The organism is Endobacter medicaginis, assembly GCF_014192375.1.
Classification (GTDB): domain Bacteria; phylum Pseudomonadota; class Alphaproteobacteria; order Acetobacterales; family Acetobacteraceae; genus Endobacter; species Endobacter medicaginis.
On sequence record NZ_JACHXV010000007.1, the window covers coordinates 111,867 to 169,241 of the forward strand.

General features: G+C 70.1%; 50 protein-coding genes (2 of these 50 running past the window's edge). 26 read left to right on the forward strand and 24 right to left on the reverse strand.

Annotation, left to right across the window (positions count from 1 at the left end):
- Positions 1-665, reverse strand: the 5' portion of a protein-coding gene (locus FHR90_RS10990; protein WP_176625593.1) for a deoxyguanosinetriphosphate triphosphohydrolase. 649 nt of this gene lie to the left of the window's left edge; the window shows 665 of its 1,314 coding nt (coding positions 1-665); its start codon is at positions 663-665; its stop codon lies beyond the left edge, outside the window.
- 121 nt (positions 666-786) lie between these two features.
- Between FHR90_RS10990 and FHR90_RS10995 the strand changes: the two genes are divergently transcribed.
- Positions 787-1,833 carry an AI-2E family transporter gene (locus FHR90_RS10995; RefSeq protein WP_183275248.1) on the forward strand — a complete coding sequence of 349 codons (1,047 nt, stop codon included), beginning with the start codon at positions 787-789 and terminating at the stop codon, positions 1,831-1,833.
- A 34-nt stretch (positions 1,834-1,867) separates the two neighbouring features.
- Here the strand turns inward: FHR90_RS10995 and FHR90_RS11000 are convergent, their stop codons facing one another.
- Genes FHR90_RS11000 through FHR90_RS11015 form a run of 4 tightly spaced genes read right to left on the reverse strand, consistent with a single transcriptional unit; the run spans position 1,868 to position 6,992 of the window.
- A complete protein-coding gene (locus tag FHR90_RS11000; protein WP_176625132.1) occupies positions 1,868-3,118 on the reverse strand; it encodes a Zn-dependent hydrolase in 1,251 nt (416 codons plus the stop codon).
- Positions 3,115-4,368, reverse strand: a complete 1,254-nt coding sequence (preA, locus tag FHR90_RS11005; RefSeq protein ID WP_176625130.1) for an NAD-dependent dihydropyrimidine dehydrogenase subunit PreA — start codon at positions 4,366-4,368, stop codon at positions 3,115-3,117. The genes FHR90_RS11000 and preA overlap by 4 nt, the downstream gene beginning before the upstream one ends.
- A gap of 5 nt (positions 4,369-4,373) precedes the next feature.
- Positions 4,374-5,699, reverse strand: a complete 1,326-nt coding sequence (locus FHR90_RS11010) for an NAD(P)-dependent oxidoreductase (protein WP_183275249.1) — start codon at positions 5,697-5,699, stop codon at positions 4,374-4,376.
- 45 nt (positions 5,700-5,744) lie between these two features.
- On the reverse strand, positions 5,745-6,992 hold the full coding sequence (locus FHR90_RS11015) for a NupC/NupG family nucleoside CNT transporter (RefSeq protein ID WP_176623504.1): 1,248 nt from the start codon (positions 6,990-6,992) through the stop codon (positions 5,745-5,747).
- Between the two features lie 157 nt (positions 6,993-7,149).
- On the opposite strand from FHR90_RS11015, the gene FHR90_RS11020 reads away from it, so the two are divergent.
- Positions 7,150-8,085 carry a hypothetical protein gene (locus tag FHR90_RS11020; protein WP_176623502.1) on the forward strand — a complete coding sequence of 312 codons (936 nt, stop codon included), beginning with the start codon at positions 7,150-7,152 and terminating at the stop codon, positions 8,083-8,085.
- A 17-nt stretch (positions 8,086-8,102) separates the two neighbouring features.
- On the opposite strand, the gene FHR90_RS11025 is transcribed toward FHR90_RS11020, so the two are convergent.
- Complete coding sequence (locus tag FHR90_RS11025; RefSeq protein ID WP_176623500.1) at positions 8,103-9,209, reverse strand: hypothetical protein; 1,107 nt, start codon at positions 9,207-9,209, stop codon at positions 8,103-8,105.
- Positions 9,210-9,420: 211 nt separating this feature from the next.
- On the opposite strand from FHR90_RS11025, the gene FHR90_RS11030 reads away from it, so the two are divergent.
- Positions 9,421-9,747, forward strand: a complete 327-nt coding sequence (locus tag FHR90_RS11030; protein WP_218062007.1) for a DMT family transporter — start codon at positions 9,421-9,423, stop codon at positions 9,745-9,747.
- Between the two features lie 4 nt (positions 9,748-9,751).
- Here the strand turns inward: FHR90_RS11030 and FHR90_RS11035 are convergent, their stop codons facing one another.
- Entirely contained in the window at positions 9,752-10,411 is a 660-nt protein-coding gene (locus FHR90_RS11035) for a TetR/AcrR family transcriptional regulator (protein WP_266152791.1), read from the reverse strand.
- Between the two features lie 150 nt (positions 10,412-10,561).
- Between FHR90_RS11035 and hydA the strand changes: the two genes are divergently transcribed.
- The 7 genes from hydA (at position 10,562) to FHR90_RS11070 (ending at position 22,268) form a co-directional block, all read left to right on the forward strand.
- Positions 10,562-11,977 carry a dihydropyrimidinase gene (gene hydA / locus FHR90_RS11040; RefSeq protein WP_176623496.1) on the forward strand — a complete coding sequence of 472 codons (1,416 nt, stop codon included), beginning with the start codon at positions 10,562-10,564 and terminating at the stop codon, positions 11,975-11,977.
- Positions 11,974-13,332 (forward strand): aspartate aminotransferase family protein, encoded by a 1,359-nt coding sequence (locus tag FHR90_RS11045; protein WP_246330203.1) that lies wholly within the window; start codon positions 11,974-11,976, stop codon positions 13,330-13,332. Before hydA ends, FHR90_RS11045 begins: the two co-directional genes overlap by 4 nt.
- Before the next feature lies 1 nt (position 13,333).
- The gene (locus FHR90_RS11050; RefSeq protein WP_176625814.1) at positions 13,334-13,819 is read left to right on the forward strand and encodes a glutathione peroxidase; all 486 of its coding nucleotides are present in this window, start codon (positions 13,334-13,336) and stop codon (positions 13,817-13,819) included.
- 12 nt (positions 13,820-13,831) lie between these two features.
- A complete protein-coding gene (gene murJ / locus FHR90_RS11055) occupies positions 13,832-15,394 on the forward strand; it encodes a murein biosynthesis integral membrane protein MurJ (protein ID WP_183275250.1) in 1,563 nt (520 codons plus the stop codon).
- Entirely contained in the window at positions 15,391-18,021 is a 2,631-nt protein-coding gene (gene mutS, locus FHR90_RS11060) for a DNA mismatch repair protein MutS (RefSeq protein ID WP_183275251.1), read from the forward strand. The genes murJ and mutS overlap by 4 nt, the downstream gene beginning before the upstream one ends.
- Before the next feature lie 72 nt (positions 18,022-18,093).
- Entirely contained in the window at positions 18,094-21,003 is a 2,910-nt protein-coding gene (locus FHR90_RS11065; protein WP_176624469.1) for a [protein-PII] uridylyltransferase, read from the forward strand.
- Between the two features lie 20 nt (positions 21,004-21,023).
- A complete protein-coding gene (locus FHR90_RS11070; protein WP_176624471.1) occupies positions 21,024-22,268 on the forward strand; it encodes a hypothetical protein in 1,245 nt (414 codons plus the stop codon).
- A gap of 6 nt (positions 22,269-22,274) precedes the next feature.
- Here FHR90_RS11070 and FHR90_RS11075 read toward each other — a convergent pair whose 3' ends face one another.
- From FHR90_RS11075 to FHR90_RS11085, 3 genes are read right to left on the reverse strand one after another with little or no spacing between them, the layout of a single operon-like run.
- Complete coding sequence (locus FHR90_RS11075) at positions 22,275-23,273, reverse strand: zinc-binding alcohol dehydrogenase family protein (protein ID WP_183275252.1); 999 nt, start codon at positions 23,271-23,273, stop codon at positions 22,275-22,277.
- 16 nt (positions 23,274-23,289) lie between these two features.
- Positions 23,290-24,558 (reverse strand): hypothetical protein, encoded by a 1,269-nt coding sequence (locus FHR90_RS11080; protein ID WP_183275253.1) that lies wholly within the window; start codon positions 24,556-24,558, stop codon positions 23,290-23,292.
- Positions 24,555-25,838, reverse strand: a complete 1,284-nt coding sequence (locus FHR90_RS11085) for a hypothetical protein (protein WP_176626109.1) — start codon at positions 25,836-25,838, stop codon at positions 24,555-24,557. The genes FHR90_RS11080 and FHR90_RS11085 overlap by 4 nt, the downstream gene beginning before the upstream one ends.
- 121 nt (positions 25,839-25,959) lie before the next feature.
- Between FHR90_RS11085 and FHR90_RS11090 the strand changes: the two genes are divergently transcribed.
- Together FHR90_RS11090 and FHR90_RS11095 are read left to right on the forward strand one after the other, a co-directional pair.
- Positions 25,960-26,637, forward strand: a complete 678-nt coding sequence (locus tag FHR90_RS11090; protein ID WP_183275254.1) for a hypothetical protein — start codon at positions 25,960-25,962, stop codon at positions 26,635-26,637.
- Position 26,638: 1 nt separating this feature from the next.
- Positions 26,639-27,754, forward strand: a complete 1,116-nt coding sequence (locus tag FHR90_RS11095) for an acyltransferase family protein (RefSeq protein ID WP_183275255.1) — start codon at positions 26,639-26,641, stop codon at positions 27,752-27,754.
- Here the strand turns inward: FHR90_RS11095 and FHR90_RS11100 are convergent.
- Positions 27,736-29,448, reverse strand: a complete 1,713-nt coding sequence (locus FHR90_RS11100; RefSeq protein ID WP_183275256.1) for a tetratricopeptide repeat protein — start codon at positions 29,446-29,448, stop codon at positions 27,736-27,738. The two genes, FHR90_RS11095 and FHR90_RS11100, sit on opposite strands and share 19 nt — an antisense overlap.
- Between FHR90_RS11100 and FHR90_RS11105 the strand changes: the two genes are divergently transcribed.
- The 7 genes from FHR90_RS11105 to FHR90_RS11135 all read left to right on the forward strand — a co-directional run bounded on the left by FHR90_RS11105 (position 29,441) and on the right by FHR90_RS11135 (position 36,769).
- Complete coding sequence (locus tag FHR90_RS11105) at positions 29,441-30,946, forward strand: carboxypeptidase M32 (protein ID WP_176624226.1); 1,506 nt, start codon at positions 29,441-29,443, stop codon at positions 30,944-30,946. The genes FHR90_RS11100 and FHR90_RS11105 overlap by 8 nt on opposite strands.
- A gap of 64 nt (positions 30,947-31,010) precedes the next feature.
- Entirely contained in the window at positions 31,011-31,250 is a 240-nt protein-coding gene (locus FHR90_RS11110; protein ID WP_176624224.1) for a type II toxin-antitoxin system Phd/YefM family antitoxin, read from the forward strand.
- A gap of 6 nt (positions 31,251-31,256) precedes the next feature.
- The gene (locus FHR90_RS11115) at positions 31,257-31,643 is read left to right on the forward strand and encodes a type II toxin-antitoxin system VapC family toxin (protein WP_176624222.1); all 387 of its coding nucleotides are present in this window, start codon (positions 31,257-31,259) and stop codon (positions 31,641-31,643) included.
- A 39-nt stretch (positions 31,644-31,682) separates the two neighbouring features.
- Positions 31,683-33,098, forward strand: a complete 1,416-nt coding sequence (gene thrC / locus FHR90_RS11120) for a threonine synthase (protein WP_176624220.1) — start codon at positions 31,683-31,685, stop codon at positions 33,096-33,098.
- 39 nt (positions 33,099-33,137) lie between these two features.
- Positions 33,138-34,421 (forward strand): M16 family metallopeptidase, encoded by a 1,284-nt coding sequence (locus FHR90_RS11125; protein WP_176624218.1) that lies wholly within the window; start codon positions 33,138-33,140, stop codon positions 34,419-34,421.
- A gap of 4 nt (positions 34,422-34,425) precedes the next feature.
- Positions 34,426-35,790 carry a TldD/PmbA family protein gene (locus tag FHR90_RS11130; protein ID WP_183275257.1) on the forward strand — a complete coding sequence of 455 codons (1,365 nt, stop codon included), beginning with the start codon at positions 34,426-34,428 and terminating at the stop codon, positions 35,788-35,790.
- 76 nt (positions 35,791-35,866) lie between these two features.
- Positions 35,867-36,769 carry a Tim44 domain-containing protein gene (locus FHR90_RS11135; RefSeq protein ID WP_246330204.1) on the forward strand — a complete coding sequence of 301 codons (903 nt, stop codon included), beginning with the start codon at positions 35,867-35,869 and terminating at the stop codon, positions 36,767-36,769.
- Here FHR90_RS11135 and FHR90_RS11140 read toward each other — a convergent pair whose 3' ends face one another.
- Both FHR90_RS11140 and FHR90_RS11145 read right to left on the reverse strand, forming a co-directional pair.
- Positions 36,770-37,693 (reverse strand): heme o synthase, encoded by a 924-nt coding sequence (locus FHR90_RS11140; RefSeq protein ID WP_246330205.1) that lies wholly within the window; start codon positions 37,691-37,693, stop codon positions 36,770-36,772.
- Positions 37,694-37,697: 4 nt separating this feature from the next.
- The gene (locus tag FHR90_RS11145) at positions 37,698-38,351 is read right to left on the reverse strand and encodes a class I SAM-dependent methyltransferase (RefSeq protein ID WP_176623116.1); all 654 of its coding nucleotides are present in this window, start codon (positions 38,349-38,351) and stop codon (positions 37,698-37,700) included.
- A 168-nt stretch (positions 38,352-38,519) separates the two neighbouring features.
- Between FHR90_RS11145 and FHR90_RS11150 the strand changes: the two genes are divergently transcribed.
- Positions 38,520-38,705: a hypothetical protein gene (locus FHR90_RS11150; RefSeq protein ID WP_176623118.1), complete on the forward strand. Its 186-nt coding sequence runs from the start codon at positions 38,520-38,522 to the stop codon at positions 38,703-38,705.
- Here FHR90_RS11150 and gshB read toward each other — a convergent pair.
- The 8 genes from gshB to FHR90_RS11190 form a co-directional block, all read right to left on the reverse strand.
- Complete coding sequence (gshB, locus tag FHR90_RS11155; RefSeq protein WP_176623120.1) at positions 38,702-39,682, reverse strand: glutathione synthase; 981 nt, start codon at positions 39,680-39,682, stop codon at positions 38,702-38,704. The genes FHR90_RS11150 and gshB overlap by 4 nt on opposite strands.
- A 23-nt stretch (positions 39,683-39,705) precedes the next feature.
- Positions 39,706-40,248: a transcription elongation factor GreB gene (gene greB / locus FHR90_RS11160; RefSeq protein WP_176623122.1), complete on the reverse strand. Its 543-nt coding sequence runs from the start codon at positions 40,246-40,248 to the stop codon at positions 39,706-39,708.
- Positions 40,248-41,147: an aldose 1-epimerase gene (locus FHR90_RS11165; RefSeq protein ID WP_176623124.1), complete on the reverse strand. Its 900-nt coding sequence runs from the start codon at positions 41,145-41,147 to the stop codon at positions 40,248-40,250. The genes greB and FHR90_RS11165 overlap by 1 nt, the downstream gene beginning before the upstream one ends.
- Positions 41,148-41,219: 72 nt before the next feature.
- A complete protein-coding gene (gene uvrB, locus FHR90_RS11170) occupies positions 41,220-43,445 on the reverse strand; it encodes an excinuclease ABC subunit UvrB (RefSeq protein WP_176623126.1) in 2,226 nt (741 codons plus the stop codon).
- Between the two features lie 95 nt (positions 43,446-43,540).
- Positions 43,541-43,981 (reverse strand): SufE family protein, encoded by a 441-nt coding sequence (locus FHR90_RS11175; RefSeq protein ID WP_176623128.1) that lies wholly within the window; start codon positions 43,979-43,981, stop codon positions 43,541-43,543.
- A gap of 32 nt (positions 43,982-44,013) precedes the next feature.
- The gene (locus tag FHR90_RS17740; RefSeq protein WP_221188257.1) at positions 44,014-44,661 is read right to left on the reverse strand and encodes an LUD domain-containing protein; all 648 of its coding nucleotides are present in this window, start codon (positions 44,659-44,661) and stop codon (positions 44,014-44,016) included.
- Positions 44,658-46,121: a lactate utilization protein B gene (locus tag FHR90_RS11185; RefSeq protein ID WP_183275259.1), complete on the reverse strand. Its 1,464-nt coding sequence runs from the start codon at positions 46,119-46,121 to the stop codon at positions 44,658-44,660. The genes FHR90_RS17740 and FHR90_RS11185 overlap by 4 nt, the downstream gene beginning before the upstream one ends.
- Positions 46,121-46,876, reverse strand: a complete 756-nt coding sequence (locus FHR90_RS11190) for a (Fe-S)-binding protein (protein ID WP_176625948.1) — start codon at positions 46,874-46,876, stop codon at positions 46,121-46,123. Before FHR90_RS11190 ends, FHR90_RS11185 begins: the two co-directional genes overlap by 1 nt.
- Positions 46,877-47,121: 245 nt before the next feature.
- On the opposite strand from FHR90_RS11190, the gene FHR90_RS11195 reads away from it, so the two are divergent.
- The gene (locus tag FHR90_RS11195; protein WP_183275260.1) at positions 47,122-49,584 is read left to right on the forward strand and encodes a TonB-dependent receptor; all 2,463 of its coding nucleotides are present in this window, start codon (positions 47,122-47,124) and stop codon (positions 49,582-49,584) included.
- 6 nt (positions 49,585-49,590) lie between these two features.
- Here the strand turns inward: FHR90_RS11195 and FHR90_RS11200 are convergent, their stop codons facing one another.
- The 3 genes from FHR90_RS11200 to hslV all read right to left on the reverse strand — a co-directional run bounded on the left by FHR90_RS11200 (position 49,591) and on the right by hslV (position 53,453).
- Positions 49,591-51,390 (reverse strand): adenine deaminase C-terminal domain-containing protein, encoded by a 1,800-nt coding sequence (locus FHR90_RS11200; RefSeq protein ID WP_176623850.1) that lies wholly within the window; start codon positions 51,388-51,390, stop codon positions 49,591-49,593.
- Positions 51,391-51,561: 171 nt separating this feature from the next.
- Positions 51,562-52,872 carry an ATP-dependent protease ATPase subunit HslU gene (gene hslU, locus FHR90_RS11205; RefSeq protein ID WP_176623856.1) on the reverse strand — a complete coding sequence of 437 codons (1,311 nt, stop codon included), beginning with the start codon at positions 52,870-52,872 and terminating at the stop codon, positions 51,562-51,564.
- Positions 52,872-53,453 (reverse strand): ATP-dependent protease subunit HslV, encoded by a 582-nt coding sequence (hslV, locus tag FHR90_RS11210; protein WP_218062031.1) that lies wholly within the window; start codon positions 53,451-53,453, stop codon positions 52,872-52,874. Before hslV ends, hslU begins: the two co-directional genes overlap by 1 nt.
- Here hslV and FHR90_RS11215 point away from each other — a divergent pair.
- The 5 genes in view from FHR90_RS11215 to FHR90_RS11235 are tightly spaced (at most 30 nt apart) and all read left to right on the forward strand, a layout consistent with a single transcriptional unit that may run on beyond the window.
- The gene (locus tag FHR90_RS11215; RefSeq protein WP_183275261.1) at positions 53,452-54,852 is read left to right on the forward strand and encodes an MFS transporter; all 1,401 of its coding nucleotides are present in this window, start codon (positions 53,452-53,454) and stop codon (positions 54,850-54,852) included. The genes hslV and FHR90_RS11215 overlap by 2 nt on opposite strands.
- A 30-nt stretch (positions 54,853-54,882) precedes the next feature.
- The gene (locus FHR90_RS11220) at positions 54,883-55,362 is read left to right on the forward strand and encodes a DoxX family membrane protein (RefSeq protein WP_176625264.1); all 480 of its coding nucleotides are present in this window, start codon (positions 54,883-54,885) and stop codon (positions 55,360-55,362) included.
- 10 nt (positions 55,363-55,372) lie between these two features.
- Entirely contained in the window at positions 55,373-55,819 is a 447-nt protein-coding gene (locus FHR90_RS11225) for a cupin domain-containing protein (RefSeq protein WP_176625266.1), read from the forward strand.
- Position 55,820: 1 nt separating this feature from the next.
- Complete coding sequence (locus FHR90_RS11230; RefSeq protein ID WP_176625268.1) at positions 55,821-56,735, forward strand: SMP-30/gluconolactonase/LRE family protein; 915 nt, start codon at positions 55,821-55,823, stop codon at positions 56,733-56,735.
- Positions 56,732-57,375: the 5' portion of a VOC family protein gene (locus FHR90_RS11235; RefSeq protein WP_176625270.1), read on the forward strand. Its footprint extends 172 nt past the window's final position; 644 of the gene's 816 nt are visible here — the first part of the coding sequence; it begins with the start codon at positions 56,732-56,734; the stop codon falls past the right edge of the window. Before FHR90_RS11230 ends, FHR90_RS11235 begins: the two co-directional genes overlap by 4 nt.

Genomic DNA, 57,375 nt, shown 5'->3' on the forward strand with positions numbered 1-57,375 from the left:
ACGCCCGGCGCATGGCGGGTGACGCCCAGCGTGTCGAACACGCGCGTGAACGCCTCGCGTTCGGATTCGTAGTAGCTGTACTTGCCGCGATGCTGGGCGGCTTCCGCCGAAGACCACGGATATTTCACGAAGGTTGCCAAGGTGGCGTGGGTGAGCCGGATGCCGACCGTCTCGACCAGCGTGGTCAGCATGCGCAGGCCCTGCGCGTTGCCCTCGAACAGGCTGAGGTCGCGGTAGGCGGCGTCCGAGATGCCGGAGAGGCGCGCGCGCTCCGTGCGCCGATACCAGTCGCGCACCGCGTATTCGCCGGCATGGCCGAAGGGCGGGTTGCCGATGTCGTGAGCGAGGCAGGCGGCCTGCACGATCGCGCCGATGTCGCTGGGCGCGATATGGGCCGGCAGCTCGCCCATCGCGGCGAGGCGACGTCCGCACATCTCGCCGAGCGAGCGGCCGACGCAGGAGACTTCCAGACTGTGTGTGAGACGGTTGTGGACACGGTCGTTCTTCGGCAGCGGATGCACTTGGGTCTTGCGTCCGAGCTTGCGGAAGGCCTCGGAGAAGATGATGCGGTCGTGGTCCTTCTGGAACTCCGAGCGTCCCCGGGTGCCGTCCAGGCTGGCGACGCCGCCGAAGCGGGTGTCGTCCAGAAGCCGTCTCCACTCCACCGCGCACCTCCCTGCCCGCCCAGCGATGGCGATCATGCCCGCGTGCGGCGGATTGCGAAACCGTGGTTCAGCATCCGCACGAGGCGGGCTACGCTGGGGCGGCGCGGGGCGGGAGAAGTCGATGCAGGCGGACGGGCAGATCGGCTGGCTGCGGCTGGCCTGCATCGGCGGGCTGCTGGTCGGCTGCTTCACCATCCTGCGGCCATTCGTCGCGCCGCTGATCTGGGCGACGGTGCTGGCGGTGTCGTGCTGGCCGGCGTTCCGGCGGCTGCGCGGGCTGTTGCGCGGGCGGGCGGGACTGGCAGCGTGGGTGTTCGCGCTGGCGGGGATGGCGGTGCTGCTGCTGCCGCTGGTCGCGGCGGGGCTGTCGGCGGCGCGCCATGCGCCGGATCTGCTGGCCGGGATCGAGCGGGTCCGCCATGACGGACTGCCGAGGCTGCCCGAGGCGCTGACCGGGCTGCCGGTGGTGGGCAGCCGGCTGGCGCAGTTCTGGGCCGAGCTGTCGGGCGAGGGCGCGGCGGTGCTGTCGCGCTATGGCAGCGAGATCCGGGTCGGTGTGGGCTGGCTGGCGGCGCGGGCGGGGTCGTTCACGCTGACGCTGGTGCAGTTCGCACTGGCAATCATCCTGGCAGCACTCTGCCTGGCCCGGGCCGAGCGCGCGCAGGCGATCCTGGGCGCGATCGAGCGGCGGATCGGCGGCAGCGAGAGCGGCGAGATGATGGCGCTGGCCGCGCGCACCATCCGGGCGGTGTCGATCGGGGTGGTGGGTGCTGCATTCGTCGAGGGGGTACTGTCTGCGGTCGGGCTGGCGATCGCCGGCGTGCCGGGCAGCGCGCTGCTGGGCGTGGCGACGTTCGCCTCCGGCATCCTGCAGCTCGGGCCGGGGGTGGTGTTCCTGCCTGTGGCCGCCTGGGTGTGGTGGCACGATGGCTGGCCTTGGGCGCTGTTCGTGCTGGCCTGGCACCTCGCGCTGGTGGTGCCGGTGGCGATGTTCGGCGGGCCAGGGCTGATGAGCAACGATACCGGGCTGCCAATGGTGCTGGTGCTGTTCGGGGTGCTGGGCGGGATGCTGGCCTTCGGCTTCATCGGCATTTTCCTCGGCCCGACGGTGCTGGCGGTCAGCTATACGCTCGGCCTGCGCTGGCTGGGGCTGGGGGCGCGGGCGTAAGGGCTCGCGCAGCAGGGCGTCGCCCCCTGCCGCGTCACAGGAGCCGGTCGGCCTCCAGAACGGCGCGCAGGAGCACGGCGGTCCCGGCGGCGACGTCGTGCTGGGTGGCACTCTCCGCCTCGTTGTGGCTGAGGCCGCCGGCGCAGGGGACGAAGATCATCGCCGAGGGGCAGACGCGGGCGGTGTAGGCGCTGTCATGGCCCGCGCCCGAGACGATGTCGCGCGGGGTGAAGCCCTCGGCACGTGCGCCGGCGCGGATGGCGTCGAGCAGGCGGGCGTCGAAGGGCACGGCGGGGTTGTCCCAGACCTTGTCGACGGTGACGCCGATCCCGGCCGGCAGGCTCGCGAGGATGTGGCGCAGGGACTGCTCCATCACCTCCAGCACAGCGTCGCTCGGATGGCGCAGGTCGACGGTGAGGAACACCTCGCCAGGGACGACATTGCGCGAGTTGGGCCGGCATTCGAGCAGGCCGACCGTGGCCACCGCATCGGGGGCGTGTTCGGCGGCGAGCCGCTCGATGGCGAGGATGGCATGCGCACCCGCGACCAGCGCGTCCTGGCGCAGGCGCATCGGAGTCGCGCCGGCATGGCCCTCGTTGCCGGTCAGCGTCACCTCGAACCAGCGCATCGCCTGCACGCCGGTCACGGCACCGATGGTTTTCTCCTCGGCTTCCAGGATCGGGCCCTGCTCGATGTGCAGCTCGAAATGGGCGGCGAGCGTCTTCGCGCCAGCCCTGAGCGGGCCGCGATAGCCGATCGCGTCGAGCGCGTCGGCAAAGGTGATGCCGTCGCGGTCGGTGCGGGAAAGCGCGAAATCGGCGGGGAAGGCGCCGGCGAACACGCCCGAGCAGAGCATCGCGGGCGCGAAGCGCGAGCCCTCCTCGTTGGTCCAGTTGATCAGCGTGACCGGATGGCGCGTCCGGGTGCCGGTCTCGGCGAGGGTGCGCAGCACTTCCAGCCCGCCGAGCACGCCAATGACGCCGTCGAACTTGCCGCCAGTCGGCTGGGTGTCGAGATGGCTGCCGATGGCGATCGGCGGCAGGGCGGGATCGGTGCCGGGCAGTGTCGCATACATGGTGCCGAGCTCGTCGATCTCGACGCCGGCGCCGATCGCCTCGCAGGCGTCGCGGAACCAGTCGCGGACCGCTCGGTCCTCCTCGCTCAGCGTGAGTCGACGGATGCCGCCCTTCGGCGTGGCGCCGAAACGGGCGGTGTCCATGATCGAGGCCCAAAGGCGTTGCGAGTCGATCGCGACATTGCCGGTGTGGCCGATGATCTCGCTCATTCGGCGGGTTCCCGCATGCGCTCGGCCCAGCTCTGGCGCGTCGCCGTCGCTTCCTGGGGGACCATGGTGATGCAGTCATCGACCGGGCAGACATGCGAGCACAGATTGCAGCCCACGCATTCCTCCTCGATCACCGTGTAGCGACGGCCAGGTTCGATCGCGATCGCCTGGTGGGCGGTGTCCTCGCAGGCGACATGGCATTTGCCGCAGCCGATGCAGGCATCGTGGTCGATATGGGCCTTGGTCTCGAAGGCGAGGTTGAGATCGCCCCAATGGACGAAATTGCGCAAGGCGCGGCCACGGACATCGTCGAGGGTGGCGTAGCCCTTGCTGTCCATCCAGTTGGAAAGTCCGCCGATCATGTCCTCGACGATGCGGAAACCATGATGCATCGCGGCGGTGCAGACCTGCACGCCGGATGCGCCCAGCGCGATGAACTCGGCAGCCTCCCGCCAGGTCTCGATGCCGCCCATGCCGCTCATCGGCAGCCCGCCCATCTCGGCATCGCGGCCGAGCTCGGCCAGCATGCGCAGCGCGATGGGTTTGACGGCGGGGCCGCAATAGCCGCCATGCGTCCCCTGCCCGTCCACCATCGGCAGCGGCGACATCGCGTCGAGATCGACGCCGACGATGGACTGCACGGTGTTGATCAGGCTGACCGCATCCGCGCCCCCGCGCTTCGCCGCGCGGCCGGAGGCGCGGATGTCGGTGACGTTGGGGGTCAGCTTGACGATCACCGGCAGGTTGGTCGACGCCTTCACCCAGCGCGTGACCATCTCGACATATTCGGGAACCTGGCCGACGGCAGCACCCATGTTGCGCTCCGACATGCCGTGCGGACAGCCGAAATTGAGCTCGAACCCGTCGACGCCGGTCTCCTCGACGAGCGGGACGATGGCGCGCCAGCTGTCTTCGGTGCAGGGCACCATCAGGGAGGCGACGATGGCGCGGTCGGGGTAGTCGCGTTTGACCGATTTCAGCTCGGCGAGATTGACGGCGAGCGGACGGTCCGAGATCAGCTCGATGTTGTTGAGGCCCGCGACGCGCTTGCCGTGATAGCTCACCGCGCCGTAGCGCGACGACACGTTGACGACGGGCGGGTCCTCGCCGAGCGTCTTCCACACCACCCCGCCCCAGCCGGCGGCGAGGGCGCGACGGACGTTGTATTCCTTGTCGGTCGGCGGGGCGGAGGCGAGCCAGAACGGGTTCGGCGAACGGATGCCGGCGACGTTGCAGCGCAGATCGGCCATGTTCGTCAGCTCCCAGGTTGCATGAGGTCGGTGTGGATGGCGATGGCGGCGCGCTTGCCGTCGGCGACCGCGACCACGGTGAGATCGGCTCCCTTGGTGCAGTCGCCGCCGGCATACACGCCTTGCAGCGAGGTGCGGCCCTCGGGGTCGACGGCGATGCGGCCGGATTCGAGGGCGAGCGTGTCGCCGAGCGGGGCATCGTAGAACTGGCCGATGGCCTTGAGCACCATGTCGGCGGCGATCACCCGCGGCTCGCCGCGCACGAAGACGTTGACCGCGGCGACATGGCCGGGCTCGTCGTCATCGGCATCGAAGGAGTGCGGCACGGCATCGAACAGGATCTGGATGCCGCTGGTCTGCGCCCATTCGCGCTCGAAGGCCGTCGCCGACATGTCGCCGGGGCCGCGCCGGTAGAGCATCGTCACCTCGCGCGCGCCGAGGCGGGAGGCCTGCATGGCGGCGTCGATGGCGGTGTTGCCGCCGCCGATCACCACCACGCGGTCGCCGACCGGCACGCTCGCCTTGTCGGCGGCACTGCGCAGGCGGGCGATGAAGGCGACGGCATCCTCGACGCCGCCGAGGCTTTCGCCGGGGAATTCGTTCGCGCCTGCCGAGAGCGCCCGCACGCCGCCATGGCCGAGGGCGAGGAACACCGCATCATGGGTGGCGCGCAGGGTGGACAGGGCGGCGGGCGAAGCGATCGGATGGTCGTAGGCGAGCTCGATGCCGCCGATGCCGAGCAGCCAGGCGATCTCTTCCTGCGCGAAGTCGCCGGCGAGCTTGTAGGCGGCGACACCGTATTCGTTGAGGCCGCCCGGGCGGGGCCGGGCCTCGAAGATGGTGACACCATGGCCGCGCATGGCCAGCGCATGCGCGCAGGCGAGGCCGGCGGGGCCGGCGCCCACGATGGCGATGCGCCGGCCGGTGAACGGGGCGCGGCTGAAAGGCTGCAGGCCGCGCTCCATGACATGGTCGGTGGCGTGGCGTTGCAGCGCGCCGATCTCCACCGCGCCGTCGCCGGCCAGCGTGCGCACGCATGCACCCTCGCACAGGATCTCGGTGGGGCAGACGCGGGCGCAGCTGCCGCCGAGGATGTTGGCCGACAGGATGGTCTCGCCGGCCCCCTTGAGGTCGTGCGCGGCGATGCGGCGGATGAAGCCGGGGATGTCGATGCCGGTCGGGCAGGCCTCGATGCAGGGCGCGTCGTAGCAGTAGTAGCACCGATCCGCCTCGACCGCGGCACGGGCCGGGGTGAGCGGAGCATGTGCGTCGGCGAAATTGCGCGCCAATGTGGCCGCGTCCAGCCGTCCTGCCTCGATCCGTGCGTGCATGGGCCCCTCCGTTGCGACGAGGCTAGTCGAATCCTGACTGTCTGGTCAAGAAATGAACATTCCGGCGATTGTTGCACTCATCAGGTTCGACAAGGTGCCCGCGAGAATGGCACGCAGGCCGTATCTTGCCACTTCTGCCCGTCTTTCGGGCACCAGCGAGGTGTAGGTGGCGAGCTGGATGCCGATCGAGGAGAAATTGGCGAAACCGCACAGGGCGAAGGTGGCGACGGCGAGGGTGTGGGCGTCGAGCACGCCGTTGTGGAAATAGGGCGACAGGCCGACATAGGCGACGAACTCGTTGAACACGATCTTCTGGCCGATGATGTCGCCGATCAGCGTCGCATGGGTCCAGGGCACGCCGATCAGCCAGGCGAGGGGTGCGAACACCACGCCGAAGATCGCCGCCAGCGACCAGCCGGGATGGCCGAACCAGTGGCCGATACCGGCGAGGCAGCCATCGAGCAGCGCGATCAGGCCGATGAACGAGATCAGCATCGCACCGACCGCGACCGCGACATGCACGCCGTTCATCGTGCCGACGGCGATCGCCTCGATGATGTTGGTGGGCCGCCTGCCGTCGAACTCGACGCGGGTGGTGGTGATGTCGGTATGGCCGTCCGACGGCATCAGCAGCTTGGAGAACAGCAACCCCCCGGGGATCGCCATCAGCGAGGCGGCGAGCAGGTAGTCCATGCGTACGCCCAGGCCCGCATAGCCGGCGAGGATCGAGCCGGCGACGGAGGCCGCCCCCGAGCACATCACGGTGAAGAGTTCAGGGCCGGTCATCAGCGGCAGGAACGGCTTGATCGCGACGGGGGCCTCGGACTGGCCGAGGAAGATGGTGGTGACCGCGGCGAAACTCTCGATCGGGGTGGTGCCGATGACCTTGCGGAACACCCAGCCCAGCCCGAAGGCGATCGCCTGCATCACCTGAAGGTAATACAGCACCGCGATCAGCGCGGAGATGTAGATGATCTGCGGCAGCACGTGCAGCGCGATCACGTAGCCCGAGCCGTTGTGGAAGATGTCGTTCATCTGCGGGCCGACCAGGCCGCCGAACAGGAAAGCGATGCCCTGCTCGCCGTAGCCGAGCACCGCGGCCACCGCATTCGACGCGATCGCCATCCCCGCGCGCCCGATCGGCACGAACAGCACCAGCGCGCCGAGCGCGATCTGGGCGAGCAGGGCTGCGGCGACCACGCGCAGGCGGATCTCGCGCCGGCGCGGCGAGCAGATCACCGCGATCGCCAGCAGGCAGGCCATGCCGAGGATGCCGTGGGCGAGATTGCTCATCGCGCGCGCCCCGGCGGGGTGGTGGGCTGGGGCATCGTTGGGAGAGGTCCTGGTGCGGAGAACGGTGCCGGAATGGTCGAACACAAGCCTTGCGCCGTCAATCAGCCGTAAACCTTTCGCCTTTAGACTGAGGGACAGGTCGTGAAGGGAGGGGCGGTTGTCTGGTCTGCTGGCCAGGTTGTGCGCTTTGGCGATGCTGTGCGGGCCGGTCGATGCACCCGCCCTGCAGCCGACGGGCGGGCATGTGGCGGGCGTGCGGTTCGATCAGGTGCTGTTGCGCGTGCGCCAGGAGGTGGCGCTGTTCGCGCAGCAATCGACGGCCGCGCGGAGCCGCGATCTCGACCTGCTGCGCGGCGAGGGCATCGAGCCGCGCTGTGCCGAAGGGGCGAGCGATTTCGCGATCCGGCGGGTCAGCCTCACGCTGGCCGTGGCGATGACGCCCGGGCGCGGCGGGGAGGCCGAAATGACGGTGCCATTCGCCGAGGCCGGGGACGGGCCACGCAGGATGCGGACCGCCGTGCTCGATGACGCCTGGGAGATCCCGGCCGAGCCCGATGCGCGGACCGCGCGGCTGCTCGCACCGGTGGCGACGATCGCGCCGGTGATGTCGGGTCTGCGGCACGGGCTGCTGCGCGCGACGATGCAGGTGCCGTGTTCGGCGAACGTGCCGGGCGGCATCGACGGCACGCTCGCGTTCGCCCTGCGGGTGGAGCGCGATGCCGATCCTTCGGTCGGCTTTCATCTCGCCATCGCCCCGATGCTTGCCGGGGCAGAAGTGCCGCCCGGGTCGGTGGACACCGTCACCATCGGTTTTCATGCACCCGGTTCGGCGCCCGCCCCCGTCGCTGCCCCCGTCGCCGCCACCATCAGGCCACCGCTCGCCCGTCCGCCGCCACAGCCCGTGCCGATGCCACCCGTCTGGGGACAGGGGCCCGGGCCGGCGGGGCCGGGGACGGTGTATGTGCCGCTGCCGGGGCGGCGGCCGGGTGTGGTCGAGGTGCCCCTGCCGGATATGGACATGGGATCGGGACCCGGAATGGTGCCGGCACCGGGGTCGAGCGGCGATCCCGGCTCCACGACGCAGGTCGACTGAGCGCGTCCGCGCACCCTCTAGCCGGCCGGAATGGTGACCACCGCGCCGGGGGCGGACGAGGTCTTGGCGAGGTCGAGCAGCACGCTGACGATGGAGAACGCGACCTTGCTGTCGAAATCGGTGTCCGCGATCCAGTACCACGAGCCGTCATATTCGACCGAACTGTAGACCCGCGACGGAGGCTTGGGGCCGTTCTGGACGATGACCACCGGGCGTCGCTCGATGCCGACCTCGCCGACCGAGGCGACGGTGCGCCCGGCGGTGACGTCGGCGGCCGGCACGTTGATCTGGTAGGCGAGCTGCGACAGCACGCCGAGCATCGAGCGGGTGAGCAGGGCGATCTCGCCCGGATGCGGGGCGAAACGGCCATACACCACCTCGGCATCGAGCGCGCGCGGCTTCATGCCCAGCAGCCGACGGGTCTCGTCCATCACCGCGTCGAGCTCCGTGGAGCCGGGTGGCGCGAAGGTGAGGAAGATGCGCCGGTCATCGGCGGGCGGGGCCTTCGGATCCTTGTCGGCCTTCGCGTGACCTGGACGATCGACCCGGATCGACAGCAGCCCGGCGATCTGGAGGCGGCGGAGGTCGTGCAGCAGCAGGAAGAACTCCGGCGAGCCCTCCCCTGCCCCCTCGACCAGCCCGGTCGCATTGCTCCAGCGGCCGATCGCCTGCACGGAGAGGCGGAACAGAACGTCGATCGGCAGGCCGCCGACGGTGAGCGGCAGCAGGTCGGAGGGGGCGAGCGGGCGCAGCAGGCTTTCGGCGAACTGCTCGCCGGTGAGCGGCTGAAAGGTGAAGGTCGGGCTCTGCTGGAGCTGTGCGGAGCCGGTGCCGGTCAGATAGGTGCTGATCGGGGCCGAGGGAAACACCTCGAACCCGCCTGAGACGTTGCGCTGGAGCTGATACGACGAGATCACCTGCGTGGTGTCGAGGAAGGTCGGCATGTCGCCGTAGCGCAGCCGCACCACGTTGAGCAGGGTCTGCTTCTTGGCCGAGACCGACAGCGAGCGCGCATAGTCGATCTGGTCGGCATCGAGCTGGCGGGGGCCGAACTGGATGCAGCCACCAAGCGCTGCCAGCAGCGACAGCGTTCCCAGCACTCTGACGACGGCGTCGGCATTCATCGGTCCCCATGGTCGGCGAGCATGGGGCCTGCGTCAATTTGCCCCCTGCCCCGCCTGTCGGGGTTTGCTGCGTGGCGCCGATACGCGAGGCATTGACAGGGCCGGCCGCGCGCGGCCTGTTCGGCACGGCGGCGACCACGTTCCCGTCCCGGGGTCGGCTGGACCCCTGGCCCGATCAAGACCGGGACGGCCCGGCACGGATGTTCGGGAGATGGATGCCGTGTCGTGGATCTGCCTGGTGGCCGCCGGCCTGCTGGAAGTCGTGTGGGCCTATGCGATGAAGCAGTCGGAGGGATTCTCGCGTCCCTGGCCGTCGATCATCACCCTCGTCGCGATGATCGCCAGCTTCACCCTGCTGTCGGTGGCGATGCGGTCGCTGCCGCTCGGCACCTCCTACATGATCTGGACCGGTATCGGCGCGGTGGGCGCCTTCGTGGTCGGGGTGGTGCTGCTCGGCGAACCGCTGGGGGCATTGCGGATCGGCGCCGCGGTGCTGATCGTCTCAGGGCTGGTGCTGATGAAGCTCTCGTCGCGCTGAGGGCTCAGCCGCCATCGATCACCACCCCGCGCAGCACCAGCGCGCTGATCGTCGCCTCGGCGGCGGCGAAATCGGCATCCTCCAGCGCGTCCGTCTCCAGCACCCGCACCATCTGGGCGGAGAAATCGGCGTAGCTCTGGGTCATCGACCACAGGCAGAACAGCAGGTGGCGGGTATCGACCGGGCGCATGCGCCCCTGGGCGCGCCAGGTGGCGAAGACGGTGTCGATGCGGGCGACGCGGGCGCGCAAATCGCCGCGCAGGTAGGCGTCGATGTGCCGCGCACCTGTCAGCAGCTCGCCGGCGAAGATGCGCGAGGCTTCAGGGCGCTCGCGGGCCCAGGCGAGCTTGGCGCGGATGTAGCCGGACAGCGCCGTGGCCGGGTCGCGCTCGGCGATCAGCCACAGATCGGCGTCATCCAGCCAGAGCGAGAGGATGTTCTCCAGCAGGGCGGCGTAGAGCGCGTCCTTGGAGCCGAAATAATAGTGCAGGTTCGGCTTGGGCAGGCCGGCGGCGCGCGCGATCGCGGCCATCGTCGCACCGCCATAGCCGTGCTCGGCAAACACCTGCTCGGCGGCCTCGAGGATCTTCTGCGTGCTCTGGCGGTGTGGGGCACCCGGCTGGGCGAGGCCGGGTTTCGGCGCGGTCGTCGTCAGGTCAGTCACTCGGCCGCTTTCTCCGTTCCGCTCGGACGCCACGACTCGAGCCGCCTTGGCAGGACGGGCGCCGGGGGCGACACTACGGGGCATCCAGACACGCTCATAGCGTCGGCATCCGTTGCTGTCGCGTTATCATTTTGGCTGAGGGGCCGGACAATGACCATCTTCATCCGCGGCGGCACCATCGTCACCGCCGAGGGACGCCAGCGCGGCGACGTGCTGTGTGCCGGCGGGCGGATCGCGGCCGTCGGCGACGGGCTGGAGGTGCCGACCGGGGCGGCGATCGTGGATGCGGGCGGGATGCTGGTGATGCCCGGCGGCATCGATCCGCACACCCATATGGAGATGCCCTTCATGGGCAGCGTGTCGTCGGACGATTTCTTCACCGGCACCGCCGCCGGGCTCGCCGGCGGCACGACATCGATCATCGATTTCGTCATTCCCGATGCCGGCGGGTCGATGATCGAGGCGTTCGAGGCCTGGCGCGGGCGCGCCGAGAAGGCCGCGGCCGATTACGGTTTCCATGTCGCGGTCACGGACTGGTCGGAACGGGTCCGGGACGAGATGACGGAGCTGACCCGCCGCGGGGTGAGCAGCTTCAAGCACTTCATGGCCTACAAGGGCGCACTGATGGTCGATGACGGGGTGCTGCTGCACTCGATCGGCCATGCGCTATCCTTGGGCGCCTTGTGCAGCGTGCATGCCGAGAACGGCGACGCGGTGGCGCATCTGCAGAAGGCGCTGCTGGCGCGGGGGATCACCGGTCCGAAGGGCCACCCCCTCTCGCGGCCGCCCGAGGTGGAGGGCGAGGCGGCGACGCGTGCGATCGCACTCGCACGGGTGATGGGCGCGCCGCTCTATGTGGTGCATGTCTCGACCAGGCAGGCGGCAGAGGCCATCGCGGCTGCGCGGATGTCGGGACAGCGCGTGTTCGGCGAGGTGCTGGCCCAGCATCTGGTGATCGACGACAGCGTCTATGACAGCGACGATTTCGCTTACGCGGCCGGGCATGTGATGAGCCCGCCCTTCCGCCCCAAGGCGCATCAGGCGGCGCTGTGGGCCGGGCTCGCCTCGGGGCAGTTGCAGACCACGGCGTCGGATCATTGCTGTTTCTGCGCATCCCAGAAGGCGCAGGGGGCAGAGGATTTCACCCGCATTCCCAACGGCACCGCCGGCATCGAGGACCGCATGGGCGTGCTGTGGCATCACGGGGTGGGGGGTGGGCATCTGACGGCGGAGGAGTTCGTCGCCGTGACCTCGGCCAACACGGCGAGGATCTTCGGGCTTTATCCGCGCAAGGGCACCATCCAGCCCGGCGCGGATGCGGATATCGTGGTGTGGGACCCGTATGCGAGCCGGACGGTGTCGGCGCGCACCCACCATCAGAACATCGATTTCAGCGTCTATGAAGGGATGGAACTGACCGGGCTGGCGCGAAGCACCATCGCCGCCGGCAGGCTGGTCTGGCATGATGGCACGCTTCGGGCCGAGCGGGGCGCGGGGCGCTACCTGAAGCGCAGCCTGCATGCACCGATCACCGGCATGGGCACAGGGTTGGGAGACAACGCATGAGCGAGACGATGACTGCACCGGCCGGCGCGCCCGTCCCCAGCCTCGTGCCGAACGATCTCGATGCGATGTGGATGCCCTATACCGCCAATCGCGACTTCAAGGCCGCGCCGAGGCTGCTGGCGGAAGCCGAGGGCATGACCTATCGCACGCCCGAGGGGCGCGCGGTGCTGGACGGCACGGCGGGGCTGTGGTGCGTCAATGCGGGTCATGGCCGCCGGCAGATCGTGGACGCGATCACCGCCCAGGCATCGAGGATGGACTACGCGCCGTCGTTCCAGATGGGCCACCCGCTGATGTTCGAGGCGGCCTCGCGCATCGCGGCGATCACGCCTTCGGGGCTGGACCGGATCTTCTTCACCAATTCCGGCTCGGAGAGTGCGGATACCGCGCTCAAGATCGCGCTCGCCTATCACCGCGCGCGCGGGCAGGGCCAGCGCACGGTGCTGATCGGGCGCGAGCGCGGCTATCACGGGGTGGGGTTCGGGGGAATGTCGGTCGGCGGCATCGGCGCCAACCGCCGCCAGTTCGGCTCGCTGCTGCCGAAGGTGGACCACCTGCCGCACACGCATGACCTGGCGCGCAACGCGTTCTCGTGCGGGCTGCCGGCGCATGGCGCGGAGCTGGCCGATGCGCTGGATGCCCGCGTCGCGCTGCACGGGGCGGACACCATCGCGGCGGTGATCGTCGAGCCGCTGGCCGGTTCGGCCGGCGTGCTGCTGCCGCCGCAGGGCTATCTCGAACGGCTGCGCGCGGCCTGCGACCGGCACGGCATCCTGCTGATCTTCGACGAGGTGATCACCGGGTTCGGGCGCACGGGGGCGAATTTCGCAGCAGGGCGCTTCGGGGTGACGCCGGACATCCTGACCATGGCCAAGGGGCTGACCAATGCCGCGGTGCCGATGGGTGCGGTGGCGGTGAGCAACGCGATCCATGACGCGATCGTCGACGGCGCGCCGGGGGGCATCGAGCTGTTCCACGGCTATACCTATTCAGGCCATCCGCTGGCCTGTGCGGCAGCGATCGCGACCATCGACCTGCATCGCGACGAGGACCTGCCGGGCCGGGTGCGGTCGCTGGAGCCGGTCTGGGAGGCGGCGGTGCATTCGCTGCGCACGGCCCCGAACGTGATCGACATCCGCAATTTCGGCCTGATCGGCGCGATCGAGCTCAGCCCGCGCCCCGGCCAGCCGGGCGCGCGGGCGATGGCGGTGTTCAAGCGCTGCTTCGCCGCCGGCGTGCTGGTGCGGGTGACGGGTGACATCGTGGCGCTGTCGCCGCCGCTGATCATCGAGACGCCGCAGATCGAGCGGATCGTGTCGGTGCTGGGCGATGCGATCACGGCGGAGCGCGACTGAGATGGCGTCGCGGATCTATGATTTCAGCCTGCGCACCTCGCGCGGCGAGGAGCTGCCGCTGTCGCGCTTCGAGGGGCGGCCGCTGCTGATCGTCAACACCGCGTCGAAATGCGGCTTCACCCCGCAATTCGAGGGGTTGCAGGAGATCTATACCCGCTACCGCGACCGCGGGCTGGAGGTGATCGGCATCCCGTCGGGGGATTTCGGCAACCAGGAGCTCGACGACAACGCGGCGATCGGGGCGTTCTGCCACCGCAATTACGGGGTCAGCTTCACCATCGCCGAGAAGAGCCGGGTGCGCGATCCGGGCGCGATCCCGCTGTTTGCGTGGCTCGCACGGCAGGGCGGGCTGCTGGCGCGGCCGCGGTGGAATTTCTACAAATACCTCGTCGACCGCAGCGGTCTGCTCGAAGGTTGGTATTCCTCGCTGACGAAGCCGACCTCGCGCAGGATGGACGCGGCGATGCTGCGGCTGGTCTGGGAATAGCCGCCAGCGTCGATGTTCAGGGCCTTTCTCACTGTCGGCGGCTGGACGATGGCCAGCCGCGTGCTCGGGCTGGTGCGTGACCAGCTGCTCGCCATCCTGATCGGGGTGGGCGCGATGCAGGACGCCTATCAGGTGGCGTTCAGGCTGCCCAACATGTTCCGCCGGCTGTTCGGCGAGGGCGCGTTCAATGCCGCCTTCGTGCCGATGTTCAGCTCGATCCTGCATCGCGACGGGCTGCCGACGGCGCAGCGTTTCGCCAACGAGGCGCTCGGCGTGCTGAGCTTCTGGCTGCTGGCCCTCACCGTGCTCGGCGAGGTGTTCATGCCGCAGGTGGTGTGGGTGATCGGCTCGGGCTTCGCGCGCCGGCCGGAGGTGTTCGATCTCGCCGTCACCCTGTCGCGGATCACCTTTCCCTACATGCTGCTGATCTGTGCGGCGGCCCTGGTCTCGGGGGTGCTCAACGGGCTCGACCGTTACGCGGCGGCGGCGGCGGCCTATGTGCTGTTCAACGTGGTCGGCATCGCCGCGATCCTGTGGCTGACGCCGCATGTGCCGTCGGTGGCCCATGCGGCGGCCTGGGGGGTGACGATCTCGGGTGTGGTGCAGCTCGGCGCATTGCTGTGGGCGGCGCGGCGGGCGGGGCTGCATTTCAGCCTGCCGAGGCCGCGCATGACGCCCGAGATGCGGGTGCTGATGCGACGCATCGCGCCGGGGCTGGTGGGCTCGGGGGTGACACAGCTCAATCTGGTGGTGGACACCATCGTCGCCACCTGGATGCCGGCGGGTTCGGTGTCGCTGATCTATTTTGCCGACCGGGTGAACCAGCTGCCGCTCGGCGTGCTGGGGGCGGCGGCCGGGACCTCGATGCTGCCGCTGCTGAGCCGGCAGATCCAGGCCGGCGAGATCGACGCGGCGCATCGCACGCAGGGGCGCGCGATCGAATATGCGCTGGTGCTCACCCTGCCGGCGGCGCTGGCGCTGATCGCGCTGGCCGCGCCGATCATGGCCACGCTGTTCGGCTACGGGAAGTTCACCACGCTGGATGCCGTGCTGTCGGCGCAGTCTCTGTGTGCCTATGCGGTGGGGCTGCCGTTCTTCGTGCTGGTCAAGGTGCTGGGGCCGGGCTTCTTCGCGCGCGGCGACACCGCCACCCCGGTGCGGCTGGGGATGATCACGCTGGCGCTGAACTTCGCCCTCAATCTCGCCCTGTACCGGCCGCTCGCCCATGTCGGGCCGCCGCTGGCCTCCTCGCTGGCCTCGATGATCAACGTGCTGCTGCTGGCCGGCACGCTGGGACGGCGCGGGCAGCTGCGCGCGGACCGCGCGCTGATCTCGCGCCTCGCACGGATGGCGCTGGCGGCGATGGTGATGACGGCGGTGCTGGTCGCCGCCCAGCACGGACCGCTCGCCCATGTCGAGGCGCAGCGGCCGCTGCGGCGCGCGGTGGAGCTCGGCCTGCTGATCGTGGTCGGCATGGGGGTGTATGGCGGCATGCTGCATGCGCTCGGCGTGGTCTCGGCCGCAGAGGCCTGGCGGGGGCTGTCGGGACGGCTGCGGCGCCGGCGGGCCTCGTGAGCCTGCCTTCGGCGGAAGGCGCGTCGCCGGCGATGGCGCAGTGGTTCGCGCTCAAGGCGCAGCACCCCGATGCGCTGCTGTTCTTCCGCATGGGCGATTTCTTCGAGCTGTTCTTCTCGGATGCGGAAGCGGCCGCCGCCGCCCTCGACATCGCGCTGACCACGCGCGGCACCCATGCCGGACAGCCGATCACCATGTGCGGCGTGCCGGTCGCGGCCGGCAATGCCTATCTCGCACGACTGATCCGGCGGGGATTCCGCGTCGCCATCGCCGAGCAGACCAAGAAACCCTCGGCGCGCTCGGGCAAGCAGCCGCTGGCGCGCGCCATCGTGCGGCTGGTGACGGCCGGCACGCTGACCGAGGACGAGCTGCTGGAAGCCGGGCGGGCGAACCTGCTGCTGGCGTTGGTCGAGGGCGGCGCGGGGTGGATCGACATCTCCACCGGCCGCTTCGCCACCGCCGCGACCGGGGCGGACGCGCTTGCCGACCTGATCGCGCGGCTCGATCCGGCGGAAATCATCGCCCCGCCGGGCCTGCCATTGCCGGAGGGAGCCCAGGCGACCGCCGTGCCGCCGCCCCCCGCCCCGTCCGTGGCCCGCGCGCGGCTGGCGGAGGCGTTCGGAGCCGCCAGCATCGACGCGTTCGGCGAATTCTCCGATGCGCAGGCCCAGGCCGGCTGGCTCGCGCTCGATTACGTGCGCACCAGCCAGGCGGGGGCGACGCCGCGGCTGGATGCGCCGCGCTCGGAGGCGCAGGCCGGCACGCTGGGGCTCGATCCGGCGACGCGGGCGAGTCTGGATCTGCTGCGCGCCCGCGACGGCGGCGACGACCACACGCTGTTCGCCGCCATCGACCGCACGCTGAGCGGGTCCGGCGGGCGGCTGCTGGGGAGCTGGATCGCCGCCCCGCTCACCGATCGCGCCGCGATCGTCGCCCGCCAGGAAGCGTGGGGATGGCTGCTGCACGAACCGGGCCGGGCGGCGATGCTGCGCGGCGCGCTGCGGGCCGCGCCCGACATCGAGCGCGCGCTGGCGCGGCTGTCGCTGGGGCGCGGGCTGCCGCGCGACCTCGCCGCGATCCGCGACGGGCTGGCGGCATGCGCGTCCTGTGCGGCGGCCCTCGAGGAGGCCGCCGACGCGCCGGCGATGATCGCCGCGCTGCATGGGGCACTGTCGCTCGCGCCCGGGCTGCGCGAGACGCTCGAGCGCGCGCTGGCCGAGCGGCTGCCGGCGCGCCTCGAGGATGGCGGGGTGATCGCGCCCGGCTTCGATGGCGAACTCGATGCCGAGCGGCGGCTGTGCTCGGACAGCCGCGCGCTGATCGCCGGGTTGCAGAACGACTATGCGCAGACATTCGGCATCGCCTCGCTCAAGCTCCGCCACCATGCACAGCTCGGCTACGTCATCGAGGTCGCGGCGAGCCAGGCGGAGCGGCTGCGCGGCCATCCGGAGCTGATCCTGCGCCAGGGCACCGCCGCCCTCGCCCGCTTCGCCACCGCCGAGCTCGCCGATCTCGACAGGCGCATCGCCGAGGCGGGCGGGCGGGCGGCGGAGCGCGAGCGGGGGGTGTTCGCCGCCCTGGTGGCGCAGATCCTCGCCGAGCGCGACCTGCCCGCCGCCGCCTGGGCGCTGGCGGCCCTCGATGCGCTGCAATCGGCGGCCAGCCTCGCGCAGGGCGGCGACTGGTGCCGGCCGGAGATCACCGACGGAGCGGACTTCGCCATCGAGGCGCTGCGTCATCCGGTGGTCGAGCGGGCGCTGGCGCGCGCGGGCGGGGGGGCGCGGTTCGCGCCGAACGACTGCGACCTGTCGCCCGAGCGCTCGGTGCTGCTGCTGACGGGGCCGAACATGGCCGGCAAGTCCACCTATCTGCGGCAATGCGCACTGGCCGTGATCCTGGCCCAGGCCGGGCTGCCGCTGCCGGCGCGCAGCGCGCGGATCGGCATCGTGGACAGGCTGTTCTCGCGGGTGGGGGCGGCCGACGATCTGGCGCGCGGGCGCTCCACCTTCATGGTGGAGATGACCGAGACGGCGGCGATCCTCAACCAGGGCACGTCGAGATCGCTGGTTGTCGTGGACGAGATCGGGCGCGGCACGGCGACGCTGGACGGGCTGGCGATCGCCTGGGCGGTGCTGGAGGCGCTGCATGGCACGCTGCGCTGCCGGGCGATCTTCGCCACCCATTTCCACGAGCTGGCCGATCTGGCCGACTCGCTGCCGAGGCTGCGGCCGCACACGATGAAGGTGCGCGAGTGGCGCGGCGAGGTGGTGTTCCTGCACGAGGTTGTCGAGGGGCGCGCGGGGCGGTCGTGGGGGGTGCATGTGGCGAAGCTGGCCGGGGTGCCGGCCCCCGTCGTGGCACGGGCCGGGCGGCTGCTGGCCTCGCTGGAGCGGCAGGCCGGCACGCGTCCGGCGGCGCTGCCGCTGTTCGAGGCTGCCAGCCTTGTCACGGACGACGGAGAAATTACCTGTAGTGTGCAGGCCACCGATGTGGCTGAATTGCCGCAAGGCGGGGTCGATCGGCAGGACGAGGCGCTGCGCGAGGCGCTGGGCGCGATCGATTGCGATACGCTCAGCCCGCGCGAGGCACTCGAGGCGCTGTATCGCCTCAGAGCGATGCTGGGCTGAATCGCCCCCGATGCAGGGGCAGAGGAGAATTCATGGGGCGTTGCCCGACAACCGTACGATCCGCCTGAGTCGATGCCCGCCCCCGTGAAGAACGAGCCCACGACCCACGATGCCCCGCAATCCGGGACCGTGACCGACGAGACCACCAAGGCCACACGTGCGCTGGCCGCCGCCCTCGCCCGCGCGTCGGCCGAGGGCGAGGGCGTGCCGCGCGAGGCCGCACTGGGTCATTTCCGCCGCCATCTCGCCCGGCTGCAGACCGATGTGCGGCATGAGTTCGAGAGCCATGCGATCTCCGGTGCCGAGGCCGCGCGGCGGCTGAGCGCGATGACCGACGGGCTGGTCGCGACCCTGTTCGATTTCGCCCGCGGCGAGGCGCTGCGCGGGGTCGAGGGCATGCGGCCCGACCTGCCGGGACTGTCGGTGATCGCCACCGGGGGGTACGGGCGCGGGCTGCTGGCCCCGTTCAGCGACATCGACCTGCTGTTCCTGACCACCGACGCGCCCGGCGCGGCGTCGCTCGCGGTGGTGGAATACATGCTCTATTTCCTGTGGGATCTGGGGCTGAAGGTGGGTCATGCGACGCGGTCGATCGCCGACTGCGTGGCGGAGTCGGCCGCCGACACCACCATCCGCACCTCGATGATCGACGCCCGCCTGCTGGCCGGCGACGCGGCCCTGTTCGACGCCTTCATCGTCGCGCGCAACGAGGCCTGTCGCGCCGAGGGGCCGGCCGGGTTCCTGGCCGCCAAGCAGCACGAGCGCAGCGTGCGCCATGCGCGCTACGGCGAGAGCCCGTTCATGGTCGAGCCCAACATCAAGGAAGGGCGCGGGGGCCTGCGCGACCTGCAGACCATCTACTGGATGGCGCGCTATGTGTTCGGCATCCACCGGCTGCTGGATCTGGTCGGCGAGGTGCCGGCCGATCCGCTCGACATGACACCCAGGGCCGGAGCGGACGCGGCCGGCACCTCGGTGGGCCTGTTGACCGAGCAGGAAGGCCGCCATGCCCGCCGGGCGTGGGACTTCCTGTGGACGCTGCGCTTTCACCTGCATTACGTCGCCGGGCGGGCCGAGGAGCGGCTGACCTTCGACATGCAGCCGGTGATCGGCGCGCGCATGGGCTATACCCGTCACGGCCGGCAGGTCGGCGTCGAGCGCTTCATGCGGCACTATTTCCTGACCGCGCGCGACGTGATGCGGCTGACGCATGTGCTGGAGCCGACCATCCGGCGCGCCGCCCTGGGGGCGCCGGCGCTGACCCGCTCGGCCGATCCCGAGCTGGAGGCGGCGGGGTTCACCCTGGCCGACAACCAGCTGCTGCCGAAACCCGGCGTGTCGTTCCGCGACACCCCGATCGCCATGCTGCGCATCCTGCGCTGCGCGCGCGACCGCGACCTCGCGCTCCATCCGCTGGCGATGCATGCGATGATCCGCTACGAGCGCCAGGCCGCCGGGCTGCGCGGCGATGCCGAGGCCTCGGCGATCTTTCTCGACCTGCTGGCCGGCACGCCTGGGCATCCGCGCACCGACGGCGCGCGCTGGCTCTCCCGGCTCAACGAGACCGGGCTGCTGTCACGGCTGGTCCAGCCCTGGTCGCGCATCGTCGGACAGATGCAGTTCGACACCTATCACGTGTTCACCGTCGACGAGCATACGATCGAGGCGGTGCGGGTGCTCAACATGCTCGAGCGCCACGAGGTCGAGGACACGAAGGCGGTGGTCGGCGACCTCGTCGACGACCTGCAGAGCCGGCGCGCGCTCTATGTCGCGGTGCTGCTGCACGACATCGCCAAGGGCCGCGGGGGCGATCATTCCGAGCTGGGCGCGGAGATCGCGCAGGACATCTGCCCGACGCTCGGCATGTCGGCCGAGGAGACCGAGACGGTGTCGTGGCTGGTGCTGCATCACCTGCTGCTCAGCCAGACCGCGTTCCGCCGCGACATCGACGATCCCAAGACCATCCTCGACCTCGCCGACACCATCCAGTCGCCGGAGCGGCTCAAGCTGCTGCTGCTGCTGACGGTGGTCGACATGAAGGCGGTGTCGCCGAAGGTGTGGAATGCCTGGAAGGCGACGCTGCTGCGCGAGCTGTATGTGCGGGTCGCCGAGGTGCTGGCCGGCGGGCTGGCGACCACCGAGCGCGACGCGCGCGTCGCCCGCGCCAAGGAGACCGCCGCCACCGTGCTGCGCACCGAGGGGTTCGACGAGGGCGAGATCAGCCAGTTCCTCGGCCTCGGCTATGGCAGCTACTGGCTCGGCTTCGATCCGGAGACCCACACGCGTCACGCGCGGATGATCCGCGAGGCGGAGGCGTCGAGCGCGCCGTTCACCGTCGAGACGCAGCCGCTGCCGGCGCGCGACGTCACCGAGGTCACGGTCTACACCCACGACCATGCCGGGCTGTTCTTCAACATCGCCGGCGCGCTGGCGGTGGCGGGGGCCTCGATCGTGGATGCGCGCATCCACACGCTGACCAACGGCATGGCGCTGGACACGTTCTGGATCCAGGATGCGTCGGGCACCATCCTCGACCAGCCGCACCGGCTGGCGAAGCTGTCGGTGCTGATCCAGCAGACGGTCAGCGGCGCGCTCGACCCGTCGAGCGAGATCGAGCACCTCCATCACGGCCCGCGCCGGATGCGCGCGATCGGGGTGCCGCCGCGGGTGCTGATCGACAACCGCGCGTCCAACACCCACACGGTGGTCGAGGTCAACGGCCGCGACCGGCCCGGGCTGCTGTATGACGTCACCCATGCGATGAGCGAGCTGGGGGTGACCATCGCCTCGGCGCACATCACCACCTACGGCGTGCGCGCGGTGGACGTCTTCTACATCAAGGACGTGTTCGGCCTGAAGATCACCTCCGAGCGCAAGCTCGCCGATCTGCGCGCCGCCCTGCTGGGCGTGCTGCGCGCCTCCGAGGAGACGCAGGCACCGGAAACGCCCGCCGTGAGCCGGCGCCGCCGAAAGACCGCCTGAGCCCCTACCGAAGCTGCGCCATGCCCCGCCACCGCGAGATCGCCGCGCTGTCGGTGCTGGCCGTGCTGCTGTGGCTCGGGGTGGCGATCAAGGCCGCCTCCGCGCCGCTCACCTGGGACGAGGCCTGGACCTACCTGCATTACGCGCGCTCCTGGCGCGATCTGCTGACGCTTGATTATGCCAACAACCATCTGCTGCACAGCCTGGCGGTGCGCCTCGCGGTGGTGCTGACCGGCACCAATTCGGAGTTCGTGATCAGGCTGCCGAACGTGCTGGCGGCGGGGCTGTATCTCGCCGCCACGCTGGCGGTGCTGCCGCAGGTGCGGTTCAGGCGCACCTTTTTCTTCGTCTGCGCCGGCGCGCCCTATCTGTTCGACTATTTCGCCCTCGCCCGCGGCTACGGCCTCGCCGCGGCGTGGATGCAGGTCGGGCTGGCCGGCAGCCTGTTCGGACCCGAACGGCGCTGGTCGCTGCCGCTGCTGACGGGGTGCCTTGCCGCCGCCAGCCTGTGCATCTTTCCGCTGGCGATCACCGCCGGCATGGTCTGCGGGCTGCTCGGGCTGGCTAGGCTGCGCGGCGGAACCTGGTCGCTGGTGGCACGTCCCGGCGCGATGCGCTTCTGGTCACTGCTGGGCGGCACCATGCTGGCGGCGCTGATCGCCTTGGCTATGCTGCACGTGGTATCGCGCGACGGCGCGCCGGTGTTCGGGACCGATGGCGGGCTTTACGATGCGATCGCGAGGAGCGTCGCACGCAAGAATGTCGCCCCGTCGGCGGCAGTCTGGCTGCCGCCGCTGGCGCTGACGCTGCTGGCGGTGCTGCTGGTGGTCACCTGGCGGGTGCAGCGCCCGCGCAGCCGGCTTCTGCTCGGCACCAGCGCGCTGAGCCTGCTGGCGATCGCCGCCGCCGCCGCTCTGCTTCACAAGCCGCTGCCGACCGACCGGGTACTGATCGCGTTCTATCCGCTATGGACGCTGAGCGCGCTTTCGCTGCTGGAGGACCTGCCCGCCCGGCTGTCGCCACGAGGGTTGCGCAAGGTCGGTGCAGCGTGTGGGGTGCTGTGCCTGGCGATCGGGTTCAACTTCGGCCGCCATGTGAATTGCCACGTCTACGAGGACTGGCCGACGGAAAGCGACGTGCCGGCCGAACTCGCAGTGGCGATCCGCGACCGCCACTGCCTGCCGCCCGAGATCACCCTGCCCCACCAGTATTATCTGTATCGCTGGTTCGGCACCGTCACCCCGCCCGGCCTGCCGGCCTGCTGAGCGCACTCAACCGAAGCCTTCCAGCACGAGCTTGCCGCGCGCGGTGCCGGACGTCAGCACGTCATGGGCGCGCTGGAGGTTGGCGGCGGTGATGGCGCCGAGATGCGCGCCCAGCGTGGTGCGGATCGTGCCGGCATCGACCAGGCGCGACAGTTCGCCGAGGATGCGGCCCTGCTCGGACATGTCGGGGGTCTCGAACAGCGAGCGGGTGTACATCAGCTCCCAGTGCAGCGAGAGCGACTTGCGCTTGAGCGGCAGCGCGTCGAGGCTCGCCGGGTCGTCGATCAGGCCGATGCGGCCCTGCGGTGCGATCAGCTCGACGAGCTGGTCGAAATGACGGTCGGTCTGCGTGGTGGAGAACACCAGGCCCGGCGCGCCGAGGCCGAGTGCGGCGATCTGGGCGGCGAGCGGGCGGCTGTGGTCGATGACGTGATGGGCGCCCAGAGCGCGGACCCAGTCGGTGGTCTCGGGACGCGAGGCGGTGGCGATCACGGTGAGATCGGTGAGCGCGCGCAGCAGCTGGATGGCGATCGAGCCGACGCCGCCGGCGCCCCCCACGATCAGCACAGCCGGCGCCGCGCCGGGCACGGCGCGGTGGATGTCGAGCCGGTCGAACAGCATCTCCCAGGCGGTGACCGCGGTCAGCGGCATCGCAGCCGCCTCCGCCCAGCCGAGCGAGACGGGCTTGCGGCCGACCAGGCGCTCGTCGACGAGTTGGAGTTCGGCATTGCTGCCCGGGCGGTCGAGCGTACCGGCATACCAGACCGCATCGCCGGGCGCGAAGCCGCGCACCGCATCGCCCACCGCGCGCACGATGCCGGCCGCATCCCAGCCCAGCACCCGCCACTGCCCCGGCGGCGGCGTCTCGCGGCCGCGCACCTTGGTGTCGACCGGATTGACCGAGACCGCGCGGATCTCAACCAGCAGGTCGCGGCCCGACGCCACGGGATCGGGCAGCTCGATGGTCTCGAGGCGGTCTGGGTCTTGATAGCCGACGGCGCGCATGGGCGGGTCTCGCAGGTCAGGGGTGGACCAGGACCATCGGATGGTCGCTGGGCGGGATCAGGTCGAAACGCATCACGGTGCCGGCGGGTGCGGCGGCCCAGGCGCGGGCGCGGTCGGCGAAATCGGTGTGCCAGTTCGGCACCCGCCAGCCGCGCGGGATGCCGAACACCAGCAACAGGCCGAGCAGCACCGCCCCCGCCCCCCACAGCGCACGCTCGCGCTGGCGCAGCAGGACCAGCACCGCACCCATCCAGGCGACCGACAGCAGGGTGAAGTAGCGGTTGCCACAGGGGGGACGGGCCAGGGCGTGCCATTGCGGCATCTCGGTCGAGGCGTGCGGCTGCACGAGCCCGGCGAGGGCGATCAGCAGCGCGAACAGGCTGAACTGCGCCAACAGCGCCGGGCCGCGACGCAGCGCGATGGCGAACAGCATCACGGCCAGCAGGCTCAGCGGGATCGCCACCGCGTCGCGGCCGAAGAAACCGCCATAGGGGAGCTTTGCGGCGGTGCTGTAGCCGAATTCCACCCCGGCGAGCACCTGACGGAACAGGATCTGCGCGGCCCAGGCGGGGGTGGCGCCGAGCGGTGTCGGCAGGGCGGCATGGTTCGGCCGGCTGAGCACCAGCGCGCCCTGCACCACCGCACAGGTCAGCAGCACCGCGCCGCGCCAGAGCGTCGCGCGCCGATCGGCGCGCTGGCGTCGTGCCTGCCACAGCCGCAGGGCCACCACCGCCAGCAGCAGCGGCGCGAACGGCCCGCTCAGCCCGGACAGCAGCAGCACCAGCGTGTCGAACACCCACCCGACCGTGCCCCGCGGCGCGGTGCCGCAGACCACCAGGCAGGCGAGCGCCGCAAGCGACCACTGCGCGTTGGTGAGATTGCCGTAGAATTCCGCCTCGTTGGGCAGCAGCATCGCCAGCAGGGCGAACAGCAGCCGTGAGCGCACATCCGGCCAGGCGGCGTCGAGGCGGCGCGAGCACAGAAAGGCGCCGCACGCGGCCTGCATCGCGATCCCCGTCGCCGCGTAGACGCGCGCCACCCACAGCAAAGGCAGCGAGGCGGTGGCGAGGGCGACCAGGCGCTGGAGCGAGTTGAGGTAGCCGTTGACCGGCACCATCAGGCAGTCGAGGCCGAGATGCAGCGCGTCGGGATACCATTCCCAGCCATCGTCGCCCCAGAATTCAGGCCGGATCAGCAGCCAGGGCTTACGCGACAGCAGCACGCAGGCGAACAGTGCCGTTGCTGCCAGCGGCAGCCAGCGGGAGCGCTGTGGGGTCGTGCTCAAGGATGCTTGACCAGCACCATCGGTGCGGTGCCGGGTGGAACCTGCGGGAATTCCATCCGCGTGCCGGGAGGTGCGAGCGCGAAGGCGCGGGCGCGGGCGGCGAAATCGGTGTGCCAGCTCTCGATCCGCCAGCTCTGCGGGATGGCGTAGAGCAGCATCGGCAGCAGCAGCACGATCCCGAAGACGCGCAGCGCCGGCTGGCGGCTGGCGGCCAGCACGAACATCGCCGCAAGGAAGGTCAGCGAGAGCATGGCGAAGTAGCGGCTGCCGCAGGTCGGGTGGGTCAGCGCCACCCATTGCGGCATGTCGGCCGAGGCATGCGGATGCACCAGCCCGCCGGCCAGCACCAGGACGGCGTACAGCGCGAAGCCCCGGAACAGCAGCCCGCCCACCGCACAGGCGGCGCCGAACGCGGCCAGCGCCACCGCCAGCGTAACCCAGGTCGCGGCATCGCTGCTCCAGCCGGGCCGGACGGGCGAGAGGAACATCGCCCGCATACCGAATTCGAGCCCGAACACCACCTGGCGAGCGATCATCCGCGCCAGCAGCACCGGGCTTGCGCCCAGCGGCGTGGGCAGGCTGCCGTGATCGGGTGTGGTCGCCAGCACCCAGAGCTGGATCGCAGCACACAGCGCCATCACCGCCAGCCGCACGAGCCCCGCCAAGCGCGCTTCAGGCTTGCGGCGGTGGGCCACCAGCACCATCAGGGCGGTCGGGCCGAGCAGCAGGGCGAACGGCCCGCTCAGCCCGCTGAGTGCGAGCACCGAAAGATCGAACGCCCACGACCACGCGCGACGCGGCGGCGACGCCATCACCACCTCGAACGCCAGCACGGCGAGCCACCACTGGGCATTGGTGAGGTTGCCGTAGAGCTCGATCTCGTTGGGCAGCAGCAGCATCGCCACCGCGAAGGCCAGCCGGGCGACGCGGGGAATGCCGTACCCGTCGAGGCGTCGACTGCACAGGAAGCTCGCCGCCAGCGCCTGCGCGGCGAGGCCGATGAAGGCGAACACCGCCGGCACCCACAGCAGCGGCAACGGCTGCACCGCGAGCCCCACCAGCCGCTGGACGCTGTTGAGATAGCCGTTGACCGGGATCGCGAGGCAGCGGATGCCGATCGTGTAGGCGTCCGGATACCACGACCAGCCATCGTCGCCCCACAGATTGGCGTCGGTCAGCACATGCGGCTGACGCGAGACCAGCAGCGCGACGAACGCCACGAACAGCAGCGCGGCCGTCGCGCCACGCGAGACCGCAGAAGAACGGGAGGACGGCGGCATCACGGGTTCCGGCACGGGCAGGGGTCGGCCGCAAGGCTATCGGTGGGGCGTCGGCGGGTCAAAACCGGCCGAGGGGGCGGCAGACTTGATCCCCGCCCGGTTCGGGCCCAGAGATCGCCGCATGCCGCCCGTGCCGCCTCACGAACCGTCTGCCCCCGGCCGGGCATGGCCGAATCGGGTGGTGGGGCCCGATCCGGCGTTCTGCGGGCTCGCGGCGGTCGCGCTGGCCGCCACCGCCTGGCTTGCGCCGCGCCACTTCGCCGGCGAGGTGGCCTGGCTGCTGCCGGCCTGGTCGGTGTATCGCCCGCTGCGCATCGCCGGGCGGGGGGTGCATGGCTGGCTGCTGGCCGCGCTCGCGCTCTGGGCAGGACTGTCGCCGGTCGGCGCCGGGACCGGCTCCGCCGCCATCGCGACGGTGGCGGCCGTGGGTGGGCTGGTGTGGATGGTGGTGGCGGGGGGCGGCCTGGCGAGCGCTGCCGCGCTGGTCGTCGCCGGCGGCCTCGCTTGCCTGTCCATCGCGGGGCTGGTGCCGGGCACGGCCGGACCGGCCTGGCCGTGCGTGCTGGCACTCGTCACCGGTGCGGCATCGCTGGGGCTCGGCGTGGCCCGAGGCGAGCGGCGGCGCGCCGCGCTGGGCGGGCTGGGGCTGCTGCTCGCCGCACCTGGTGCGCTGGCGCTGGCACGCGGGCTGCCCGCACCCGCTCCGCTGCCCGCGCTGGCAGCCCTTGCGGGTCTGCTGGCGCTGATCGCCGGGGACGATCTGGTGCCGCCCGCGACCCTGCGGCGGATGCCGCGCTGAGATGACGCAGCCGCTCGCCTCGTTCGAGGACACGCGCCACCGCCTCGCCGGGCCCGATCTGGCGCGCTGTATCGCCATCGTCTGCGTGCTGATCACCCATGATGGCGGGCTGGTCGCCGCGCTGCTCGGGGTCGGGCTGCCGCTGCATCTCGCGTTCCTGGGCTTCTTCGGCGTGATGCTGTTCTTCGTGCTCAGCGGGGTGCTGATCGGCACCCTCATGCTCGACCTGGTCGAGCGTGGCGCGGGCCTCGGCGACTGGTGGGTGTTCCTGCGCCGGCGCTGGGCGCGCACGCTGCCGGCCTATGCCGCCAGCCTCGTCATCATCGCCGCCCTGACCCCGCTCGGCGGGCAGGGGGTGGACATGGCCGGGCTGGGCCGGGTGTGGGGGTTCTATGCGACACTGACGCAGAACCTGTTCTGGCGTCCGGTGTCGCCCTGGTTCGGCCAGTCCTGGTCGCTGGGCGTCGAGGAATGGTTCTATCTGGGCTTTCCGGCCCTGCTGGTGCTGGCCGGCTGGCTGCGCGCGCCGGGGCGGGTGGGGTTCGGCGTCGTGCTGACGCTGTTCGTCGTCGTCCCGATCGGCTGGCGGCTGGGTCTGGCACCGGATGCGGACTGGGACGAGGCGACCAGCAAGATCGTCGCCTGCCGGCTCGATTCGCTCGCCTGCGGGGTGGCGGCCGCGCTCGCGATGCGGGGCTGCGCGGGGCTGCGGCGGTTATGGGCGCCTTGCCTGGCGATCGGCGCGGCGATGGTGATCGGGATCTGGTGGAGCGACTGCCTGCCGTTCCCGCTATGGAGCGAGGGGGTCAAGCGGATCGTCCTGTTCGACGTCGTCGGCCTCGGTTTCGCGCTGTGCATGCCGGCCGCGCTGCGGCTGCGCCGGCTGCCACGCCCGGCCGCCGGGCTGGTGCGCAGCCTGAGCACGCACAGCTACGGGCTGTATCTCTGTCATCTGCCGCTCGCGCTGCTGACCGGCGAACTGCATGCGCGCGGCCTCGGCGCGCTGCCCTGTCTGGTGTTCCTGGCCCTCGCCACCATTGGCGGCGCGGCCCTGTCGTGGCGCTGCATCGAGCGCCCGTGTCTGCGCCTGCGCCCGGCTCAGACGCCGACGGGCTGATCGCGGGCGGCAAGGGCTGCCGCGAGCCGGGCGATGACCGGCGGCCAGGCCTGACGCGGCGGCAGCGGGGCGGGCTGCACGAGGCGGCGCAGCCCGGGATAGAGCGGCGGGCCGAACGCCTCGCGCCAGCGCCAGTCGCCGCCGGCGCGATCGAGCAGCCACAGCGGCGCCCCCATCGCACCGGCGAGATGGGCGGCCATGGTGTCGACCGCGACCACGCCGTCGAGGGCGGCGATCGCGGCGGCGGTGTCGGCCAGATCGGTGAACGGCCCGCCTTCCGCCATCCAGTCGGGCCGGTCCGCACCCTCGGAGAGGGAGACGAAGCTCACCCCGGTGAGCGCGCCCAGCGGTGCGAGCAGGTCCGGCGGGATCGAGCGGCGGCGGTCGTAGCGGTAGGCCGGGCTGCCCTGCCAGACGAGGCCCAGGCGACGCCCCTTCAGACCGGCGAAGCGCGCCCGCCAGGCATCGATGCGCGCAGGCGGCAGCCGGATCCACACCGGATCGGCGGGCGGGTCGCCGAGCAGATGCGGCAGGCCGGGCAGGCCGGCGCGACAGGTGGCGGTCCCCTCCCCCTCGTCGAAGACGATAGTCTCGAACGAGTCCGCCACCAGCCGGCGCATCGCCTGCGGCACGCGCAGCACGATGCGCGCCCGCGCCCTGGCGGCCGGCAGGTAGCGCAGGAAATGCAGCGCGTCGCCCAGACCCTGTTCCACCTCCAGCCGCACCACCGCGTCGGTCGGCTGGCCGTCCCAATTCGGCAGGTCGGAGGCTGGCAGCAGGGCCGCGCGCGCCTCGAACGCCGCCCAGCCCTCCGCACGGCGGCCGGTGGCGAGCAGGACGGAGGCCAGCGTCAGTTCCGCCTGCGGCATCGCACCTGCGGCGAGGATGGCGCGCAGCCGGGCTTCGGCGGCGTCGAACCGGTCGCGCTCGAACAGCACCGACGCCCGGCCGAGCGCGATCGCCGGCTCGCCGGGGGCGGCGCGTTCGGCTTCGGCGAGCAGCGCGTCGGCCCGGGCGACATCGCCCTGCGCATCGGCGACCAGCCCCTCGGTCAGCAGCGTCGCCGCGGTCGGCGGGGCAAGCGCGCGGGCCTCGGCGATCGCGGCGGCGGCCTCGTCGATGCGACCGGCGGCGTTCAGTGCGGCGGCGAGGTTGGCGTGGGCGGCGGGATCGCGGGGTGCGCGCCGGGCGGTCTCGCGCCAGGCGACGAGGGCGGCGTCGGTGGCGCCGAGGGCCACAAGCGCGAGCGCATGGGCGTGGTGATGCGCAGGCTCGGACGGATCGGTCTCCACCGCCAGCCGGGCGGCGGCGCTGGCGGCTTCGGCATGGCCCTCGGCGAGGAGGGCGGCCGAGAGCGCCGCATGCCAGCCGGCGCGCGGCCGCAACTGCACCGCGCGGCCGATCGCGGCGATCGCCAGCGCGTTGTCGCCGCCCGCCTGCGCGGTGGCGCCGAGCCCGAACCAGGCAGGGGCGAAGGTGGCGTCGCCGGCGAGGGCGGCACGATAGAGCCGGGCGGCGGTGTCGAGATCGCCGGCCCCGCGTGCGCGGTCGCCCTGCCGCGAAAGCGCGCGCGGGCTGGTATCTGGCGGCGGGTCGGCACTCATCACCGGCGTTGCTACCACCGGCGCGGTGATGGTGCATCCGTCTGCTTGCACAGCCACCGCCCGGCGCGCGAAGCTGGCGGGCATGGACACGCATCTCTCCAATACCGCCCCCGCCTATGACCGGCTCAAGCAGCGCTTCGCCCGCATCGCCACCCTCGGCGAGGCGGCGGCGATGCTGGGCTGGGATGCGCAGGCGATGATGCCCGATGGCGGCAGCGAGGCGCGTGGCGAACAGCTCGCCACCCTGTCGGGGCTGGCGCACGAGATGCTGGTGGCCCCCGAGACCGGCGCGCTGCTGGAGGCGGCCAGCACGCCGGACAGCTCGGCCTGGGATGTCGCCAATCTGCGCCTGATGAAGCGCAGCTATCTCAAGGCCACCGTGCTGCCCGGCGATCTGGTCGAGGCGCTGTCGCGCCAGAGCAATGCCTGCGAGATGGCGTGGCGGCAGGCCAGGGCGGAGAGCGATTTTGCCGCCATTGCGCCGAAGCTGGAAGGGCTGCTGTCTCTGGTGCGCGAGCAGGCCACCGCCCTGTCGGAGGTGCTGTCGCTTAGCCCGTACGACGCGCTGATGGACGAGTTCCAGCCCGGCATCGGGGCGGCGGATGCAGCACCGATCTTCGCGCGCTACGAGGCGTTCCTGCGTGACAATCTCGACGCGATCGAGGCGCGGCAGGCGGCGGGTCCGGCGCCGGTCGCGCTGCCCGCACTGCCGATCGATGCACAGGAGGCGCTGTGCCGGGATCTGGCCGCGCGGGTCGGGCTCGATTTCGACCATGCGCGTCTGGACCGCTCGATCCACCCATTCTGCGGCGGCACGCCGACCGACATCCGCATCACCACGCGCTACAGCGAGGCCGATCCGTCGAATGCGCTCTATGCGGTGGTGCACGAGACGGGGCACGCGCTCTACGAGGCGGGCTTGCCCAAGGACTGGCGCGGGCGGCAGCCGGTGGGGCAGGCCTGCGGCATGGCGGCGCATGAGAGCCAGTCGCTGTCGATCGAGATGCAGGCCTGCCGGTCTGACGCGTTCCTGTCCTGGCTGGGGCCGTTCCTTGCGGAACGGTTCGGCGATCATCCCGCCTATGCGCCCGACAATCTCGCCCGCGCGTGGCGGCGCGTGGAGCGCGGCTTCATCCGGGTGGATGCCGACGAGGTGACCTATCCGGCGCATGTGATCCTGCGCTTCCGGCTCGAACAGGCGATGATCGCCGGCGATCTGAAGGTGGCCGATCTGCCCGGCGCCTGGGCGGAGGGGCTGCATGCCCTGCTCGGCGTCACCCCACCCGACGACGCGCGCGGCTGCCTGCAGGACATCCACTGGTATTCGGGCGCGTTCGGCTATTTCCCGTCCTATTCGCTGGGCGCGATGACCGCCGCGCAGCTCATGGACGCCGCCCGCGCCGCCACCCTCGATCTCGATGCCGCGCTCGCGACGGGCGATTTCAGGCCGCTGCGGGGCTGGATGGCGGCCAACGTGCATGCGCAGGGCAGCCTGTACGGGTTCAACGACCTGCTGCGCCATGCCACCGGTGCGCCGCTCGGCATCGAGCCGTTCCTGGCCCATCTGCGCCGCCGCTATCTGGATTGAGCCGGCATGGTGCGACGGCGCGGACATATTGACTTAGTCCAATGGACCTGACTAGGCTTTGGTCATGAACGCGATCAACATCCATGAGGCCAAGACGCACCTGTCGCGCCTGGTCGAACAGGTCGAGCGAGGCGAGAGCGTGGTGATCGCGCGGTCGGGCCGGCCGGTGGCACGGCTCGCACCGCTGGATGCGCCGGCACCGGGACAGAAGCGGCGGCTGGGGTTCCTGTCGGGGCAGATCGCGGTGCCGGAGGATTTCGACCTTATGGGCGAGCAGGTGGTGGCAGCACTGTTCGAGGGCTGAGCGCGCGTGCGGCTGCTGCTCGACACTCATCTGCTGCTCTGGGCGGCGGGCGATCCGGCGCGGCTGTCGGACGCGACACGCACGCTGATGTCCGACCCGGACAACGAGCTGTGGTTCAGCGCGGCCAGCCTGTGGGAAGTCGCGATCAAGGCCGGGCTGGGACGCGAGGATTTCCGTGTCGATCCGCATCTGCTGCGCCGCGGCCTGCGCGACAATGACTGGCACGAACTGCCGATCTCCAGCCGCCATGCGGTCACCGTCGCCACCCTGCCCGACCTGCACCGCGACCCGTTCGACCGTCTGCTGGTGGCGCAGGCGACGGTCGAGGGCCTGCTGCTGCTGACCCGCGACCCACAGGTGGGCCGCTATCCCGGACCGATCCGGCTCGTCTGACGCCTCGCCGCGCGCGCCACGATGCGGTATGCTGATCGGATGCGATATGTTTCGACCCGCGGCGAGGCCGAGCCGCGTGATTTTGCCGGGGTGTTAATGGCGGGGCTCGCCGAGGATGGCGGGCTGTTTGTGCCGGAAGCCTGGCCGCTGATCGCGGCCGACCAGTGGCGCACGATGCGGGGGCTCGACTACCCGACGCTTGCCGCGCGCCTGATCGCGCCGTTCGCCGCCCCCTCCATCGACGAGCCGACACTGCTCGGACTGGCACGGGACGCGTATGCGGGGTTCGGGCATCCGGCGGTGGCACCGCTGGTGCAGATCGACCGCAACCTGTTCGCGCTGGAACTGTTCCACGGGCCAACCCTGGCCTTCAAGGACATGGCGATGCAGCTGCTCGGGCGGCTGTTCGACCATGTGCTCGGCGAAAGCGGCGCACGGGTGACGATCGTGGGCGCGACCTCGGGCGATACCGGATCGGCGGCGATCGCGGCCCTGTGCGACCGCACCTGCGTCGATGTGGCGATCCTGCATCCGCAAGGACGCACCTCGGAGGTGCAGCGGAGGCAGATGACCACCGTGCTGGCATCCAACATCAGCAACATCGCCGTGACGGGCAATTTCGACGACTGCCAGGACCTGGTGAAGGCGATGTTCGCCGACGCGCCGTTCCGCCGCGAGCTGAACCTCTCGGCGGTCAATTCGATCAACTGGGCGCGGGTGGCGGCCCAGATCCCGTATTACGCCTATGCCGCCCTCGCGCTGGGCGCACCGGACCGGGAGGTGGCGTTCGCGGTGCCGACCGGCAATTTCGGCAACGTGCTGGCCGCCTGGGCGGTGCGCCGGATGGGGCTGCCGGTGCGCGCGCTGGCCATCGGGGCGAATGTCAACGACATCCTGGCCCGCTTCCTCGCCGCCAACGACATGTCGATCCGGGCGGTCACGCCCTCGCTGTCGCCGAGCATGGATATCGGGGTCAGCTCCAATTTCGAGCGGCTGCTGTTCGAACTGCTGGGGCGCGATGCGGGACGGGTGCGCCAGATCATGACCGGTTTTCGCACCACCGGGCGCATGGCGGTGCCGGATGCGGCGTGGCGGGAGGCGAGCGCGCTGTTTTCGGGCGTCACACTCGACGACGAGGCGGTGATCGCCGCCATCCGCGAGCTGCATGCGCGCACCGGCTACGTGGCGGAGCCGCACAGCGCGATCGGCATCGCCGCAGGGGAGCATCTGCGCGCGACGCTGCCGCCCGAGGTGGCGGTGGTGGCGGCGGCGACCGCGCATCCGGCAAAGTTTCCCGATGCGATGGAGCGCGCGCTCGGCTTTCGCCCGCCGTTGCCGGCCGCCCTCGCCGACCTATATGAGCGTGAGGAACGCTACGTCACCGCCGACAACGATCTCGGCGCGATCGAGGCCCTGGTACGGGCGCATGCGCTGCGCAACGCGGTCCCGGCCTGATCCACGCCGACTGTCCCTTTCGATTTTCAGGAACGCTTGATGCCCGAACCCACCCCCGTCCGCGTCACCACCCTGCCCTCCGGCCTGACGGTCGTGACGGAGCGGATGGAGCGCGTCGAGACGGTCAGTTTCGGCGCCTATGTCGCCTCCGGCACCCGCCATGAGCGGGCGGAGGAAAACGGGGTGTCGCATTTCCTCGAACACATGGCGTTCAAGGGCACCGAGCGGCGCTCGGCGGCCCGCATCGCCGAGGAGATCGAGGATGTCGGCGGCCATATCAACGCCTACACTGCCCGCGAGCAGACCGCCTACTACGTCAAGCTGCTCAAGGAGGATCTGGGGCTGGGCGTCGACATCATCGGCGACATCCTGACCCATTCGAGCTTCGCGCCCGAGGAGCTGGAGCGCGAGCGCGGGGTGATCCTGCAGGAGATCGGCCAGGCCAACGACACGCCCGACGACATCATCTTCGACCATTTCCAGGCCACCGCCTATCCGGACCAGCCGATGGGGCGCCCGACGCTGGGCACCGAGGCCCTGATCCGCGAGATGAAGCGCGACACGCTGACGGGCTACATGCGCGACCATTACGCGGCCGCGAACACGGTGATCGCAGCCACCGGCAACCTGCATCATGACGATGTGGTCGCGCTGGTGGAGCGGCATTTCGCCGATCTGCCGCGCCACACCGCGCCGAAGCCGGTGGCGGCGCGCTACATCGGTGGCGAGTTCCGCGAGAGCCGCGATCTCGACCAGGTGCATGTCACGCTGGGCTTCCCGTCGGTCGGCTACGGGCATGGCGACTACTACGCGACCATGCTGCTCGCCACCGTGCTGGGCGGGGGGATGTCGTCGCGGCTGTTCCAGGAAATCCGCGAGCGGCGCGGGCTGGTCTATTCGATCTACGCCTATCACGCGCCGGCCACCGATGGCGGGGTGTTCGGGCTGTATGCCGGCACCGGCGAGGATGAGGCGGCGGAGCTGGTGCCGGCGACGCTGGACGAGCTTGATGCGGTCTGCCGCCATATCGAGCCGGCGGAGCTCGCCCGGGCACGCGCACAGGTCAAGGCGGGGCTGCTGATGTCGCTGGAGAGCACCGGCAATCGCTGCGAGCAGATCGCCCGGCAGTACGAGCTGTTCGGCCGGCTGATCCCGACCGCGGAGACGGTGGCGAAGATCGATGCGGTCGGCCTCGACGATCTCAAGCGCGTGGCATCGAACCTGTTTGCCGGCGCGCCGACACTGGCGACGATCGGACCGGTCGACCGCGTACCCGGGGTGGGCGCGATCGCCGCGCGTCTCGGCACCCGTGCTGCGGCCTGAGCCGATGCCCGACGCCCATATCCCTCCCGATGGCGGCCTCGACCGGCTCGCCGATCTCATGGCCCGCGCGCGCGCCCACGGGGCCGACAGCGCCGATGCGGTGATGTTCGAGAGCACCTCGCTCAGCCTGTCGGTCCGCCACGGCAGGCCCGAGGAACTTGAACGCGCCGAGAGCACCGATGTCGGGCTGCGGGTGTTCGTCGGGCAGCGCAGCGCGATCGTGTCGGCGACCAGCCTCGATCCGCGGGGGTTCGATCTGCTGGCCGAGCGCGCAGTGGCGATGGCGCGGGTGGTGCCGGAGGACCGTTTCGGCGGGATCGGGGATGCGGATGCGCCGTTCGATGCGGCGATCGGCGCCGCACTCGACCTCGACGACCCGGCCGGCGAGCCGGAGGCGGCAGCACTCGAGGCCCGTGCGGCGGCGGCCGAAGCGGCAGGGCTGGCGGTGCATGGGGTCACCAACTCCGATGGCGGCTCGGCCGGCTATCGGCGCTCGCGCATCTCGCTGGTGTCCAGCCGCGGCTTCGCGGGCAGCTATGCGCGGACGTCGCATTCGGTCTCGGCGGTGCTGCTGGCCGGCGCGGGCACGTCGATGCAGCGCGACTACGACTATCATTCGACGGTGCATCTGGCCGATCTCGACGATCCGGCGCTGATCGGCGCACGCGCCGGCGGGCGGGCGGTGGCGCGGCTCGACCCGGTGCGGCCGAAGACCGCCACCCTGCCAGTGGTGTATGACCCGCGCGTCGCCGGCTCGCTGCTGGGTCATCTGCTGGGCGCGATCAACGGAGCGTCGATCGCGCGGGGCACCTCGTTCCTCAAGGACCGGATGGGTACCCGCATCCTGCCCGAGGGCTTCACGCTCCGCGACGATCCGCGCCGGGTGCGCGGGGGGGCGTCGCGGCCGTTCGACGGCGAGGGGATGGCGACCGAAGCCCGCGCACTGGTCGAGGACGGGATGCTGGTGAGCTGGGTGCTGGACGGACGCTCGGGGCGGCAGCTCGGGCTGGCGAGCACCGGCAACGCATCGCGCGGCACATCCGGCAGCCCGTCGCCCTCCACCACGAACGTCACGCTGAGCCCCGGACGCCTGACGCCGGCCGAGCTGATGGCCGATATCGGCGAAGGCATCTATGTCACCGAGCTGATGGGCAATGCGGTCAACGGGCTGACCGGCGATTACAGCCGCGGGGCGGCCGGGTTCATGATCCGTGACGGCGCGCTGGCCGAGCCGGTGGCCGAATTCACCATCGCCGGCAACCTGCTGGAGATGTACGCCTCGCTCGCCGCCGCCGACGATCTGGTGCTGCGGCGCGGGATGGATTCTCCTACACTTCGCGTCCATCCGCTGATGGTGGCAGGCGGCTGATTGTAACCCTATATTGCAGGGCATGATGCAGAACAGACCCTCAGCGTCCCTCTCCGCCGTCCTTGCCCTGCGTGTGATGACCGCGCTGCCGCTGGCGGTGCCGGCCGCGGCGATGATGGCCGCGCCGATCGTGATCGCGGCCACCGCCGAGGCGCGTCCCGGGGGCGGCAGCTCGTTCGGCAGCCGCGGCTCGCGCAGCTTCAGCCCGCCGCCCTCGGTGTCGATCGCACCGCGCGGGGCGACGCCGTTCAACCGGCCCGCACCGATGAACCCAGGGTTCAATCCGGGCTACCGCCCCTATGGCGGGTTCGGCTCGCGGCCGCTGCTGCACGGGTTCGTCGGCGGTCTGCTGGGGGCGGGTCTGTTCGGCCTGCTCAGCGGGCATGGGTTCTTCGGCGGCGGCTTCGGCCTGCTGTCGCTGCTGGGCACGATCATCCAGCTGACGCTGCTGTTCCTGATCGCGCGCTGGGTGTTCCGCCGCTTCTTCGCCCGGCAGATGGCGGGCGCGTCGATGCCGCGCGGCATGGCGTTCGGGGGCAATCCGGTGGCCGGCGGTGCTACCGCATCGAGCGCCCCGCTCAGCCTGCAGCCGCAGGATTTCCGCAGTTTCGAATCGCTGCTGACGCAGATCCAGTCCGCCTGGTCGCGCGGCGATACCGGTGCGCTGCGCCAGTTCACCACGCCGGAGATGGCGGCGAATTTCAACGCCCAGCTTTCCGACCTCGCCCGTCGCGGCCTGCGCAACCAGGTCTCGGACGTGCGGCTGGAGAAGGGCGAACTGTCGGAAGCCTGGTCCGAGCCCGGGGCGCAGTATGCGACGGTGGCGATGCGCTACAGCCTGGTGGATGTCACCACCGACGCCGGCGGGCGCATCGTCGATGGCAATCCGTCGGTCCGCGATCTGGTGACGGAATACTGGACCTTCCAGCGCCGTCCGGGCGGTGCATGGGTGCTGTCGGCGATCCAGCAGGCCGGGTAATCAGCCCAGCCAGCGGTCGATGGCGACCAGCGCGAAGATCGCGCTCAGATAGAACAGGGAGTAGCGGAAGGTCAGCCGCGCGGGGCGATCGCCGGTGAGGCTGACACCGTCCGCATCCTGCCGGTCGGTCAGCACCCGCCAGGCCAGCACGATGAAGCCCAGGCCCAGCCCCAGCGCGCCGAGGCCGAACACCGGCCCGGCGACGCCGGCCAGGGTCGGGACCAGCGAGACCGGCAGCAGCAGCAGCGTATAGGCGAGGATGTGCCGCCGCGTGCTGCGCGCGCCGTTCGTCACCGGCAGCATCGGCACGCGCGCGCGGGCATAGTCCTGACAGGCATACAGCGACAGCGCCCAGAAATGCGGCGGCGTCCAGAAGAAGGTGATGGCGAACAGCAGCACCGGCAGCAGCCCGACCTGCCCGGTCGCGGCCGCCCAGCCGATGATCGGCGGAAACGCACCGGCCGCGCCGCCGATGACGATGTTCTGCGGCGTCGAGCGCTTCAGCCACATCGTGTAGATCAGCACGTAGAAGCCGATCGAGCCGGCGAGCCAGGCGGCCGCGACCCAGTTGGTGGCCAGCCCCATCGCCAGCACCGCCAGCACCGACAGTACGCAGCCATAGACCAGCGCGGTGGTCGGATGCACCCGCCCGGCGGGAATCGGGCGGCGGCGCGTGCGCTGCATCACCGCGTCGATATCGGCGTCGAACCACATGTTGATCGAGCCAGCCGCGCCGGCGCCGAGTGCTATGCAGGCGATGGCGGCGAGGGCGCGCCAGGCGGCGAGGTGGGTTGGGGCGATGAACAGGCCGATCGCGCCGGTGAATACCACCAGCGACATCACGCGGGGCTTGAGCAGGGCGATGGCGTCGGCGGGAGACAGGCGCAGGGGCGAGACGGACGAGGTCACGGTCAGGCTGGGCAACGGGTCACTCACACGGCAGGTGCACGAGGGTGAACAGGCCGGCCGGCGGCACCGGGCGGATCGTCGCGCGGGCGCGATCCTCGGCCGGCAGCAGCGCGTCGAGCGCGAAATCGGGGTGCCAGCCGAGCAGGCGCGACGACGAGGCCATCGCGCGTTCCACCGCCAGCCGCGCGCCGCCCTCGGCGAGGAAATGGTTGACGAACAGGATGTGGCCGCCCGGCCGCACCACGCGCTTGAGTTCGGCCAGCAGGCGGCGGGGGTTGGGCACCACGGAGGCGACGAACATCGCCACCGCGATGTCGAAACTGTCATCGGCGAAGCTGGTCTGCTCGGCATCCATCTCGGCGAGGGCCGCGACATGGGCGAGGCGCTCGCGGCGGACGCGGCGTCGGGCACGCTCGAGCATGTCGGCCGACAGATCGATCCCGGTCACGCGCTTGTCGGCGTCGTAATACGGCAGGGCGAGGCCGGTGCCTACCCCCACCTCCAGCACGTCCGAGCCCGGCAGGGCGTTGGCCGCCTGCACCGCCCGACGGCGGCCGAAGGACGAGACCCCGCCGAAGACGATGTCATAGACCCCCGCCCAGCGCGCATAGGCGCGTCGGACATCGTGAGCGTCGAGCGCCGTGTGCGGGGCGGTGGGCAGGGTCGCATCCATGTCGCGATCTGTGTGCACCGCCCGGTCAGTCACGGCAAGGGTGCGCCGGCGCGCCACCCCATCAATTCTGCGTCCGTGGCAGGTCCGGGCGGCGGCTGTTGCCGCTGCACGCCGGAACTGCGACAGTCCGGCCACGAGCGAGACGAATGGACGGCAGGCAGTGGACCGATGAACAAGCTGGTCATATCGGTGGTTCTCGTCTTTGCCCTGGTGACGGTCGCCGTCGGACGCCTGCTGTCGGTCGGCTGGTTCAACATCATCGCGGTGATCGTGTTCGGTGGCTCCTGGACCGCCGCCATCTGCCTGTATTTCGGCAAGGAAATCTGGGCCTGGTTCGACAACCGCTTTCTCTAGCGCGCCGGCAGCCGGCGTTCGATCGCATCCCAGATCAGCGACGCGGTCTGGACGTCGTCGAAGCGGTCGATTTCCTGCAGGCCGGTCGGCGAGGTGACGTTGATCTCGGTGAGCCAGTCGCCGATCACGTCGATGCCGGTGAAGATCAGCCCCTGGTTGCGCAGCACGTCGCGCAGGGCCTCGCAGATCTCGCGGTCGCGGGGGGTGAGCCCGACGCGCTCGGCGCGGCCGCCGACATGCATGTTGGAACGCGCCTCGCCCTGGGCGGGGACGCGGTTGATCGCGCCGACCGGCTCGCCATCGACGAGGATGATGCGCTTGTCGCCCTGGCGCACCGCCTTTTCGTAGCGCTGCACCATCAGCGGCTCGCGCGAGCGGGCGAAATGCATCTCCAGCAGCGATTCGAAGTTCTCGTCATCGGAGCGGATGCGGAACACCCCTGCCCCGCCATTGCCGAACAGCGGCTTGATGATGATGTCGCCGAACTCGGTGCGGAATTCGCGGATCGCGCGCAGGTCCCAGCTCACCAGGGTGGGTGGCATCAGCTCGGGGAAATGCGTCACCAGCAGCTTCTCGGGCGCGTCGCGCACGGAGTTCGGGTCGTTGACCACCAGGGTGCGGGGGTGGATGTGCTCGAGCATGTGGGTGGCGGTGATGTAGGCCATGTCGAAGGGCGGGTCCTGGCGCATCAGCACCACGTCCATGCCGGCGAGGTCGATCACCTCGGGGCTGCCGAACTCGGCATGCGCGCCGCGGGTGCGGCTGACGCGGACCGGACGCGCACGGGCGGTCAGGCGCGACTCGCGCCCGCCGGGGCCGATGCGGCCCTCGCGCAGGCTCATCTCGCGGTAGTCGTAATGCCACAGCGCGTGCCCACGGCGCTGCGCCTCGAGCATCAGGGCGAAGGTCGAGTCCGCGTCGATGTTGACCGCCTCCAGCGGGTCCATCTGCACGGCAACCTTCAGGATTTCGGCCATATCACCCTCGGCAAGACTTCCACTCAGGCGGATGGATAGGCGATCGAAAGGATTTCCACCACCGCCCTGCCCTGCGGGGTGACGATGCTCACCTCGTCGCCCACCGCGCGGCCGAGCAGGGCACGGGCCAGCGGGGAAGCCAGCGAGATCTCGCCGCGCGCCAGTTCGGCCTCATCGACGCCGAGGATGCGCACCGTGCGTTCGGCGTCGTCATCACCCGCGTAGGTCACGGCCGCCCCGAAGAACACCCTATCGCGCCGCGCCTGTGCGGCCGGATCGACGGGAATGGCGCGGTCGATGCGGCGGGTGAGGAAGCGGATGCGGCGGTCGATCTCGCGCAGGCGCTTCTTGCCGTAGAGGTAGTCGCCGTTCTCGGAGCGGTCGCCATTGCCGGCCGCCCAGGAGACGATCTCCACCACGCGCGGGCGTTCGTCGCGCAGCAGGGCGTTGAGCTCCGACTGGAGCCGGGCCATGCCGGCCACCGAGATGTAGCGCCCCACCCCGGGCGGGGCGCCGGGAGCCTCGATCTCGTCGTCCTCGTCCTCGACGGCGTCGGCCTGCGACATCAGCCCGCCCGCAGGGTGAGGCGCGCCACGCCGCCGACATGCGCGCCGGGGTCGAGGATGGTCATGCCGGCATCGGCGATGTCGAGGTGATTGACCGCGTCGGTCATGTTGGTGGCGGGCTCCACGGCGAAGAAATCGCGTCCCGGCGGAACATAGACCACCAGATGACCGAACAGGGCATCGGCGGCGAGCTCGATCGACCGCCCCTCATCGGTGGCCGAAGGTGGCCAGGTCAGCGTGGCGAGCTGGTCCCAGCCGGAGAAGCAGTGGTCGATATCCACCCCGTCCAGCGTACGCGGCGGCGCGTAGAGGAACTCGCCCTCGCAGCGCAGCCTGCCGTCGGGCAGGCCGTCGGGCGTCTTGTGCCACACCGAGCGGGCGTCGAAACCGAGCCGGGTGCCGGCGACCTTTGGGAAGAACGGGTGCCAGCCGAGCCCCACCGGCTGTGGGCGGCGATCGGTGTTGTGGACGGTGATGCGCACCTCCAGCGCGTCGCCGGCCAGCCGGTAGAGCAGGGCGGCGTGGTAGGCGAACGGCCATTGCGCCCGCGCCGCCGGGGAGGACGGATCGTGATCGAAGGTCAGCCGGACGTAATCCTCGCCCTGCTCGGCGATGTCCCAGGGGTGCTGCCAGGCATTGCCGTGGATGGAATTGCGCTCGGGGACGAAATTATGGGCAAGCGCGAACGACTCGCCGCCGAAGCTGAAGCGGCCGTCGCCGATGCGGTTGGAATAGGGGATCAGCGGATAGGCGGCGACTGCCTGGCCATGCTGGTCGGCCAGGTTGGGGTCGGCGACCGGATGCAGCAGGGCGACGCCGCGATGCGTCCAGAAAGCAAGCGCGGCCCCCGTCTCGGGCAGCACGCCCAGACGCGATTCTCCGTGGGCCAGCTCGATCATGGTCTGCGTCTCCTCCCGCGCCGGCATCCTTGGCGGGCCGGTCCCGTTGCCTGTACGAACGCGCCAGAGGCGTCAGCGTCGCGCCTTGCGCCCGCCGCGAGAGGCTTTTTTCGGGTCGTAGCCGCCGCCACCGGGGCCGAGCGGCTGCGGGGTGCGGTCCTTTTTCGCGCGCTGGCTGGCAGACGACATCGGTGGCGGTGCGATGCCCATTTCCAGCGCCTCCAGACGCTTGATCTCGTCGCGCAGCCGCGCGGCGGTCTCGAACTCCAGATCGGCGGCGGCGGTGCGCATGCGCTTCTCGAGATCGGCGATCGCCGAGCGCAGGTCCTTGCCGACGAATTCGGTCACTTCCGCTTCGGCCACCGGGGCGACGGTGACGTAATCCTGTTCGTAGACCGAACTCATCGCCTCCGAGATGTGACTGCGCACCGACTGCGGAGTGATGCCGTGGGCCTCGTTCCAGGCCTGCTGCTTCTCACGCCGCCGCGCGGTCTCCTCGATCGCGTAACGCAGCGAATCGGTCATCCGGTCGGCATACAGCACCACCCGCCCGTCGACATTGCGCGCCGCGCGGCCGATGGTCTGGATCAGCGAGGTGCGCGAGCGCAGGAACCCTTCCTTGTCCGCATCGAGGATCGCCACCAGCGCGCATTCGGGGATGTCGAGCCCCTCGCGCAGCAGGTTGATGCCGATCAGCACGTCGAACACGCCCAGCCGCAGGTCGCGGATGATCTCGATGCGCTCGAGCGTGTCCACATCCGAGTGCAGGTAGCGCACCTTGATGCCGGCCTCGGTCATGTATTCGGTCAGGTCCTCGGCCATACGCTTGGTCAGCGTGGTGACCAGGATGCGCCCCCCCCTGCCGATCACCTCGCGGCACTCGGCGAGCAGGTCGTCGACCTGATGCTCGACCGGGCGGATCTCGGTGACCGGGTCGATCAGCCCGGTCGGGCGGATCACCTGCTCGGCGAACACGCCCGCGACGCGCTCCATCTCCCACGGGCCCGGGGTCGCGGAGACGAACACGGTCTGCGGGCGGAATGCCTCCCACTCGTCGAACTTGAGCGGCCGGTTGTCGAGGCAGGAGGGCAGGCGGAAGCCGTATTCCGACAGGATGGACTTGCGCGCATGGTCGCCGCGCTCCATGCCGCCGATTTGCGGCACCGTGACGTGGCTTTCGTCGACGATCAGCAGCGCGTCCTCGGGCAGGTATTCGAACAGGGTCGGCGGCGGCTCGCCGGGGCGGCGCCCGGAGAGGTAGCGCGAGTAGTTCTCGATGCCCTTGCACACGCCGGTGGTCTCGATCATCTCCAGATCGAAGGTGGTGCGCTGCTGGAGCCGCTCGGCCTCGAGCAGCCGGCCGCCCGTCACCAGCTCGTCGAGCCGCGATTTGAGCTCCTCCTTGATGTGCACCACCGCCTGGTTGAGCGTCGGGCGCGGGGTGACGTAGTGGCTGTTGGCGTAGACGGAGATCTCGTCGAGATCGGCGGTCTTCTCGCCGGTCAGCGGATCGAACTCGCTGATCGCCTCGATCTCGTCGCCGAACAGCGACACCCGCCACGCACGGTCCTCGTGATGGGCGGGGAAGATGTCGACCTGCTCGCCGCGCACCCGGAAGGTGCCGCGCTGGAAGGCGGCGTCGTTGCGGCGATACTGCTGCTCGACCAGCCCGCGCACCAGCGTGTCACGGTCGATCGCACCACCGGCCTGCAGACGGATCACCATGCGCGAGTAGGTCTCGACCGAGCCGATGCCGTAGATGCAGGAGACCGACGCGACGATGATGACGTCGTTGCGCTCCAGCAGCGCCTGGGTGGCGGCATGGCGCATGCGGTCGATCTGCTCGTTGATCTGGCTGTCCTTCTCGATATAGGTGTCCGAGCGCGGCACGTAGGCTTCGGGCTGGAAGTAGTCGTAGTACGAGACGAAATATTCCACCGCGTTGTTGGGGAAGAACTGCTTCATCTCGTTGTAGAGCTGGGCGGCAAGCGTCTTGTTGGGGGCCAGCACCAGCGTGGGCTTCTGGGTCGCTTCGATCACCTTGGCCATGGTGAAGGTCTTGCCCGAGCCGGTCACGCCGAGCAAAACCTGGTCGCGTTCACCGCTCTCGACCCCCGCCACCAGCTCGGTGATCGCGCGCGGCTGGTCGCCGGCCGCGTCGTAGGCGGACACCAGTTCGAGCCGCTTCGTGCGCGGCTTGGCGGGCTGTTTCTGCGGCACGAAATGGTCGAGCACCGGCATCGGCGCCGCACCGCGCTCCGCGAGCGCCAGCCCGCCCTTCGGGTTCAGATCATCCATGCCGTCAAGGTGGGCCTCGCACCGCGGCCTTGCAAGGCGAAGATCAGCGCCGGCGGCGCAACGCCAAGATCAGCGCCGGCGGCGCAAGGCGAAGATCAGGCGCCGGCGGCCGAGCGGATGGCACGGGCCATCGAGGCGATGCCGTTGCCGCGATTGGCCGACAGCGCCGCGATCAGGCCGAGGTCCTTGAGGAAGGCCGGGTCGGTGGCGGCGATCTCCTCGGCCGGGCGTCCCGAATAGACACGCAGCAGCAGGGCGACCAGTCCCGAGACGATGGCCGCGTCGGAGGCGCCGGCAAACGACAGCACGCCGTCCTGCGTGCGGCTTTCGAGCCAGACGCGGCTCTGGCAGCCGGGGACGCGGTGGGCGTCGTCCATCCAGGCCTCGGGCATGGCGGGCAGCTTGCGGCCGAGCTCGATGATGTACTGGTAGCGCTGGGTCCAGTCGTCGAACAGCTCGAGCTCGTCGCCGATCGCGGCGATGGCCTCGGCGGCGGTGGCTTCGGCGGGCTGGACGAACGGGTCGGGCGCGGACATGGGCCCGGATGTGGCGCGGGGCCGCCGCCGGGTCAACCCGTCAGCACGACCTCGAGGAAACGCGGCCCGTGCACGCCGACCACGCGCTCGAACTCGATATCGGCGGTCGCCGACGGGCCGGAGATGAAGGTCAGCAGGCGCGGCGTGCCCAGCCGGGCCAGCGCCTCGGGCAGCAGGCCGACGACATCGGCGGCATCGAGCACGCAGACATGCACGCGCGGCAGCACGGTGAGTGCGCGTCGGCCCTGGTCGGGGCGGTGGTCGAGCACGATGCTGCCGCTCTCGGCGATCGCGCAGGCGGCCCCGGTCAGCACCGCGTCGATCCGGTCGATGGCGGTGTGCGCAAGCAGGCCGTCATCCTCGGTGAGGGCGATGCCGGGCGGACGCCAGGCGGCGGGCACGCCCGGCGGGACGATCAGGCTGGTCGCATCATGGGCGGCGAGGCACGCGGCGACGGCGTCGGCGATCGCACCCTCCTGCCTGGCGCGGGCACGCGACAGGCGGGTGAGGCCGACGCCGTAATCGGCGAGACGCTCGGCGAGGCGGGCGACGAGGCCTGCACGCGGCAGGTCGAGGCTGTGGCGCCATGCGTCATCGGCCGGCGGTAGCGCGGGCTGGCGGATGTTGGCGGCGCGGATCGCAGCCAGGATCGCGCCCTTGGCGGAACCGTCGCGGATCACGACCCGCCCTCCCCGCGCCGCGCCCACCAGTCGCGGAAGCTCTCTTGCGGCAGGGGTGGTGCGTCGCGGGTCTGGGTCCACGCACCGAGCGGCCCGGGCAGCGGCAGCGCGCCGATCACCGCCGGCGGGTGGCGGCGGTCGCGGATCACCACGCGCTGCGCGATGCGGCCGGTGGCGGCGAGCGCGCGCATCAGCCGCGGGCGGGCGAGGGCGAGCCCGGCGGCGCGCATCGCCAGCGCCTCCGCATCCGGCAGGGCGCTCTCCGCCCGGCGGCGCGAGACGATGGTGCCGCGCAGATGCACCAGGATGCGCGGGATATTGATCTTCACCGGGCAGACCTCGTGGCAGGCGCCGCACAGGCTGGAGGCGAAGGGCAGGCTGTCGCCGCCATCGCGGAGCTGCGGGGTGAGGATCGCGCCGATCGGGCCCTGATACATCGAGCGGTAGGCGTGGCCGCCGGTATGTTCGTAGACCGGGCAGAAATTGAGGCAGCGCGAGCAGCGGATGCAGTGCAGCGTCTCGCGCGCCACCGGATCGGCGAGGATGCGCGAGCGGCCGTTGTCGAGCAGCACGAGATGGAAGTCCTGCGGGCCGTCGCCGGGCGTGACCCCGGTCCACAGCGAGGTGTAGGGATTCATCCGCTCGCCGGTCGAGGCGCGGGGCAGCAGCTGGAGGAACACGCCGAGATCGGCGAGGCGCGGGATCACCTTCTCGATGCCCATGATGGTGATCAGCGTGCGGGAGAGCGACAGGCACATGCGGCCATTGCCCTCGCTCTCGACCACGCAGACGCCGCCGGTCTCGGCGATGGCGAAGTTGGCGCCCGAGATGGCGAGATCGACGGAGAGGAATTTCGGCCGCAGATACGATCGCGCGGCGGCGGTCAGCGCGGGCGGATCGTCGGCGATGTCGTCGCGGCCCATGCGGGCGCGAAAGATCTGCCGGATCTCGGCGCGGTTGCGGTGGATCGCCGGCACCACGATGTGCGAGGGCGTGTCGTTGCCGAGCTGGACGACCATGTCGGCGAGATCGGTCTCGTGCGGGATGATGCCGGCGGCCTCGAGCGCGGGGTTGAGATCGATCTCGTCGGTGGTCATCGACTTGACCTTGATCGCCTCGCGCGCACCGCTGGCGCGGGCGAGGTCGGTCACGATCGCGCGCGCCTCGGCCGCATCGCGGGCCCAGTGCACGGTACCGCCGGCGGCGGTGACGGCGGCTTCGAGGGCGAGCAGATGGGTGTCGAGACCGGCCAGGGCGTCGGCCTTGCGCGCGGCACCCGCGCTGCGCAGATCCTGCCAGTCGGGCAGCTCGGCGGTGACGCGGTCGGTCTTGGCGCGGATGGTGGTGGTGGCCTTCCGCACGTTGCGGCGCATCTGTGCGTCGGCCAGGCCCGCATGGGCGGCGAGCGGAAAAGCGGTGTCGGGAAAACGGGTTTCGGGAAAATGGATGTCGTCGTCCATCACGCGATCTCCGGCACGCGCACCGTTTCGCGGGTGCTGGCGAGGATTTCCGCCAGATGCAACACGCGCACGCCGGTATGCAGACGCGACAGACCGCCACCGATATGGGTGAGGCAGGAATTGTCGCCGGCGGTGCAGATCTCGGCACCCGTGGACAGCACGTGACGCATCTTGTCGGCCAGCATCGCGGTCGAGGTCTCGGCGTTCTTGACCGAGAACGTGCCGCCGAAGCCGCAGCATTCGCGCAAATGCGGCAGCTCGACGAGATCGATGCCGTCCACCGCGCGCAACAGACGCAGCGGACGTTCGCCCAGATGCAGGGCGCGCAGCGAATTGCACGAGGCGTGGTAGGTCACGCGATGCGGGAAATAGGCGCCGACATCCTCGACGCCGAGGACGTCGACGAGAAACTCGCTCAGCTCGTGGACGCGCGGCGCGAGACCGGCCAGCCGCTCGGCCAGGGCATCGTCTCCGGCCTGGCTCGCCACATCGCGCAGACCGCCGCGCAGCATCGCCGTGCAGGAGGTGGACGGCACCACGACCGCCTCGGCGTCGTCGAACGTGTCGGCGAAGCGCCGTGCCGCGGCAAGGGCTTCGTCGCGATAGCCGGAATTGTGGTGCATCTGCCCGCAGCAGCCCTGGTCGGGGCGAAAGCGCAGGCTCTGGCCGAGACGTTCCAGCAGGGCGACCATCGCGCGCCCGGTCTGCGGATAGAGCGTATCGTTGATGCAGGTGATGAACAGGTCGACGCGCATCGTGCAGCCTCCGGTTCGTCACTGCGCCGATCCGGCCGATCGCGCAACCGCCCGCACGTGGCTGTGTCCAAAAACTCACAACGCGCCTTGAAGACGTTTCGTAACAATCCGCAGCCCGAACATCCCGCTATGACAAGAAAATGACTTCGCGGGTCGGTTGCGGGCAAGTTCATTGCCTGCCCACCCCGGCGGTCGGACGATCAGCGAAGATCGTCACGATGACAGGCTGTTTTCAGGGAGCCCAGATGGCTGCGCGTTCGGTAACCACCCTCCTTCTCTGCGCCACGGCGCTGTGCCCGCTCGCCGCAGTCGCCCAGGACGCGGCGCCGACCAAGGCCGCGGTGCACACATCCACCGCTCACAAGCGCGCCTCCGCATCGCACGCCCGCCACCGTGCGGCGATCGGCACCTCCGCCGCCTCGCCGGCCGCACCCCCGGCACGGCGCGCGGTCAGCCGCCCCTACCATCCGGCCGTCACCTCCGACACCATCGTCGTGCATGCGACCGCCGGCCACCACACGGCGGACGGCGTCACCGGGCTCGAGCCGGGCGGCGGCCTGATCAAGCCGCAATATGCGCCCAAATCGGTCAGCACGGTGTCGAACGACTATATCCAGAAGCAGTCGCCGGCGACATCGCCGTTCATGCTGGTGCAGCTCCTGCCGGGTGCGGTGGTGTCCGAGGTCGATCCCTGGGGCCTGTCGGGCGGCCAGATCGCGCTGCGCGGGCTGGATCAGACCGAGATGGCGTTCATCTGGGAAGGCATGCCGATCGCCGACGTGGGTGTCTACACCACCTACCCGTCGGAATTCGTCGATGGCGAGAACATGACCGAGCTGTCGCTCCAGCAGGGGTCGTCGAACATCGACACGCCGACCGTCAACGGCTCGGGCGGGCTGTTCACCTTCCATGATCGCGACCCGAGCGACAAGTTCGGCGGCCTCGCCGATGTCGGTATCGGCAACTACAACTACACGCGCGAATTCCTGCGTGTCGATACCGGCACGATCGGCAATACCGGCATCAAGGCCTTCATCTCGGGCTCCTACCAGCACGACGATGCCTGGCGCGGCCCTGGCGTCGACAACAAGACCCATATGGACTGGAAATTCGTCAAGGACTGGGGGGACGCCAACCGGGTGTCGCTGGTCGGTGCGTACCAGTATTCGGTGCAGAACTCCTACACCAACCCGACCCTGCAGACCTGGCATGATGTCGGCCGAAGCTACAACTGGGATTCGTACTATACCTACGGCGATGTGAACTTCTGGAAGCTCAACCGCAATCCCTACCATAATTTCGAGATGGCGGCGCCGTCGCACTTCAATCTCGGCCACGGGGTGAGCATCGATTTCACGCCCTATATGTGGCACGGCTACGGCAACGGCACGCTCGGATTGACGCAGTATTCAGGGCCGAACTATCTCGGCAACGAGCTCGTGGATGTGGAATTTCCGCACACCTCCGACGATGGCACCGCGCCGGCGATGCTGGCCTTCATCGACAAGCAGTATCGCAGCGGTTTCAACTCGACCGCCTCGTGGCAGACCGGACACAACCGCGCCTATGTCGGCTGGTGGTTCGATTATTCGAACGATCACGACTACAACACCTACTCGCCGGTCTCGGCCGCGGGTGAGCCGCCCAGCGTGTGGGGTGATGTGGACGTCATCCGGACCACCGACGGGCGCAAGTTCCTCGGTCAGGATTTCGACACCAAGACCACCATCCACACGCTCTATCTCGGCGACGCCTACAAGCTGCTGAACGACAAGCTGACGCTGGAGGCCGGCTTCAAGGAGGCGATCGTCAATCGCGACGGCACCAACTACCTGCCGGGCCCGCAATACAAGGCGGTGCTCAACGACAGCCAGCCGCTGCCGGCGGCCTCGGCGCATTACCAGTTCAACGAGCGTCACCAGATCTTCGCGAGTGTGTCGACGAACTTCCGCTCTCCGGTCAACACCACGCTGTATGACACCTATTCCTACATCGACGGATCGGCGCATCCCGGCGCGGTGGGGCTCAAGGACGAGTATTCGATCGCCGAGGAGCTGGGCTATCGCTACACCGGGCCGCTGATCGTCGGCTCGTTCAGCTATTTCCACTACAACTTCGTCAACCGTCAGATCAGCACGCCGGTGCCGGGCACCAACAATGCGGTGACCAACTCGATCAATGCCGGCGGCCAGACCTCGGACGGCTTCAACGTCGAGCTCGGCACGCGGCCGTTCTGGCATTTCCGCCCCTATGTCTCGGCGCAGTATCTGCACGCGACGATCGACAACAACATCCTCGTCGGCGACGACCTGCTGCCGACCGCCGGCAAGACCGCCGTGCGCAGCCCGAGCTTCGTGGGGGCGGCGGCGATCGACTGGGACAACGGGATGTTCTTCTGGAACCTCAATGTCCGTTACGTCAGCCACCAGTACTCGACGTTCACCAACGACGAGCGCATGCCGGGCTACTACGAGATGGGTGGTACGGTCGGCATGCGCTTGCACGATGTCGGCAAGATCAAGGCACCGACCGTGCAGGTGAACTTCGTCAACCTGACCGACAACAAGTTCCTCAGCGGCGTCAACGGCGTCACCACCAACGCGCTCGACACACGCGGCATCTACGGCACCACGATCTCGGGCAGTTCGCCGAACTACAATATCGGTGAAGGGTTCGGCGTGTTCGCCACGCTGAAGGCGGGATTCTGACGCACCTCAGACCGGCTCGAACAGGGGCTGGAGCCGCATCTGCGGCACCAGCACCAGCCCGCGATCGGTAATGCGGATCTCCGGGATCACCGAGAGCGGGATCAGGTTGAAGCCCATATAGGGGATGGTGCAGCCCGCACGGGTCCATTCGGCCTTCAGCGCCCGCGTCGCTTCCGCCACCTCGCCGACGCGGCGGTCCGACAGCAGGCCGGCGATGGGCAGGTCCACCATCGCCGTCACCTGCCCGCCGCGGACCACACAGACGCCGCCCTGTGCTTTCTCGATCGCAGCCAGCGCGATCTGCATGTCGGCCTCGTCGGTGCCGGCGACGATGATGTTGTGGCTGTCATGACCGACCGACGAGGCCACCGCACCGTCGCGTAGGCCGAAACCGTTGAGCAGGCCATGGGCGACGTTACCGGCGGATTTGCCGTGTCGCTCGATGACGGTGACGAAGCACAGATCGTGGGTGTCGAAATGCGTGCGCCAGTCGGGCGCGGGTTCGAGACGCAGCGTCACATGGCCGAGCATGATGCCCGGCAGTTCGGTGCGGATGGTATGCGCCGTCACCGCCGTGCCCGGCAGATCGGGTGTCAGTTGCAGCGAGGTCGGCAGACGCACTGTGTGATAGGCGGCATCGGGGTAGCGATAGCGTGCCGACAGTGCGGCATCGAGCACGGGCGTGATGCGTCGCTCCTCGACGACCAGTTCGCCGCCATACCAGGTGCAGCGCGGACGCAGATCGTCGTCGAGCAGCACCAGATCGGCACGCCGCCCGCCACCCAGCCCGCCGATCTCTCCCTCCATGCCGAAGCGGGTCGCACCATGCAGCGAGCCCATCGACCAGGCCTGCGCCGGGGTCATCCCGGCGCGGACCGCCTCGCGCACCACCCAGTCGAGACCGAAGTGCAGCAGATCGTCGGCGTCGCGATCGTCGGTGCACACCGCGATGCGCTTGGGCGAGGCGCCGAGCTCGGTGATGGTGCGGATCGCGTCGGGCAGCGAGTGCCACGGCGTGGTCGGCGGCCCGCCGCGCAGGAACAGCCACAACCCGGCTTCGAGCAGATCGTCGGCAATGTCGCGGTCGATCGCCTCATGGGTGTCGGTGATGCCGCTGGCGGCATAGGCGGCGACGAATTCACGACCATAGATATGGCCCGAGACCGGACGTCCACGCGACAGCGACGCGGCGAGGATCGCATGCGCGCGCTCGTCGCCCATCGTGACGGGCACGAAATCCATCTTCTCGCCCAGGGCGACCGCTTCGGGCCAGCGATCGAACAGGGCGGCGATCTTGTCCGCGGTGAGATCGCCGCCCGCCGTCTCCAGCGCGGCCGAGGTCGCCGGCACCGTGGAGGGCACGGTGAGGAAGATCGACAGCGGTGCGGCGCGCGCATCCTCGATCATCGCCTCGATGCCGGCGACATCCATCACGTTGCCGATCTCGTGGCTGTCGCAGAAGATCGTGGTGACCCCGTCGAGCAGCGCACCTTCGGCATAGGCGCAGGCGGTGACCATGCTGCTCTCGATATGGATGTGCGGATCGACCAGACCGGGGGCGATGATGCCGCCGCGCGCATCGTAGCGGGGGGCTGCGCCGCGATAGCGCCCCGCCGGCTGCACCGCGGCGATGCGGCCGCCGCTCAGCCACAGCTCGCGCTCCGGCAGGATGCGGTCAGAGTAGGTGGACAGCACCCGCGCGCCGGTGATGACCCCGTCGGGCTCGGCGCGGCCGGATGCCACCGCGGCGAGCTGCCGGGTCATCTGCGCAAGGGGACGGACGCTGAAACGGGTGAGGGTCGGCATCGGCGTCCGGGCTCCGGTGGGAGGGAAGAGCCTTCTTTTTCTGAAGAAAAAGAAGCAAAAAGACTTTTATCCGTCAGCGACCGTGCGTTCGGGCCCTCGCGGCCTCGGCACGCTGCTGACGGATAAAAGTTTTTTGGTTCTTTTTTTCAAAAAAGAACATCCCCCTGCGCCTTACAGGATGAAGCGCGACAGATCGCCCTTCTGCGCCAGCGGCGCGACGCGTTCGCGGACATAGGCCGCATCCACCATCACGCTGTCGCCGGGGCGGTCGGAGGCGGTGAAGCTGATGTCCTCGAGCAGTTTCTCCATCACGGTGGCGAGCCGGCGCGCGCCGATGTTCTCGACGCGGTCGTTGATGTCGGCGGCGAGGTCGGCGAGCGCGTCGATGCCGTCGGCGGTGAAGCCGAGGGCGACCTTTTCCGTCCCGAGCAGGGCTTCGTACTGCCGCACCAGGGAGTGCTCGGGCTCGGTGAGGATGCGGCGGAGGTCGTCGCGCGACAGCGGCGCGAGCTCGACGCGGATCGGCAGGCGGCCCTGCAGCTCGGGCAGCAGGTCGGCGGGCTTGGCGAGGTGGAAGGCGCCCGAGGCGATGAACAGGATGTGGTCGGTCTTCACCGGTCCGTGCTTGGTCGAGACCGTGGTGCCTTCGATCAGGGGCAGGAGATCGCGCTGCACGCCCTCGCGGGAGACGTCGCCGCCGCGAAAGCCCTCCGACGAGCGCGCACAGACCTTGTCGATCTCGTCGAGGAACACGATGCCGTTGTTCTCGGCATGGACGACCGCCTCACGGGCCAGGGCCTCGGTGTCGAGCAGGCGGTCGGCCTCCTCGCGTTCGAGCAGGGTGCGGGCGGCGGCGACGGTGAGGCGGCGGGGCTGGGCGGCGCGGTTGAACATGCCCTTCATCATCTCGCCGAGATTGATCGCCTGACCGGGCTGGAGACCGGGCATGTCCATCGACATCGCCGGCGCGGGGTCGGCCACCGCGATCTCGACCTCCTTGGCCTCGAGTTCGCCGTTGCGGAGCATCTGGCGGAACTTGCTCTTGGTGTCGGCACTCGCGGTGCGACCGACCAGCGCGTCGACAAGGCGTTCCTCGGCGGCGGAGGCGGCCTTCGCCTGCACCTCGCGACGTCTTGTGTCGCGCAGCATGTTGATGGACGCATCGACGAGGTCGCGGATGATGGAATCGACGTCGCGGCCGACATAGCCGACCTCGGTGAACTTGGTCGCCTCGACCTTGAGGAACGGCGCCTGGGCGAGTTTGGCCAGCCGGCGCGCGATCTCGGTCTTGCCACAGCCGGTGGGGCCGATCATCAGAATGTTCTTCGGCACCACCTCCTCGCGGATGCCTTCGGCGAGCTGGGCGCGGCGCCAGCGGTTGCGCAGCGCGATGGCGACCGCACGCTTGGCGTCGGGCTGGCCGACGATGAAGCGGTCGAGCTCGGAGACGATCTCGCGGGGGGTGAAGGTGGGGGTGTCCATCATGCGGGCTCCGTCGCGCTAAGGGTTTCGACGATGACGGAGGCGTTGGTGTAGACGCAGATCTCGCCGGCGATGCGCATCGCACGCCGCGCGATGTCCTCGGCGGTCAGCCCGTCGATGTCGAGCAGGGCGCGGGCGGCGGAGAGTGCGTAATTGCCACCCGAGCCGATGGCGATGACCCCGTCCTCGGGTTCGAGCACGTCGCCGTTGCCGGTCAGCGTGAAGGAACGGGTGGTGTCGGCGACCGCCATCATCGCCTCGAGGCGCCGCAGGTAGCGGTCGGTGCGCCAGTCCTTGGCGAGCTCGACACAGGCGCGCTCGAGCTGGTTGGGGTAGCGTTCGAGCTTGGCTTCGAGCCGTTCGAGCAGGGTGAAGGCATCCGCCGTGGCACCGGCGAAGCCGGCGAGGATCGTGCCGCCGGGGCCGATGCGGCGCACCTTGCGGGCATTGCCCTTGATGACGGTCTGGCCGAGCGTCACCTGGCCGTCGCCGGCCATGGCGACGGAGTCGCCGCGCCGGACGCACAGGATGGTGGTGCCATGCCAGCCGATGGGGTCGTGGGGGGAGGACGAGGACTGCATGGGTGACGAGATAAGCGATCACGCGACAAGCGCAAGCCATGCGGGGGCGGTGTGGCTGGTGGCGGCGCTGTGTCTGGCGGTGCTGACCTGCCAGCTCAACGCGACGATGGTCGGGCCGGTGCTGCCGGATGTGGCACGGGGGCTGGGGGTGTCGATCGGGGCGGCGTCGTGGGTGCAGTCGCTGTTCTTCCTGGCCGGAGCGGTGGCGGCGATCCTGCTCGGGCGGCTGAGCGACCTTCATGGCGGGCGGGGCATCCTGCTCGGCGTGCTGGCGGCCCAGGTGGCGGGCGCGGCGCTGTCGGCGGCCGCACCCTCGCTGGCGGTGATGCTGGGCGGGCGGCTGCTGGCGGCGACGACCGGAGTGACCTATCCGATCGCCTTCGTGCTGATCGGCCGCGCGCTGCCGGCGGCGTGGTTCGGGCCGACGCTGGGGCTGATCACCGCGCTCAACGGCGGGGCTGCGGCACTCGACGGCTATGTGGCCGGGCTGCTGGATGCGGAGTTCGGGTTCCGCTCGGTGTTCGTGGCCCTGGGACTGTTCGGTGTGATCGCGCTGGCGGCGATGTGGCGGGCGGTGCCCCCTGCCCCGGCGGCATCGCGCGTCGCCGGTCGCATGGACTGGGCGGGCGGGCTGGCGCTGAGCGGGGCGCTGATCGCGGCGAGCCTCGCGCTGGGCAACGTGTCGTCGCGGATCGGGCTGGCGTGGCTGGGGCTCGCCTGCGTGGGCGTGGGGCTGTTCGTATGGGCGGAGCGACGCGCGCCCACGCCGCTGATCGCGCTGCCGCAGCTCGGCTCGCGCCGGGTCTGGCCGGTGCTGCTGAGCACATTGCTGGCCACCGGGGCGGGGTTCGCGGCGCAGAACTTCATCCTGCCGCTGCTGGCTCAGGACCGCAGCACCGGCTTCTCGCTCGATGCGGCGCACGCGGCCCTGTGGCTGATCACGCCGGCGGATCTGATCGGGCTGCTGCTCGCACCAGCTTGTGGCTGGCTGGCGGGGCGCGGGCGCGGCGTGGATGGATGGCTGCGGCTGCTGCGGGCGGGGCTGGCGAGCAGCCTGGTGCTGCTGGTCGCGCTGGCCTGGCGGCCGGGCGACGAGTTGCTGGTGCTGGCCGCGGCCCTGCTGTTCGGCATCACCTATAACGGTGCGACGCTGACCACGCTGAACGGGCTGGGGGTGAAGCTGTCGCCGCCGGAGGCGCCGTCGATCCTGCCCGCACTCAATGGCGCGGCATTCGGGCTCGGCGCGGGCCTGGGCACCACGCTGGCCGCGCCCTTCGTGTCGTCGGGTCGCTACGGAGCTTCGTTCGCCGTCGCGGCGGGGCTGGTGGCGGCCGCGCTGGTCATGTCATGGGCGATCGCCCGACGGGCCGGCGAACCCGGCGTGCAGGGCAACGTTTGAGGTCATGGGCAACCTTACGGTGATGCACGGATGCATGGAATCGATCTGCTGGTCACGGTTGGGGTGCGCTACCTGCTGGTGATGCTGTTCTTTCCGTTCAGCGCGCTCGACAAAATCCTTAATTTCGGCGGCGCCGTCGGCCAGGCGCAGGAAATGTTCCGCAACCGCGCACTGGCCACCTTCGTGCTGATGGGCGGGCTGTTCATCGAGATCGTGATGCCGCTTTGCATCCTCACCGGGGAAGCGGACCGGCTCGCCGCCCTGGTGATGGCCGGCTATTGCATGGCGACCGCGTTGCTGTGGAAGCGGTTCTGGGCGACGGGGGATTTCTGGGCGGGCGGCGACAGTCGCGGCCGCGGATTGTTCTGGGATTTCCTGAAGAACTTCTCGCTCGCCGGCGGCTTCCTGATGCTCACCTTCGGCACGATGACGCTGGGCAGCCTGATCGCCGACCCGTTCTCGTCGACGCACCCCTACACCGCGCCCTCCGTGCCGTCTCCTTCGCCTTGAGGACGATGCCATGACCGAGCCAGGTCCGAAGCCGACCATCCCCTACAAGCATCTCTATGTGGATGCGGACGGGATCAGCCATTTCGCCGATGCGGCACTGACGGAGTTCGAGTTCAAGTCGCTCACCAGCTCCGAGCAATGGCTCGGCTACAAGCATGAAAGTCGGATGGTGGTGCAGTTCGCGGTGCTGCCGCCCGGATGGGTGGCGGACTGGCACGAGAACCCCAAGCCGCAATGGATCATCCCGCTGTCGGGTGCATGGTATGTCGAGGCGATGGACGGCACGCGGCACGAGTTCGGGCCGGGCGCATTCCATTTCGGCGAGGACCAGAACTGCCGCACCGTCGACGGGCGCACCGGGCATCTGTCGGGCACGGTGGGCGACACCCCCTGCGTGCAGATGATCGTGCAATACGAGGAGCAGCCGACCGTCGATGAACCGGGACGGTTTCGCTGAGATGGGGCTGCCTGATTTCTACGAGGTGATCGAACCGGAATTCGCCTCCTTCGTGCTGCCGAATGCGACGATCGAGACGCTGGGCACCGGGTTCCGCTGGCTCGAAGGCCCGGTCTGGATGGCGGACTGGAACTGTCTGCTGTTCAACGACATTCCCAACGACCGCACGATGCGCTGGAGCAAGGCGGACGGTGTATCCGTCTGGCGGGCGCCGTCGAAGTACGCCAACGGGCAATATCGCGACACCGGCGGGCGGCTGATCTCGTGCTCGCATCGTGGGCGGTGTGTGTATCGCACCGAGTATGACGGGCAGGTCACCACGCTGGTCGACAGCCATCGCGGCAAGCGGCTGAACGCGCCGAACGATGTGGTTGTGAAGTCGGACGGCACGATCTGGTTCTCCGATCCGCTCTACGGAATCCTCAATGATTTCGAAGGCGGCCGTCAGACGAGCGAGCAGAAGCCGGCGCTGTATCGCTTCGATCCGACGAGCGGCGAGTTGCGCGTGATGGCCGACGATTTCGACGGGCCGAACGGCCTCGCCTTCTCGCCCGACGAACGCAGGCTGTATGTTGCCGAGACCGGCGACCAGTCGCAGGCCGAGCCGCGGCAGTATATCCGCGTGTTCGATGTCGAGGACGGCGGCAGACGGCTTTCGGGCGGCGACATCTTCCACAAGGTCTCGCCAGGCATGGCGGACGGCTTCCGCGTCGATGAGGGCGGCTATCTCTGGAGCAGTGCGGCGGACGGGGTGCACTGCATCTCGCCCGCCGGCACGCTGATCGGCAAGATTAGGCTGCCGGCGACGGTCTCGAACCTGTGCTTCGGCGATCGTTTCCATGCGCGTCTGTTCATCTGCGCATCGCACACGCTGTATGCGATCTATCTCAACCGGCGCGGGGCGCAGCGTCCATGAGCGGCGGCTCGATCCGTCGCGTGGTGCTGAGCTGTCTCGATCCCGAGGGGCTGGCGCCGTTTTACGCCGCGCTGGGCTTCGTCGCCGGGCTGCCAACCGAGGTGGACGCGGTGCGCTACGGCGTGCCGGGGCGAGCGCATGTGATCCGCCTGGCCCTCGGCGAGCAGCGCATCGAGCTGATCCGCTTCGCCGAGCCGGGCGCGCCGATCGAACGCGATTCGCGCGCCGACGATGACGATTTCCAGCATCTCGCCCTGGTCACCAACGACATGGCGGCGGCGCATGGGCGGCTGGTGGCGGAGTCGGGCTGGCAAACGATTTCCACCGACGGACCGGTGGTACTCCCTGCGTCGAGCGGTTCGGTGACAGCGTTCAAGTTCCGCGATCCGGAGGGGCATCCGCTGGAACTGCTGCAATTTCCCGATCCGCCGCCGGCCTGGCGCGGGCGCCGCGGCGGCCCGCTGCTGGGGATCGACCATTCCGCGATCGCGGTGGCGGACACGCAGGCCAGCGAGAGGTTCTATGCCGGCCTGGGTTTCTCGCGGGCCGGCGGCTCGCTCAACGAAGGCCCCGAGCAGGACCGGCTCGACGGGCTCGATGGGGTGCGCGCCGAGGTGACGTCGCTCGCGCGCGATGCCGC

Coding starts and splice junctions, on each gene's coding strand:
- FHR90_RS10995 (WP_183275248.1), top strand. CDS start 787: ATGCAGGCGGACGGGCAGATCGGCTGGCTGCGGCTGGCCTGCATCGGC.
- FHR90_RS11000 (WP_176625132.1), bottom strand. CDS start 3,118: ATGAGCGAGATCATCGGCCACACCGGCAATGTCGCGATCGACTCGCAA.
- preA (WP_176625130.1), bottom strand. CDS start 4,368: ATGGCCGATCTGCGCTGCAACGTCGCCGGCATCCGTTCGCCGAACCCG.
- FHR90_RS11010 (WP_183275249.1), bottom strand. CDS start 5,699: ATGCACGCACGGATCGAGGCAGGACGGCTGGACGCGGCCACATTGGCG.
- FHR90_RS11015 (WP_176623504.1), bottom strand. CDS start 6,992: ATGAGCAATCTCGCCCACGGCATCCTCGGCATGGCCTGCCTGCTGGCG.
- FHR90_RS11025 (WP_176623500.1), bottom strand. CDS start 9,209: ATGAATGCCGACGCCGTCGTCAGAGTGCTGGGAACGCTGTCGCTGCTG.
- FHR90_RS11030 (WP_218062007.1), top strand. CDS start 9,421: ATGGATGCCGTGTCGTGGATCTGCCTGGTGGCCGCCGGCCTGCTGGAA.
- hydA (WP_176623496.1), top strand. CDS start 10,562: ATGACCATCTTCATCCGCGGCGGCACCATCGTCACCGCCGAGGGACGC.
- FHR90_RS11045 (WP_246330203.1), top strand. CDS start 11,974: ATGAGCGAGACGATGACTGCACCGGCCGGCGCGCCCGTCCCCAGCCTC.
- FHR90_RS11050 (WP_176625814.1), top strand. CDS start 13,334: ATGGCGTCGCGGATCTATGATTTCAGCCTGCGCACCTCGCGCGGCGAG.
- murJ (WP_183275250.1), top strand. CDS start 13,832: ATGTTCAGGGCCTTTCTCACTGTCGGCGGCTGGACGATGGCCAGCCGC.
- FHR90_RS11065 (WP_176624469.1), top strand. CDS start 18,094: ATGCCCGCCCCCGTGAAGAACGAGCCCACGACCCACGATGCCCCGCAA.
- FHR90_RS11070 (WP_176624471.1), top strand. CDS start 21,024: ATGCCCCGCCACCGCGAGATCGCCGCGCTGTCGGTGCTGGCCGTGCTG.
- FHR90_RS11075 (WP_183275252.1), bottom strand. CDS start 23,273: ATGCGCGCCGTCGGCTATCAAGACCCAGACCGCCTCGAGACCATCGAG.
- FHR90_RS11085 (WP_176626109.1), bottom strand. CDS start 25,838: ATGCCGCCGTCCTCCCGTTCTTCTGCGGTCTCGCGTGGCGCGACGGCC.
- FHR90_RS11090 (WP_183275254.1), top strand. CDS start 25,960: ATGCCGCCCGTGCCGCCTCACGAACCGTCTGCCCCCGGCCGGGCATGG.
- FHR90_RS11095 (WP_183275255.1), top strand. CDS start 26,639: ATGACGCAGCCGCTCGCCTCGTTCGAGGACACGCGCCACCGCCTCGCC.
- FHR90_RS11105 (WP_176624226.1), top strand. CDS start 29,441: ATGGACACGCATCTCTCCAATACCGCCCCCGCCTATGACCGGCTCAAG.
- FHR90_RS11110 (WP_176624224.1), top strand. CDS start 31,011: ATGAACGCGATCAACATCCATGAGGCCAAGACGCACCTGTCGCGCCTG.
- thrC (WP_176624220.1), top strand. CDS start 31,683: ATGCGATATGTTTCGACCCGCGGCGAGGCCGAGCCGCGTGATTTTGCC.
- FHR90_RS11125 (WP_176624218.1), top strand. CDS start 33,138: ATGCCCGAACCCACCCCCGTCCGCGTCACCACCCTGCCCTCCGGCCTG.
- FHR90_RS11130 (WP_183275257.1), top strand. CDS start 34,426: ATGCCCGACGCCCATATCCCTCCCGATGGCGGCCTCGACCGGCTCGCC.
- FHR90_RS11135 (WP_246330204.1), top strand. CDS start 35,867: ATGACCGCGCTGCCGCTGGCGGTGCCGGCCGCGGCGATGATGGCCGCG.
- FHR90_RS11145 (WP_176623116.1), bottom strand. CDS start 38,351: ATGGATGCGACCCTGCCCACCGCCCCGCACACGGCGCTCGACGCTCAC.
- FHR90_RS11150 (WP_176623118.1), top strand. CDS start 38,520: ATGAACAAGCTGGTCATATCGGTGGTTCTCGTCTTTGCCCTGGTGACG.
- gshB (WP_176623120.1), bottom strand. CDS start 39,682: ATGGCCGAAATCCTGAAGGTTGCCGTGCAGATGGACCCGCTGGAGGCG.
- greB (WP_176623122.1), bottom strand. CDS start 40,248: ATGTCGCAGGCCGACGCCGTCGAGGACGAGGACGACGAGATCGAGGCT.
- FHR90_RS11165 (WP_176623124.1), bottom strand. CDS start 41,147: ATGATCGAGCTGGCCCACGGAGAATCGCGTCTGGGCGTGCTGCCCGAG.
- uvrB (WP_176623126.1), bottom strand. CDS start 43,445: ATGGATGATCTGAACCCGAAGGGCGGGCTGGCGCTCGCGGAGCGCGGT.
- FHR90_RS11175 (WP_176623128.1), bottom strand. CDS start 43,981: ATGTCCGCGCCCGACCCGTTCGTCCAGCCCGCCGAAGCCACCGCCGCC.
- FHR90_RS11185 (WP_183275259.1), bottom strand. CDS start 46,121: ATGGACGACGACATCCATTTTCCCGAAACCCGTTTTCCCGACACCGCT.
- FHR90_RS11190 (WP_176625948.1), bottom strand. CDS start 46,876: ATGCGCGTCGACCTGTTCATCACCTGCATCAACGATACGCTCTATCCG.
- FHR90_RS11195 (WP_183275260.1), top strand. CDS start 47,122: ATGGCTGCGCGTTCGGTAACCACCCTCCTTCTCTGCGCCACGGCGCTG.
- FHR90_RS11200 (WP_176623850.1), bottom strand. CDS start 51,390: ATGCCGACCCTCACCCGTTTCAGCGTCCGTCCCCTTGCGCAGATGACC.
- hslU (WP_176623856.1), bottom strand. CDS start 52,872: ATGGACACCCCCACCTTCACCCCCCGCGAGATCGTCTCCGAGCTCGAC.
- FHR90_RS11215 (WP_183275261.1), top strand. CDS start 53,452: ATGGGTGACGAGATAAGCGATCACGCGACAAGCGCAAGCCATGCGGGG.
- hslV (WP_218062031.1), bottom strand. CDS start 53,453: ATGCAGTCCTCGTCCTCCCCCCACGACCCCATCGGCTGGCATGGCACC.
- FHR90_RS11220 (WP_176625264.1), top strand. CDS start 54,883: ATGCATGGAATCGATCTGCTGGTCACGGTTGGGGTGCGCTACCTGCTG.
- FHR90_RS11225 (WP_176625266.1), top strand. CDS start 55,373: ATGACCGAGCCAGGTCCGAAGCCGACCATCCCCTACAAGCATCTCTAT.
- FHR90_RS11230 (WP_176625268.1), top strand. CDS start 55,821: ATGGGGCTGCCTGATTTCTACGAGGTGATCGAACCGGAATTCGCCTCC.